The following is a 57,671-nucleotide window of genomic DNA, read 5'->3' as shown; positions in this document are numbered from 1 at the left end:
GCGGAGCGGCGGCTTTCTCGGGCCTGGGGACCGGACTCCGCCCGCCATCGGAGTGCGGCGGTGTAGAGGGCGGGTAGGGTCCCGGCACCGGCGGCGGCCGCCACCAGGACCTTCCTGAGCTGGGCGCCGTGGCCGATCCAGCGGTGGGCGTACTCCTTGGTCCGCTGCGGACGTCCGTGGAGCACGTGCCCCAGACCGTCCCGCACCAGGCCTTCGACCCCAGGCGAAACCGTTCGGGGCCGCGCTCCGCCACCGACCAGGCGTTCGGGTGCGGTGAGGTCCCAGAACAGGTCCCGGTCAACCGAGTGGTCGGGGTCGGGAAGCCGCTCGCAGACCCTGCGCAGGACTTTGCGGTGCAGGGACCTCTCGTGGGCCAGGGTGCCCAGCTCAGCCCGGGCCGCCTCCGACACGGCCACCGCCCGGTTGGCGGCGAGCAGGTGCAAACGGACAATGGCCTGTTCGGGGTGGGTTGCGGCCAGCTCCTGGGCGCAGACGGCGACCAGCACCTGACCGAGTTCCCGGCCGAGCCCCGGGCTCTCCGCCCACTTGTAGATCTGTCGCCGCCCGATCCGCCCGTACCGGTCGTGCCGTAGCACCGTGGTCAGCAGCACCGCGGCCTGCGGGGCGGTTCTTCGCTGCTGGATGACCCACCCTTGGACCCGTTGGAACACCGCCCCCGGTTCGGCGATCCGCAGCGTCTGTTCGGCCCAGCGTTCGGCAACCCGGTCCTGGTCCGCAGGTGAGAGGGCTTGGTTGGTGACCAGGGCATCCACCCACTGGCCGAGTTGGTTGTGCAACCGGGGGTGGGCGTCCCAGAAGGCTGAGCGAAGCGCCCGAGCCCGGCCGACCCGCTTGAAGTACACCCTGCGTTCGGTGCCCACCCCGATCTCGCAGTCACGCAGTTCTTCATGGAAGTCCGGACGGTTGAGCAGGGGTGTCTCGTCCTCGGGGAAGGAGATCTGGGCCAGCAACGACTCCACACCGGAGGCCAGGTGCTCGACGGGCACCCCCTCCAGCAGTGACGCGGCCAGGAGCAGGGCCCTCTTCCTGCCCGTGGTGTCCTTCAAGTCCTCAGGCAGGGCGGCCTCTCCCGCTTCGAAGGCCCTACTCAGCCAGCCCTCTATCCGCCCCTCGTAACCGGCCTCCTGGTAGGCGGTCGCGGTGCGCCAGGCCAACCCCTCGATCCCACCCATGGATGCGGTGCTGACCCAGGTTCGGATCTCCTTCGTGGCGCGGTCGGGGAAGAAGCCCGGCACGCCACGGGAGTCGAGATGCTCGGCGAGGACAGCGAGCGAGTCCGGTCGACGATGGGGCACCACGCGGTCCCGGAGGGACGAGTGCAGCTTCTCCACGTCCTCGTGTTCCACCAGCACCACGAGGGAGGCACCGGCCCGCAGTGCTCGGGCGCGCAACCCCTCCAGCTCATCACGCAGGGGAGCCAAGGCGAACCCGCTCTCCCGGGTGAGGTCGACCAGTAGGCGTTCACCGCCCCTGAGCTCGTCCGCGTCGAGTGTCGGCCGCCCGTCCTGGCCGTTGGTCACCAGGTCGTCCTGAACGTCCTGGTCTGCTTCCTCGCCTGCGGGGGCCAGGATCATCTGGGCCGCGGCCCTGGCCCCATCGCCGGGTCTGGCGCTGAGGACGACCGCCCCGTGACGCGCGATGTCGGCTCGGCGTGCCTTCTCGTCGAAGCCGGGCGGCTCGACGAAGCGTCGGCGCAGGGTGGCCAACCGGTCCCCGGGAACGATCCTGCGTTCCTTGCCGTAGTTCACCTGCCCGTCGTCGTCGAACTTGAGCCGCGCGGAGTAGGCGCTGACATAGAAGTGTTGCTGGTACTGGTCCCCGGACACGTTGGTGACCGTCGAGTCCTGGTTGAGGTCCCCCGAGCCGGTGTTCGTGGTGGCGTTGTCACCACTGACGGTCGGCCCGGAGACCCGGTCGCGGGGTTCGGTCTCCTGCGTGGTCATCGGCGGCCCCTCCGGTGGGCACCGCCGGTGTTCTGGTCTCTGACGGTCTGGTCGCCGGACACGTGGTTGACCGTCGAGTTCTGGTCACCCGCCACGTGATGGGTGGTCGAGCTCTGGTCTCCGGACACGTTGGTGACGGTCGAGTTCTGGTTGAGGTCGCCAGAACCGGTGTTGGTGGTGGCCCCGTTGCCGTTGACCACCACGCCGCTGTTGCTGTAGTCCCTGGCCTGCACGGCGATGCCGTCGACGTCAGCCATGCTGTTGCGCGTGCGCGGCTCCCCGTCCCGCGCGACCGCCGCCTCCTCGTCGGCGCGAGCCTGCAATCTCCGGTCCAGTTCGGTGGCGGCGACCAGGACGGCCTCGGCGATCTCGTCGAGGTCGGAGTCCGAAGTCCGGTGGCGAAACCGCCGGTACTGGCAGCTGGCCAGCGGGGCGAGCTCCTCGGGCAGCTCGTCCTTGCGAAGGCGCGGCGTGGCCTCGATCAGCACGGGGATCACCGTCGCCTCGGCTTCGAAGGCGGCCGCGATCTCCCAGCGCGTCCAGTCCTCGGGGTTGTCGACCGCCCGGCGGCCGTCGCCACCGCGGATCTCCAACCACTTCGGGCCGATGACCGCCACCAGAACCTCACAGCCGCGCACCGCTTTTCTGAGTTCCTGCTCGAAGTCTCTTCCGGCCGGGATCGAGTCACTGGCCCGGAAGACCTCTTCCGCACCGAAACGCTGGGACAGTTCCCGGCCGAGGAGCGTGGCGACGTGTTCACCGTCGCCGGTCCGGTAGTTGACGAAACAGCTGTTCATGACTCCCCATCCGCATCAATGAAAATATGCCGAACGAACACCGCCGACTTTTTGGTGCACTTGACAACAGCGACACACATCGCCATCAGACACCTTTTGCCAACGCTCAGATAATGTGCCCAAAAGCTGGATCTGAAAAGGTCGATCGACTTGTTTCCCGCCGCCCTTTTCCGGGGAAACGGGAAACCCCGGGTCCGGTCGGGGCTCGGAGCGACGCCGAGAACCACCGCCCGGCGTTGGCCCGGCACGCGTCACCGGCCTGGCGGTCAACGGGGGCGGAAGGGGATTTCGTCGGGAGGGCGAAAAGTCGGGAAACACTGTCGAAAGGCCCCCTGGGTCGGTCTTCCCGAAGCGGGCCGAGGGCGCACCATGACTGGATGCGATCACCCGACTTCTCTTCTCCACAGGTCGTCGCCGCCCCGGAGCGGTCCGGGGCCCGTGGGTTCGGAAGCCGCTTCCGCCCCGAGGTGCAGGGGTTGCGCGCCGTCGCCGTGCTGCTCGTGCTCGTCTACCACCTGAACCCCGAGCTGCTGCCGGGCGGGTACGTGGGCGTCGACGTGTTCTTCGTGATCTCCGGGTTCCTCATCACGTCGCTGCTGCTGCGCGAGGTCCGCGAGCACGGCCGGGTGTCCCTGGCCGGGTTCTACGTGCGGCGGGTCCGGCGCCTGCTGCCCGCCGCCACGGTGGTGCTGCTGACGACCGGGGCGGTGGCGCTGGTGGTGCTGCCGGTCACCCGGTTGGGCGAGACCGCCTGGCAGCTGCTGGCCTCCGCCGCGTACGTGGAGAACCTGTACCTGGCCGACCAAGCACTGGACTACCTCGCGGCGGAGACGGCGCCCAGCCCCGTGCAGCACTTCTGGTCGCTGTCGGTGGAGGAGCAGTTCTACGTGCTGTGGCCGCTGCTGTTCCTGCTCTGGGTGTTCTTCCTGCGTTGGCGGCACCGGACCGGAGCCTCAGCCGGTTCGGGCGGCTCCGGGGGCTCCGGCGGTGGGACCAGTAGCGGGACCGGGGTGCTCCTGGCGGTGCTGACCTCGGTGTTCGCCGCCTCCCTGGTCTGCTCGGTGGTGCTGACCGCGAGCGACGCCCCGTCTGCCTACTTCCTGCCCAGCACCCGGGCCTGGGAGCTGGCGGCGGGCGGGCTCCTGGCGGTGTTCCTCGCCGACCGCGGCCTGCCCCGGCCGCTCCGCCTCCCGCTGGGCTGGGCCGGGCTGGTCGCCGTCATGGCCGCCGCGGTCCTGTACGACTCCACCACCCCGTTCCCCGGCTACGCCGCCCTGCTGCCCGTGCTGGGCTGCGCGGCCGTGATCGCCGCCGAGCGCACGCCCGGGCCCTCGGCCGCCGCGGTGCTGAGCACCGGCCCGGCCCGGTTCGTCGGGGACATCTCCTACTCCCTGTATCTGTGGCACTGGCCGCTCATCACCTTCGCCCTGGTATTGCTCGACCGCGACACCCTGGGGCCGCTCGGCGCCGCGGCCGTGGCCCTGCTGTCGTTCCTGCTGGCCTGGGCGACCAAGGTCTGGGTGGAGGATCCGGTGGCCCGGCACGGACTGGTGCGCACCGGGCGCGGCGCGCTGGCCGTGGCCCTGGCCGGGATCCTGAGCGTGGCTGCGGTGACCACCGCCGCGCTGGTTCGGGTGGACGGCTTCCAGGCGAGCGACTTCGGTCCGGCGGTGCACGTGGGGCCGGCGGCGATCGGTCTGCCCTCCCTCGAAGGGGCGTGGATGTACCCCTCACCGGTCGGGGCCGAGGACGACACGCCCCAGGCCGTCGACGACGGCTGCCACGCGGGTTTCGACAAACGGGATCCCTCGAACCCGTGCATGTACGGACCCGAGGAGGCCGACACCACGGTCGCGCTCACCGGGGACTCGCACGGCACCCAGTGGTTCCCCGCGCTGTACGAACTGGCCGAGGAACGGGGGTGGCGGATCGCGGTGTTCAACAAGTCCGCCTGCGCCTTCACCGCGACCGCCGTGGGCCGGGACGGCGCGACCTACCAGGAGTGCTCGGACTGGAACCAGGCGGTGGTCGACGAGCTTCACGCCCTGGACCCGGACCTGTTGGTCACCAGCTCGTCGGCGGCCGGGACCCCGGACGGCCTCGAACCCGGACCGGAGGCTCGCGACACCATGGCGGCGGGGATGGTCGAGCTGTGGGAGAAGGCCGCGGAACCGGACACCCCGGTCCTCGTGATCAGGGACACCCCGCGCACGACCACGGACGTGCTCGACTGCCTGGCTGCCAACACCCACGACCTGGCCGCCTGCGACCAGCCCCTGTCGTCCGCACTGCGGCTCGACGACCCCCAGGAGCTGGCGGTCCGGGAAGTGGCGGAAGCCGAGCTCGTCGACCTCAACGACCTGATCTGCACGGAGGACACCTGCCCAGCGGTGGTCGGCAACGTGGTGGTCTACCGGGACTCGCACCACCTCACCGAGACCTACGCGCGCCTGCTCGCCGACGACCTCGGCGACCGGATGGACGAGGCTCTGGCCCGCACCTGACCCAAGGGGCTCCGGTGCGTGGCGGACCGGACCGGCAGCCCGTAACTGAGCCGGTCCGGTCCCGTTCCGGACGCACATCGGCGCCCGGAACGGGTGGCCTACCGGAACGGACCGACGCCGGGACAGGTCGGCTCAGCCGCCGGTGAGCCGGGCGAGGAGCTGAACCGCCGTGGGCCCCTCGGGTCCGAGGGGAACGGTGAAGGAAGAGATATCCCCGGAGACGAGTGCGGCCGCGTGGATGTCGGCCGGTACTTCTTCGCGTTCTTGGGTGGTGTGCTCACTACCGTCCTCTGTATGAGGTTCGCAGAACCCGCAGACCCCCATCACACCCCTCCTGAAACGCGCCGATCGGGGCAGGCCAGTCCTGGTTGCCGGTGGCCCCCGCCCATGCCCGTGCCTGCGCCTGCGCCTGCGCCTGCGCCTGCGCCTGCGCCGTGCTACCTGGGACCGCGGGGTGGCTCTGCTCGGGATGTCCCGGCTGTCCCGACTGCGGCGGGTACTGCCTTTGCGCCGGGTACTGCCGCTGCGGCCCCGGAGGCGAAGGCGTACACCGACACGCTCGCTGCCAAGACAGCTCCCGGGACAGCACCGGCACCGGTGGAACCGGGCGCTCTGTCCCCGGCGCGGGAAGCCCGATGAGCAACCCCGAACCCCGCTTCCGCACCGCCCGCCGGGCCACCGCGATCCTGCTCCACACGGTGACGGCCGCACTCACGGCCCTGGTCCTGCTCGGCACCGCCTGGGCGGCCCTGCGGTTGGTCGACTCGATCTGGTCCGGCCTCGTCGGGCCGTGAGACGGCCCTTCTCTTACTGTTCCTCCTGCACGGTGAGGAACCGCTGGTACGGAGAGTGCCGTCAGGGGGTGCGGTTCGCGGACACTGTGATCGCCTCGCTGATGACGGAGTCGGGGTTGGTGTGCGCGATCGGCCAACCGGTGTACGCCTCGGCGAGGAACGTGCTCCCGGCGACGGACTCGGTGACCTGGTCGATCTCGCCGAGCTGGCGGCGCCGTCCGAAGGCGTCCGCGTCGGTGTCCGTGTGCAGCATGGACGTCATCCACCAGGAGAAGTGCTGAGCCCGCCAGACTCGGTCCGAGGCGGTGCGGCCGTAGCTTTCGAGCAGGCCGGCCGAGCCCTGGTGGAAGAAGCGTTCGAGCGCCTGGCAGAGCACGGCGATGTCGGTGACGGCCAGGTTGAGGCCCTTTGCCCCGGTCGGGGGGACCGTGTGCGCGGCGTCCCCGGCCAGGAAGAGGCGGCCGTGGCGCATCGGGTCGACCACGTAGCTGCGCATGGGGATGACCCCGCGCTGGATGATCGGCCCCTCCTCAAGCTCGAAACCGTTGCCGTTGACGCGGGCGCGCAGCTCCGCCCAGACGCGTTCGTCGCTCCAGGCCGCGGCGTCCTCGGCGGGGTCGCACTGGAAGTACATCCGCTGCACGGTGGGGGTGCGCGAGCTGATCAGCGCGAAACCGCGATCGGAATGCGCGTAGACGAGCTCCTCCGAGCTGGGCGGGGCCTCGGTGAGGATGCCGAACCAGCCGTGCGGGTAGGCGTGGAAGTAGTCGGTGCGCGCGTGGGCGGGGACCGCGGTGCGGGTGACCCCCTGGGAACCGTCACAGCCGGCGATGACCGCGCAGGAGAGCTCCACCCGGGAGCCGTCGGCCTCGGTGAAGCGGACGACGGGGGTGTCCGTGGTGACGTCGTGGACGCTGACGTCGCTGACCCCGAAGCGCACGTCGCCCCCGGCGGCCAGGCGCGCGGCGATGAGGTCCTTGAGCACTTCGTGCTGCGGGTAGAGGTGGACGGCGCGGCCGGTGAGGGCGGGGAAGTCGATGCGCCGGGACTCGCCGCGGCTGCGGATGGCGATGCCCTCGTGGCGTTGGCCTTCGGCGAGGAGGCGCTCACCCACACCGGTGCCGTTCATGAGGTCGACGGTGCCCTGCTCGAGGATGCCAGCCCGGATGGTCGCCTCGATGTCGGCGCGTTCGCGCAGGTCGATGACGACGGAGTCGATCCCGGAGAGGGAGAGCAGGTGGGAGAGCATCAGGCCGGCGGGCCCGGCGCCGACGACGGCCACCTGGGTGCTGGTCCGGCGGGGGTGGGAGTTCATGCGCTCAGCATGCGATCCGGCAGGATCACGGCACCAGGCCTCTTCCATTCAATGGGAAGGTTTCCGGCGAAACTTCCCCTCGGGCGCGCTCCTCAGCCGTCGCGGCCGGGGGGAGGCTGGGTGCTACTCCAAAGGTGTCCCCGGGTGTGGATCACGCCTTCTCCCGAAACCGGGGCGCCCATGGTCCGGGAGATGCCGCGGGCCGCCGCGAGCAGCACCGGGATGTGCGCGTGCGGACCCGGCTCCGGGTCTGGGGCCGAGCTCGGTTCACCAGGGCCCCGATCACGGCGGAACGGGACGACGACGGACAGGGCGGCCACCACCCGGTTGCCGCGGTCGCGGACCGGCGCGGCCAGCCCGACGGCGGCGGGGTCGATCATCTGGGAAGCGATCACGTACCCGTCCCGGCGCACGGCGGCCAGGGTGCGCCTCAGCCGGGCGGGGTCGGTGATGGTCTGCCGGGTGTGCGCGGGCAATTCTCCGCCCAGCACCCTCTCCTGGAGTTCGGGCGGGCTGTGCGCGAGCAGCACCAGGCCGGTGGAGGTGGCGTGCACGGGCAGCCGTCCGGCGATCTCGGCGACGTTGCGCCCGGCATTGCGGTCGGAGAGGCGTTCGAGGTAGAGGACGTCGGTGCCCTCCAGCACCCCAAGCTGGGTGTGTTCGCGCACGACCGCCTGGAGGTCCTCCATGAAGGGCAGGGCGGCGCGGCTCAGGTCCCGGGCGGGCGAGGACCGCGAGGCCAGCTCCCACAGCTGGTAGCCGATGCGCACCCGTTTACCGGGTTCTCGCTCCAGGGCGCCGAGCTCGACGAGTTCGGTGACCATCCGGTGCGCGGTAGCGACCGGGAGGCCGGCGTGGCGGGCGATCTCGGAGACGGTGAGCGAGGCGGAGGCGGTATCGAAGGCGCGCAGGATCCGCATGGCGCGGGTGAGGACGGACTCCCCCGACGTCGACCTGGCCATCACCGATCCCCTTCCCCGGAACGAAGTCTGCCATCACGGGCGCCCCCTGAGGGGCAACCCGTCCGGCAAAGCTCCCTCGCCCGGCCCCGCGGCGACGCGAGCTGGCATCCTGGCAGCGCAACCGACACCCCCTGCCCCGGGCGACACGACAGAGGAGACCCAGTCATGGCGATCTACGCCGTCACCTACACCTACGCCGAGAACAGCACCGAGGCGCGCGACCGGCACCGGCCCGCGCACCGCGAGTACGTGGGCAAGCTCTCCGAAGAGGGCGTCAACCTGGTCTCGGGCCCCTTCGGCCCCGACGACGCCCCCGGCGCTCTGCTGCTCCTGCGCGCGGACTCCGCCGCGGCGGCCCTGGCCTACACCGAGCCTGACCCGTTCCGCACCGAGGGCCTGGTCAGCGACGTCTCCGTGCGTGAGTGGATCCCCGTCGTGGGCCCGCTCGCTAAGGAGTTCTGACCGACCGAGCATCGGCCGGACAGCGGCCGAGCACCGGACCGCCGAGCCGAGTTGTCCACAACCGATACGAGTTGCGCCCCTCCCCCGCGAGGGGCGCGGCTCGTATCGTGGATTCGTGCCACGCGGGACCGTCACCCGGACCAGGATGGCCGACCACGTACAGCGCCTCAGCCCCGATCATCGTGAACAGCGTCGACTTCACCTTGCGAGCGCCGAAGCCGTAAGGGAACGCTACGGCCACGTCCTGGGGTACCTGCCCCGGATGGAGCTGGAGACGGACGAGGGGGAGACCGCCCAGACCGTCGTCATCCCCGGGCAGCCTGTTCGAAGGCGCTGCGTGCCTCGCCGTGGTGTTTGCCCCACCCTGAGAACGGTGCCGAGACAGTGGCATGCCGAGGCCTCGGGTTCGGTGTTGTCTTTCCGAAGGGTCCGCCTGTGCCCGAGGCGCGCAGGAGGCCTAAGGCGTGCACGGGGCTCTAAGGCGTTCGGGAAGCGGGAGAGCTCCGGTCTAAGGCGCTCGGTCCGACACGGTTCTGGTGTTCTCTCCCGATGTGCGGACCGGGGCCTTAGCGGGAGTCTGTAGTCAGTCGGGGAGAACGAACCCCGGCGGACCAGCCCGGACAGGGCGAACAGACCGACAGGAGCAGAACATGCACGCCTACTTCACCGCCCAGGCCGCCGACCTCCACCGCGCCGAGGCCGAGCGCACCGCCCGCGAGGCCCGCCTCGCCCGTGAGGCCCGGCGGCACAGCCGGAGCCGTAAGGGCGGCCGGGGCCAGCGTTCCGGGAGTGTGCGCCGCGCCCTGCGCACCGCCCTCGGTCTGGCCGCCTGATGTGGGGCCCGCCGGGCGGCGGGCCCCACATCACGGCCGCTCAGTACGGCCCCTCGCCCGGACTCCGGTCAGAGCAGCACCTGCTCCCGGAAACAGCGCTCGGCGCCCGGGTGGGCGTCCTCGGGGCCGACACGGTTCAGCACTTGGTCAACCGATGTGACCCCTTCGTCGGGCACCTGCTCGGGCCCGCGCACGGACCCGACGCGGTTCGGCGTCGCCGCGGCCTCAGCCGCCGCACTGGTCAGCTCTTCTGCTTCTGACCGGACTCCTGCTCCTGGTACTGGTACTGCTGCCCCTGATAGGCCTGGCCCTGGCCCGGCTGGCCCTGGTGACTGTCCGTCCCAGAACCCCGGCCGTGCCCCTGGCCCTGCTGGTTGGCGTGGTCGAAGGCCTCCTGCGCCTGGCGCTCTCGCTCCCAGAGCACGAAGCGCTCGCTCTCGCCCAGCGCCATGGTGGTCAGCCACACGGCCACGGCGACGTCGTCGATCAGACCGAAGACCGAGAAGATCAGCTCCGGGATGAAGTCGATCGGGGAGACGATGTAGCCGACCAGCACGAGCATCATGAAGAGCTTGCCGCCGCCGAGTTCGGGGTAGCGGCCACGCAGCTTCGCCCCGAGCATGCGCGGGATCGAGCGGGCGCGCTCCCACAGGGAGACCTTGCTGTCGGTGTTCTGGATGACCTGCCAAGCGGCCGCACCGGCAGCGGCCCGGTTTGCCTTGCGCATCGTGTTCTTCTCCTCAGGGGGCGTGTGACTTCTCAAGATATGACGCGAAGTCCCCTTGTATCGTTCCCGCTGGCGGGGTCGGCAATCCCGAACGAGACGCACACGACACTTCCGACCCACGGGGCGAGGGTGGCCCCGTTCGCCCCGCGGGAAACATTTTTCCACCGAGTTGTCCACAGTGAGGCCCGGTGACACTGGTAGTGACGGCCCCGGAAAGGCATCCTTGGATAGCCGGGGCCCTTTTTCTTCTTTTGATCCCTCTCCTTTACCGCCTACTCGCTTCGCCCCAGCTGTCCCCCAGCCCCCTCCGAGCCCGCCCTCCGCCCGCCGAACAGCCGAATCACGGTCCGCGCCCTGCCCGATACAGATCCGCAGACCAAAAGGAACAAAGTGACTTCAGGGACAAAAACCCAAGGCCACGTGGCCACATGCGGCCACCACAGCCCCGCACGACCACAAGAGGCGCCAGGTGCACGCAAAGGAAGCCATCCCCCTAGGCCAGCCTCGGATCCCCCACCCCGCCAACCCAGTCACCGTGCGCCCGTTGACAAAAGGACACCGCATCGCACCACCCTGCCCCTGAGGTCGTGAATACCGGGCCTCCCCCTGTGCCGCACCCATTCGTTACGATGCGTCCGAGTGGCACCTACAGACGCGGGGCGCCTCTGCAACTTCCGAAATCGCCCTAGTGCGTAGAACCGATGGAGCTTTCCCAGTGTCCAATGCCCTACCTCGGTCGGCGACGACCGTAGCCCTGTTGGCGGATGTCCCCAGCACGGGCCACGTGGGCGAGGCCGGAGCACAACGGTTCGCCCTTCAAGGCGACAGTGTCGGCGTGCGCAGCGCCGCCTTCGTCGCCTTCGCCAGGAAGGAGGTGGACGCGGGCCGCAAGGTCGTGGCGCTCTACCCGGCCTGGCAGGACTCGGACGCCCAGCGCGCGATCAACTTCGCGCGCGGCGCCCTGCGCACCGACCACATCGCCGGGGTCGGCGTCAACCTGTCCCCCCTGGCCCTGTCCCTGATCGCCGACCAGCTGTCCTACCTCGCCCCCTACCTACCGCCGGGGATGGTGGCCGCTCTCAGCGACGAACTTCCCAAGCACCTCCTGGCCGGAGCCTGGCTGCGCACGGTCTCGAACCTGTCCACCCTGCCGACGAGCCTGAAACAGCACATGGGCTCGTACGCGCCCACCGTGTCCTTCCTCGCCTACTGCGCCCCCAATACCCAGGTGGGCCGGCTGCGCCCGGCCGAGGTCGCCCGCAGACTGCCCTTCCGCCCGGTGCAGCCGGTGCAGCTGTTGTGCTCCACCCCGGACCCGGGCATCACCAAGCTGTTCGACGAGAACCTGCCCCAGGCCATCCAACCGGTGGCCACCAGGACCCTTCCCGCGCAGCCCCTGGGGCCCGCGTACTGGGGCACCGACAAGTACGTGGAGTTCGTGGCGTTGAGCGCCCACCCGCAGGCGCTCGCCTATGCCGCCGGGGCCATCCGGGCGGCAGCGTGTTCCTGGTGCGGTGAACCCGTGTCCGCCCAGCAGTGCCCGTTCTGCCGGGGCAACTCCACCGGAAAGCCCATCCGGGCGCACCAGACCGGTTCCGCTCCGCCGAGGGGCGGACGCCCGCCCGCCCCGAGTCCGCAGAACCCCCCGAGCCCTCAGCGCCCGCAGCGCGCGCAGAACCCTCCAGGCCTCCCGACGGGCCCTCAGATCCAGCCCCACCAGGCTCCGCGCCCCGCTCCCCCCGGCCCCCCTCAGCCGGGCGGCGCCCCCACACCCCCCGGGCCGCCAGCCTCCGGTGCCCCCGCGCACCAAAGCGGCTCGGCACCGAGCGGTACCCCCACCGCACAGGGAACCCCGCCCCGCCGGTCCGGTCACCGGCCTCCCCCCTCACCCGGCCGGACGGAGGGCCCCGAGTTCCAGGACCGCTCCCCACAGCCGGAACCCCCGAGAACCTACTCCCGCTAGGGCCCGCCGGACCGGCCCACGACGACACTGGAAACGGAAACCACCCCCTATGAACCCCCGTCAGCGACGCGGCGTCCTGCTCATGGTCGTGGCCGCTATCGGCGCCGTCGCCGTGTTCGCCTCCGTCTTCACCTACATCAGCAACCAGCAGCAACAACTGGGCCAGTTCTCCACCGTGCTGCGCCTTGCCGAGGACGTCGAGGCCTACCAGCCGATCGGCCGGGACTCGGTGGAGACGTACGAGGTTCCCTCCGCATACTTCGACCCGGAGGTCTTCATCACCGACCTCGAGCAGATCGACACCCCCGAGGGCCAGGAACTGGTGGCCTCCACCCACCTGGAGCAGGGGGCCATCCTCCAGCGCGGCATGATCCAGCCCCAGCCGACCCTGACCGCCGGGGAGCGGGAGATCGCCATCATGGTCAACGCCGAGACCGGGGTGGCGGGCAAGGTCCGGCGCGGTTCCATCGTGGACATCTACGGCACGTTCCAGCCGCGCGACCACGGTGAGGCCTGTGCGACCCGCATCCTCACCGAGGTGGAGGTGCTCGATATCGGGGAACTGCGCAGCCAGGAGTCCGAGGGCGGCGGGGTGGCCGGCGTGGTTCCCGTGACCTTCCGGCTCAGCCCGGATTCCGCGCTCCAGCTGGCCTACGCCGAGGAGTTCTCCACCAAGCTCCGGCTGGCCCTGGTCAGTGCCGCGGGCGGCGGCGACGCCGGTGAACCGCAGGTGTGCAGCGGCGACTTCGCCGAACTCATCGAAGAGCGCGACGAAACCCAGGACACGGACCAACAGACCGACGAGCGGCGTACGCCGCATGGGGGGTAGGCACCGGTGAACTTCCGAGTCCTAGCGGGGATGCCCACATCCGCATCAGAGATGGTGCTCACCGCGCGTTTCGAGGAGCTGGCCGGGGCCGAACTCGTCGCCACCCGGAACACGAGCGCGGAACTGATCAACGGGGCGGGCGAGCACCCCGAGCTCGACGTGGTTCTGGTCCACCAGGACCTGGGCCCGGCCCCGGTCTTCGACACCATCCGCGACCTGTCGCACCGCCACCCGCAGCTGGCGATCCTGCTGGTCTCCTCGTCGATGGACCCCGAGACCTTCACCGGTGCCATGGAGGCGGGCGCCCGGGGGGTGCTCTCCGCCGACTCCGGGGTGAGCGAGCTGGAGACCCGGATCGCCAAGGCCGCGGAATGGTCCCGTACGCTCCGCCGTCACCTGGAGTCGGCCTCCCTGGACCTGCCCGCCTCGGGTGTGCGCGGGCGGATCGTGACGATCAGCGGCGCCAAGGGCGGGGTGGGCACCACCACCTGCGCCGTACACCTGGCGATGGCCGCGGCCCGGCGAGACCGGGTGGTGTGTCTGGTGGACCTGGACCTCCAGGCCGGTGACCTGCCCTCCTTCCTCAACCTCCAGCACCGCAGGTCCATCACGGACCTGGTGGACGCGGCCGACGACATCAGCCCCGGCATGCTCTCCGAAACCCTCTACGTGGACCCGCGCGGCCCGCACGTGCTGCTCGCACCCGAACACGGCGAGCGCGGCGAGGACGTCACCGCCCGGGCCACCCGCAGGATCCTGAGCGCCTTGCGTTCCCGGTACGAGCTGGTGATCGTGGACTGCGGTTCCAACATGAGCGAGGCGACCGCGATGGCCGTGGAGCTGGCCGACAGCGCCGTCGTCACCGTGACCCCGGATGTGCCCGCGCTGCGCGGTGCCCAACGGCTGATGACGATGTGGGAGCGCCTGCAGATCCGCTCGCACGAGGACGTGCACTCCCTGGTCACCCGGCACAGCCGCAAGAACGAGATCCAGCCGGACTTCCTCCAGCAACTACTGGGTACCAAGGTGTTGCGCACCCCCGTACCGGCCGCCTACCGGTCGCTGGAGCCGGGGGAGAACAACGGGGATCCCACGAAGGTGACCGACGAAGGGCTGCGTAAGGCCTTCGCCCGGCTCGCCTCGGAACTGGACCTGCTCTCGGCGCCCACCGCCACCGGCGGTAACAGCGGTAAGGGCGGCAACTCGACTCCCTCGGGCGGGATCCCGTCGAACCTGGCCGCGCTGGTGACTCCCCCGAAGAGCGGACCCGGAAATCACCCGTTCACCCGGGACGTGTCCGGTTTCCTCAACGCCTCGGGCCCCGAGCGGGTCAACGGTCACGGGCCCCCGGTGCGCGCACCCGACCACTGGGGCCGGGGCGCCCCTGGGCCGGGAGGGGGTTTCGGTGGTTGAGCGCCACCGGAGACCCTGGCGTTTACCACCCGACCAGGGATTCCGTGCGCACCGCGGGCTTCGAAGACGCATGAGCGTCCCGAACAACCGGCGGCTTCGGAGCGGCCGGGACGACCGTGGCGGGGTCTTCGTGGAGTTCGCCGCGATGGTCCCGTTCATGATGTTGGCGCTAGCCCTGGTGTGGCAGGTGTTGCTCATCGGCATCACCTCCATGTACGCCTCTCACGGAGCGGCGGAGGCGGCCCGCCAGGCCTCGGTCACCCCGGACGACATGGAGCGCATCGACGAGGAGGCGCGTAAACGGGTCCGGGCGCCCTGGGATGCCGAGGACGTCCTGACCACGGAGATCCTCGAGCGCGACGGTACCCGTTTCGCCCGGGTGAGCCTGGCCATGCCGGTGTTCCTGCCGGGCACGACCGGCCCGTGGCAGATCACCGGTGAGGCGAAGGTCGTCACCGAGGTTCCGCCACGCGGGCTACCCGAACCGGAGAGGGTGGATCCGTGATGACCTCAGGAGCCCGCGGCACACGCGTTCTGGGCCACGGCAGGCTCCGCCGCCTGGTGTTCGGCCCCCGGCCCCGCCGGCACTCCGACCGGGGCGGCCCCATCCTGGAGTTCGCCGCGGTCCTGCCGATCCTGCTGCTCACGGTGGTGGTGTCGATCGAAGCCTTCCTCGCCTTCGTCGCGATCGAACGCATCGAGTCCGCGGCCCGGGCCGGGGCGCGGGTGGCCGGAAGCGAACAGTTGGAAGGCGCCGAGAGGGCGGCCCGCACCGCCCTACCGAGCTGGCTGGAAAACGCCGACGTCACGAGCGGCGCGAACGACAGCGACGGTTACTACGTCGAGGTTTCGCACCCGATGCCGATCGTGTTCTCGTCGGTGGACCTGAACCTGACGCTGACCCGGCGGGTGGACATGCCGAACGTGTGAGACGGGGAGAGCGCACCCGGGCACCATCGCGGCACCGCCGAAGGAGGAATTGAGGAACATGGGTCTCAAGGACCGGCTGGAAGAGGACCGCGCTGTCGAGGACCGCGCGGACCGCAGCAGTGTGACGCACTGGCGCCGACGGCTCCTGGAGGAGATCAACCTGGAGGACCTGACCCAGCTGACGCTGGCCCAGCGCCGGGTTCGTCTGGAGAAGGTCGTCGGGCACATCCTGTCCCGTGAAGGGCCGGTGCTGTCGGACCGCGAACGGTCGGTGATGATCCGCAGGGTCGTGGACGAGGCCCTGGGCCTGGGTGTGCTGGAGCCGCTGCTGGCCGACGAGAGCATCACCGAGATCATGGTCAACGGCCCCGACAACGTGTTCGTGGAGCGCGGTGGCCGGATGGAGCGGATCAATGTCGCTTTCAACGGCGAGGAACAGCTCTACCAGACCATCGACCGCATCGTCGCCCTGGTCAACCGGCGCGTGGACGAGTCCTCTCCGATGGTGGACGCCCGGCTGCCCAGTGGCGAGCGTGTCAACGTGATCATCCCGCCGCTGTCGCTGTCCGGTCCGGTACTGACCATCCGGCGCTTCCCCAAGCCCTACCCCGTCGAGGAACTGGTGCGGATGGGCAGCCTGGACCAGGCGACCGGGGTGCTGCTGTCGGCGATGGTGCGAGCCCGGTTCAACATCGTGGTCTCCGGTGGTACCGGTACTGGTAAGACGACCTTTCTGAACGCGCTGTCGGCCTTCGTGCCCAGCAGCGAGCGGATCGTGACGATCGAGGACTCCGCGGAGCTCCAGTTGATGCAGGAGCACGTGGTGCGGCTGGAATCACGGCCGGCCAACATCGAGGGCCGGGGCGAGATCGCCATCCGCGACCTGGTGCGCAACGCGCTGCGGATGCGCCCGGACCGCATCATCGTCGGTGAGGTCCGCGGCGCCGAGACCATCGACATGCTGCAGGCGATGAACACCGGTCACGACGGGTCGCTGGTGACGGTGCACGCCAACTCCGCGGACGACGCCATCTACCGGTTGCAGACCCTGGCGACCATGGGTGAGGGCAACATCCCCTACGAAGCACTCCGCGACCAGATCAACAACGCGGTGGACGCCATCGTGCACCTGGGCCGGTGGCCGGACGGTTCTCGGCGAATCAACGAGATCGCCGTGGTCTCCTCACGCCGACGCGAGGAGTTCCGCCTCGACCGCCTGATGGAGTTCGCGGCGCTGCCGATGAACCCCGATCGTTCCGTGGGGGGCCAGTTCCGGCACTATCCGCTGCCGCGCCACATCGCCGGTCGTATCTACAACGTCGGGGAGAACATTCCCGCGGTGTTCGGGGTCGTCCCCGGCACCCGAGCCCAGGGCAGCCCGTGAACACACGTCCCGCGTCCGTGCGGACGCCCTCTCGAAGCACGGATCCTCGAAGTGCGGCACCGACCCGAAGGGAGATCGGGTGAACTGGCAAATAGCGGCGATCCTCGGCGGCACCGCCCTGGTTCTGCTGCTGGTGCTGTGGGCCGTCTGGGAGTTCGTGGCCAGCGCGGAGAACCGGCGGTTGATCGCCGCCCGCAGTGCCCTGGCCCAGGCGGAGTACAACGCCTCGACCCCGTTGTCCACGTTGGACGCCAGGTTGCGGCGCACCGAGTGGGGATCCCGGCTGGCGCGCAGACTGGCGCGCTCGGGCACGGACCTGCGCCCGGCCACGTTCGTCGCCGCGCTGGTGTCCGGGTCGCTGCTGGCGATCGTGGTGGTGTGGCAGATTCTCGCCCCGTTCTTCGGCCTGCTGGCCGCTGCGGGGGTGGCGTTCCTGTTCTTCACCTACCTGCGCCGGGCCGAAGCCAAGCGGCGCGAGGAGTTCACCGGTCAGCTGCCCGACCTGGCCCGGGTCCTGGGCAACGCGACCTCGGCCGGGCTGGCGCTGCCGACCGCGGTGGCCATCGCCGCGGACGAACTGGACGGCCCGGCCGGGGAGGAGCTCAGCCGCATGGCAGAGTCCATGAAACTGGGCGCAAGCTTCGAGGAGGCCATCTCCGACCTGCGTGAACGCATGCCCTCCCGTGAGCTGGGGGTGCTGCTCTCCACGCTGGTGGTGGCGTCCAGGTCCGGTGGTTCGCTGGTTACGGCGCTGCGTAACATCTCCACCACCCTGGAGAGCCGCAAGGAGACCAGGCGTGAGGTGAAGACCATTCTCAGTGAGACGACCTCCACCGTGTGGGCTCTCGGGTTCATGTCCGTGGGTGCCCTGTTCATGATCAACGCGATTTCGCCCGGGGTCATGCGCACGATGACCAGTACCGGGGCCGGGATCGCGGTGCTGTTGGTGGTGGCGGCGCTGTTCGCGATCGGTTTCGCGCTGGTCTCCCGCATCACCAGGTTCAAGATGTAGCAGCCGGGTAGACGTCGCAGTCCCGGCCCCGCAGACCCGCCCCCCACCCCTGAAAGACGCCGCGATGAACCTCCTGCCGCTGCTACCCCTGGCCGCCGCGCTCGCTTCGGCCGCGGTCGTGCTGATAGGTGTCTACGGCCTGTACCTGACCCAGTCGCAGACACGGGTGCCGGTGGACGACCCAACCGACGCCCCGGTGGCCACCAAGAGCGACGACACCTTCTTCCTACACAAGATCACCGAACGGATCGGGCGCCGTTTCGCCCCGTCGGTCCTGGCTTCCCTGAGCGACAAGCAGAAGGCGTCCATCGCTTCCCGCATCGAGGCCGCCGGGCGCCCGGACGGACTGACCACGGAACGGTACGTGCAACGCAAGGTCGGCGAGGTCGCCATCTACGGCACGCTCGCGGTGCTGGTCCTGCTGTCGGGCAACGGCCTGGTCCTCACCCTCATGGCGCTGGCGTTCACCGGGCTGACCGACCTGAACCTGTACGTGCAGGCCCAGGAGCGCGCCGACCAGGTACAGACACAGCTCCCGGACTTCCTCGACGTTCTCGCGGTGACGGTGAGCGCTGGTATGTCGTTCCGCGCGGCGATCGGCCGGGTCGCGGCGTCGATGCCGGGGGTGCTGTCGGACGAGTTCACCATCGCGCTGCGCCAGATGGAGCTGGGCACGTCCCGCCGGGAGGCCTTCGAGGCTCTGCGCCGCCGCAACCGCAACGAGTCGTTGAGCAAGTTCGTGACCGCCATCCAGCAGGCCGAGGAGCTGGGAGCTCCGCTGAGCAACACCCTGGTGGACATCAGCAAGGACATGCGCCTGGCCGATGCCCAGTACATGCGGAGGAAGGCCCAGCAGCTCAACCCGAGGGTGACGATGGTGACCGCCGTGACCATGCTCCCGGGACTGCTGATCCTCATCATCGGCTCGATGGTCCTGGGCACCGACATCAACCTCGGCACGCTGTTCGGTGGCTGAGGATCAGGGCCGGGTCGGGACAGGTCGGGACAGGGCAGGCCGGAACGGGACGCGGCAGATCAGCGACGACGCGGGGTCGCGCCGCGGAGGGCGGCTCTGGGAAGAAGCTCCAGGGAGCGGTCCAGGACCCGCGCGGCCACCTCCCGATCGCCATCCACCAACAGTTTCCGGACGGCGTCGACTTCGCCCAGCGGTGGGATCTGCGGTAGCTCCCGACGCTTCTGCCAGGTGTAGAACCCGGCCCAGGCGAAGGCCGTCACGGACAGGAGCACGCTGGCCGGGAGACCATTGACCACCTCGGACAGGGAGATCGCGAACCCCGCGCAGAGCAGCGTGAACAAGAACGCGCCCAGGAAAGCGACCACGCTGGTGAAGGCGGCCTCCTTCACCAGTGCGGCACGGCTCGCCTCCATGCTCCTCAGACCTGCCAGTCTCTTCTGCACGTGATCGGCGCTCTGGGCGACCCCGGTGACCGAGTCGAGGGCGACCGCGGCGGCTCGGCGGTCCTCGAACGGGACGGGGAGCGCGCTCTCGCGCAGAGCCTCCCGCCAGGGGCCCGGAGGCACCCGGGCCGCGGCCCGCTCCAGCGACTCGTCCGCGTCGCGGTCACTGACCAGTTCCGTCGCCAGTCGCGCCGCGAGGGTGAGCGGGCGGACGTCGACGCGCATACGGGGATCGGTGAACCGGCCGTCCAGGCTCGCGGACCAGAGCGCGTAGCCCTCGGCCAGGCGCGCCGCGATGGGCAGGCGGCGGGCGACCTCCTCGTACACGGAGCAGGGGCGGCCCGCCATGCACAGGTGTTCGGGCTCGGCGCAGTGGTGCGGCGCCAGGGCCTGGAGCAGGCCGCCCTGGACCGCCGAGCTCACGACGGGGTCGTGGTGCTCCCAACGGCGCGCGGCCATGCGGGAGATCTCGGTGAGGGTCATCCTGACACCCCGGTAGGAGGGGGCCAGGTCCGGGCGCAGGAGGGCCACCAACCGGGCCGCTTCCAGGTCGTGGTCGGGGTTCCGGTTGTTCTCGATCTCCCGTCGCGCCGGTGAGCCGGGAGGCAGCCAGTTCACGAGGGCTTTGCGGCCGGAGGGCGAGGCGAGCATCGCGACCGCCCCTTCCCAGTGCCGGCTCATGGACGCGGCCAGGTCGCCGGGGTGGTGGAAGACGCTGTCGCCGACCTCGAACCCCTCCCCGGGCTTCGGATACGGGAACCGCCACTCGGTGCGGACGGGGAGCGGCTGTGCCGGAGGCGGAGGGGGTTCGACGGCAGCGGCGGGCTCGACCGGTGCGGGCGCTTCGGCGGGTTCGACCGCCGCTTCCTCGGCGAGTTCTTCCTGAGGCTCGTCAGGCTCCTCCAGCGGGTCCTCGGCCGGTTCCTCTTCCTCTCGCTCTGCTGCTTCCGCGTGCTCCGCTGGCTCTGCTCGTTCCCCTGGTTCCCCGTGCTCCGCTGGATTCTCCTGTACCGGGGCGGGCGTCGGGACCATGGTGGTGTCGATGAGCAGGGTGAGGAGTTCGGTGGCGGTGGGCCGCTGAGCCGGGTCCTTGTCCAGACATCGGGTCACCACTGGCAGGAGGGGTTCGGGAAGCCCGCTGATGTCGGGCTCCTCGGAGACCAGACGGTGCAGGATCGCCGCCGGGTGCGGGCCGTCGAAGGGCGCCCGGCCGGTGGCGGCGAAGGTGATCACCGAACCCCAGGCGAACAGGTCGATCGCGGAGGTCGCGGGCTCTCCGGAGATCTGTTCGGGCGCCATGTACTTGGGCGTCCCGATCAGGGAGCTCGACAGCGTGGCCGACCCCTCCAACGCCCGCGCCACCCCGAAATCGATCACCCGCGGGCCGTCCGGGGCGAGCATGATGTTGGCAGGGGTGAAGTCGCGGTGCACGATCTCCGCGGCGTGGATCGCGGCCAGCGCGGTGGCCGTGGAGACGGCGAGCCGGTCCAGGTCCGCACCGGTGCGCGGGCCGTCCAGCCGCACGGTGTCGTGGAGGGTTCGGCCCTCGACGTACTCCGTGACCACCCAGGGGGCGTCAGTGAACGGGTCGGCGTCGATGACCCGTGCGGTGCAGAAGGACGCCACCTTGCGGGCGAGCTCCACCTCCCGCGCGAACCGGTCCCGGATGCCCTGGTCACCGGCGTGCTGGGGGTGCATGATCTTGACCGCGCCGAGCCCGCCCCATGAATCCTCACCCAGATAGACGGATCCGAACCCGCCGTGGCCGAGCAGGCGTACAAGACGGTGGCCGCCGACCGTGGAGCCAACCTCGACCACAGCATGTCCTCTCCGGTTCCGGGCCGCCATTGTGCGGCACGGAACGTGGGATGCGCGGTAAGGGGAAGGAGTTCTGGTCGGGTGGGATCGGCCCGAAATCCCCGTCACGACGGGCATACGGGGCGCGGGTGGCCCGCTCCGGCCGCCCGCGCCCCTCGGGTCACTGATCAGGCGCCGGTAGGCGGCGGGAAGGGGATCTCGGACAGGGTCGGGATGAGCGACTCCTCCTCGAAGGCCAGGTGGGCTTGCAGCTCCTCGGTCAGACGGTCCAGGTCGGCCAGGAAACGTGCCGGATCCGCTGTCCGGAGGTCGGTGAGCAGGGTCTCCAGTTCTCCCCTCAGGCGGTCGACCACGCGGTGCTCCTCGATCAGGCGGTCGATCGGTTCCCTCAGGTGCGGGAAGCCCTCGGCGAGCCGCGGGAAGACCGTGTCCTCGCTGGTGTGGTGGAAGTGCAGGGACTCGCAGAAGGCCACGCAGTGCTGGCGGATCTGCAGGCTCAGCCCCAGCGGAGGTGCGGTTTCCGCGCCCTGGCGTTCGGCCAGGTAGAGCTCGGCCTCGCGGCGCACGCGGGTCAGCTGGCCACGCAGCCAGGTGTGGATCTGGAAGAGCTTGTCCGCGAGGTTGCGGACCTGTGTGGCGCCGTCGGTCTCGGAGCGCTGTAGCTCCACCACCGGCAGGCGGCGTTCCACCTGGTCCTGGTAGTCGCCGAAGCCGGGTTCGCGGCGGACGATCTCCGCGAAGACCCGGTCCCGCTGTTCCCCTTCCAGGGGGACCGCGATGGCCTCGTGGGTGTCGTCGTCAGGCATCTCCACGGCCACCAGCGGGTGGGCGAGCAGGTTGCGGTACCAGTCGGGGTGCCGGGGCGAGCCACCGGCGGAACCCACCACGTAGACGCGGCCGTCGACCCGTACGAAGCCGAGCGGGTTGGTGGACTCCCGACCGGATCGGGCTCCGGTGGTGGTGAGGAGCAGCAGGTCACCGCCCTCGAACATGCCGCCCACCCTGCCGTGGTTGGCGCGGAACTCCGCCACCACCGGCTCGTTCCACGGGCTGATCTTCGGTGCGGGGCGCTGCCCCTGGTCCTGACCCTGGTCCTGGTCCGGGCCCTGGTTCTGGTTCTGGTTCTTGGTGTTGTTCTCCGTCAAAGGACGGTCCTCTCACTGCATGCTGTGGAGGCGGGCGTCCCCGAGGGCGCGGCTGTGGCAGGCACGGGTCACGTGCGCGGTGGGGCAGGGCGAGGCAGAGCGCTGGGCGGTCTGAGAGCCCGAGAAGGCCGCGAGGAACAGCGAGGCTGACAAAGCCGGGAAGTGTTCGGGGAGTCCGCCGGGATCCTGGTTACTTCCGCCAGGGGCGGGTGAGCGGCTCAGCCGCTCAGATGAGGTACGCGAAGTGTGTGCTCACGATTGGCTCCCCGAACAGGTCTGGCGCCTCCATGCCGTCCGACCGGCCCACTGCTCTTTGGTCGGAAGCACGCGGCGCCCCACCATCATAGGCACGCGTCCGGGTGGGGCAAGCCCCACCCGAAGTCTCCACACCGCCCTATCGGCCCGGGACCCGCGGATCCGTAGCTTCGTTGGCATCCCCCAGAACAGCGCCCCTGCCCTCGGCCCGCCGTGTTCCACCGCTACCGGAGAGCTCCCCATGCGCAAGCAACGCCGTCCGCCCGAAACCGGCCCAGCAGCCGCGCTCCGCCCCTCCCCCGCGCTCCGCCCCGGGCGCTCGCTCGCCCCCGACCTCTCGCGCGGCTTCATGCTGCTGTTCATCGCGCTGGTCAACGCCCAGTTCTTCCTCACCCACTCCGACACCGTCCGCGGCCTCGCCGACCAGGTCCTGCTGCTGGTCCAGGGCACGCTGGTGAACGGGCGCGCGATCCCGCTGTTCTCGCTGCTCTTCGGCTACGGCACGGTCTGGATCATGCGCCGGGTCATCGACTCCGGCGGCGGTTGGGTGCACGCCCGGGTGGTGCTGCGCCGCCGCGGCTTCTGGATGCTGGTGATCGGCCTGCTGCACGGGGTTCTGCTGCTGCCGGTGGACATCATCGGCGCGTACGGGCTCGGGCTGCTGCTGTTCGTGGGTTTCCTGCGCGTCCGGGACTCCGTGATGCTGTGGTCGGCGGCCGCCTTCGCCCTCACCTCGGCGGCACTGACCACCGCGCTCAGCCTGGTCGACGCATCCAGCTCCGCTCCCGGCGCCGAAGAATCCGCCGCTGCCGTGCCCTCGCTGGTGGAGACCGGTTTCCTCGCGGCCAGTTCCGAACGGTTCACCGAGTGGACCCTGTACACCCCGGTGACCCTGCTTTTCGTGGTGATGCCACCGATGCTGCTGGGCATGTGGGCGGGCCGCCGCGGGATCCTGGAGCGCCCCCGCGAGCACCGGACCCTCCTGGTCCGCGTCGCGGTCATCGGCCTGGGCATCGCCGTGCTCGCCGGGCTTCCGGACGCGCTGGTCACCGCGCAGTTCCTGCCGGAGCCCGGGCAGGTCGCCCTGATGTCACTGTGGATCGTGCACGACCTCGCCGGTTGGGCGGGCGGGCCCGGCTGGGCCGCGCTGCTCGCGCTGCTGGCCATGCACCTGACCGAACGCGCTGCCCGGCGCGCCAGCGCCCCCGACACCGGCGGAGTCGGCATCAGTCCCGAGACCGCTCCCCTGGGGCCGGTCACGACCGCGATCGCCGCCGTGGGTGAGCGTTCGATGAGCTGCTACCTGGCGCAGGCGCTGGTGTTCACTCTGGTCTTCGCCCCGTACGGGCTGGGCTTGGGCGCCACCATGAGCGCTTCGGCCGCCGCTCTCGTGGCGGTGCTCACCTGGCTCCTGACGGTGGTCCTGGCCGACGTCTCCCGCCGCTTCGGCCTGCGCGGCCCGGCCGAGGCGGTGCTGCGCAAGCTCACCTACGCCCGTACTCGGCTGCGGTCCTCCCCGGACAGGAAGGGCTGACCGGCGGCTCCGCCCCGAACACACCTGTCGCCCTGAACAAACCTTTTACCCCGAACCCACCTACCGAGCGGCGGGTTGTCCACAGGTGGGAAGAGGCCTTCCGGAGCCCGGGCCCTCCCCACCTGAGGCCCGTTGTATCGGGGGCTCAGCCCTCGTCGGCTTCGGGCTGCCCAGGAACGCCCTCGTTCCCCTGTCCAGCGCCCTCGCCGCCCTGTCCCGCCGTGTCCCCGGCCCCGCCGGTTTCCCCGCCGGTGTCCCCGGCCTCACCGCCAGCCCCGGCATCGACCTCGATCTCGTCCGCCGGGCACTGCGTCATGTCGCTGTCGCCCGGCGCGGACCCCGTCGGCAGGGCGAAGAAGCCCGAGCCCAGCCGGTCTTCGTCCCGCCACTCCAGCGTGCCGTCCACGTCGTAGCAGTGCCCGCTCAGGTCCTCCGCCAGCGCCCCCGCGAGCGCGGAGGGCCGGTAGGCCACCCCCGCCCGTTCCGGGGCTCCGGGGACCAGCACGTTGACCTCGGCGGCCGGGTTCTCCGGGCTCAGCACCACGAGCGTGTTCATCGGCTGCCCCAACTCGCCGCCGCTCCCGCCCCTGATGACCTGCCGATCGAGCCCGCCGTGCTCGTCAGCGTCCAGCGGCACCACGGTCAGGAAGTCCTCCGCGTACACCCGGTGGGAGCCCACGTTCGGGTGGTAGGTCAGTTCCACCGTGAACTCGACCCCCGCGCCGGTGTCCCGCACGCCGGTCATGCACACGCTCATCACGGGGAAGGAGTCCAGGCCCGGGGGGTACAGCCCGTAGTCCGCGGTGTCATGGTCGAGCGGGGAGACGAACGGCCAGGCGTCGGGGTTGGTGTTCGGTTCTCCCTCGGGCCCCGGGGTCAGCAGTGAGGTGTACAGGTCGGGGTCGACCGCCTCGGGGTTGAAGGGCCGCCAGGGCGCGTGTGCCTCCTGCGCACTCGCGCGTTCGGTGTCGTCGCAGGCCATGGCTTCGGGGGCGAGGGGATCCCCGAGGTCGTCCGCCTCGTCCGTCCCGGCCGGTTCCTCGGTGGGTTCGTCCGCGACGACGGTGTCGGCGGGCGACTCGCTCAGGGTGTCGAACAGCAGGTAGCCGCCGCCGAGGGCCGCGGCCATGCCGAGCGCTCCCACGCCCAGCCAGATACCGAGCCTGCTCTTGCGCGCGGTGCCGTCGTCGTCCTCGTCGAGGTCGATTCCCTCGTTCTTCACGGACGACATGTCATGGCCACCGGTCTGCGAGGGACCGAACAGGTAGGTGGCGCCACCGTGCCCCGCCGTCCCAGCACTGCGCATCCCGGGCGCGGCCCCGCCCTGGCCTCCGGCGAAGTTTCTCGGGGTGTGCCCATACGCCTCAGCGGCCGCTTCCGGGCCCCACTCCTCCTCCGGGTCAGACCCCGCGGCGGACTCAGGCCCGCTTCCATGCCCGCCGGCCACGGAAGCGGCCCGGTCCGCATCCGCCGCATACGAGCCACTGCCCCTGGCAACCCCGGCCGCACGGGACTCAGCAGCCGCAGAGGGCCGACCGGATCCCCCAGGCCCAGCAGCGCCTCCGCGCTCACCGGAACCAGGCATCCCAGACGTCCCATGGACCCCGAGCGCACCGGCGGCGGTACCGGCTCCAGCAGTGCCAGTGGCCCCGGACGCGGCGCCGCCGTCGGCGCTGTCTCCCGTGCTGGCCTGCGGCCCTCCCTCGCTCAGCGCGCGTGCGGCGTCGGCCCATCGGATCGGGTCGTGCCAGCTCAGGTCCGGCTTGGGCCAGTGTTCGCCGATGAGGGCGCGGAGCTGGTCCGGCCAGGTTTCGGCGGTCGACTGCTCATCGATACCGAGCAGCAGCAGGCACTCCAGGTAGGCGTCCTCGGCGGAGGGGCGCTGGTCCGGGTCGGGGGAGAAAGCGCGCAGCAGCAGCGGGCGCAGCTCCTCCGGGAGCGCTCTCAGGTCGACGCGGGCCTCACGCGCACGGCGGGCCATCTCCCACAGGATCTGCCCCGGGATGCGTCCCGGCGTGTGTCCCGCCGGGGAGGTTCCGAACGGCGGTTCACCGGTAGCGGCGAACACCACCAGGCACGCCCAGCCGTGCACGTCGGAGGCCTGGGTCGCGGCCGAGCCGTCGTAGCTCTCGGGTGCCAGCCAGCCCAGGCTCTTGGAGCTCTGTACGGGCGCCGCGTCGTCGATCCGCCGGGTGACCCCGAAGTCCAGCACCCTGGGCCCCTCGGCGGAGGCCACCACGTTGCCGGGTCGTACGTCGCCGTGCACGGTGTCCGCCGCGTGCACGGTCGCCAGAGCCTCGGCCATTCCGGCGGCCAGCACCAGCAGCGCGTCCCCGCCGAGGCGACCGTGCGCCCGCACGTGCTGCCCCAGACCGAAGCCGGGGACATACTCGATCGCGGACCACGGTCTGCCCTCGTGGCTGCCGCTGTCCCGCGCACCCACCGCGCACACACCGTCGGCCGGACGCACAGGGGCGGACTCGTCGCTCGCGTCAGATCCGGGAGCCCACTCGGCGGCGGCGATCTTGAGGGCTATCGGCTCGTGGTCAGGGGAGACCGCGGCGAACAGGGTACTCATGCCATCGGCGCCAAGACGCCCGATCAGCCGGTAGCGGCCCACCTGGAGCGGGTCGCCGTCGGTCAGAGGGGTGACGTTCGGCGGCAGAGCAGGGAGGGTGAAGTCCATTGGGGGCAGCTTTCCACACATCAGGGACGGTTGTGGTGGGCTGTGCCGGGATAGCACATTCGATCCCGTGGTTCTGCGAATCTACCTAATTTGTGAGGCACGCGATGCCGTGATCCCCCTTTTCCCTGGGCTGGCGGGACCGATTCACGGAGGCCCCGGAGCGCGCCGCCAGTGGTCCGCGCGCACCTGCGCCGGGAGACGGAATCGCCTGTTCACCAAGGCTCCTCGCTTCCCGAGGCACACTCCCCGAACCCCGCTCGGGAACGATCACGGCGGACCCACACAACGAACACGCTCGGTGAGGACGTTATGGGAAGGAGAGGAAATCGGTGCATACCACTGTCAACCACTCGAACCGAGAGCGCCATGACCGCTCGCGGCGCCCCGAGCCCGCTCGGTGACCACCGTTCCGGCCGGGGAAAGACCAGAAGCCCTCCGGAGCGACCCGCGGGGAGAAGGGGAAGAGCCGAGGGGGCGCGGGGATCCTGGCTCCGACGGTGCCAACAACGGGGCCAGCGGGGCGAAACCGAAACGCATTCGTTCGCACCGCGATCCCAGAACCACAGGGGCATCTCCAGCCACCCTGCTCCCACCGAGCGCTTCAGCACATCTGGCAACTCTGACCGCATCCGGCCATCCGCTGCCCCGGCGGAACCCCCAGCCGCGACCGCTCCCGCTTCCCCACGTCCCGGCGTCGGCCCGTCCGGCCCCGCACCCATCACACGCTTTCGACTCTGACGAGCACGATACGGAACGGTCTTCAAAAAGAAGAGGAAACTTCGATACCACCATAAATCAAACATCAAAGCAAATTACGAAGAAATACTTCACATTCACCCTGATAGCTTTCTCGGCAAGCCCCTGACTTCCACCCACGAGAAGACCATGGCTGACAACAGAACCCCGAACGCAACCGATGCCACCGCCGTTCCCGCAAAGGGTGGCGACACGGCCCCACCGACGGAGCACGCCGGGGAGGACGGCTCCGAACTCCCAGGCGAAGCGGCCCCCGGCCCCGAGCTGTCCGACGACGCGCCTCCCGGCAACTCAGCCGCGCAGGCCTCGGAGCCACCTACCGAGAGCACTTCAAGCGCCTCCGCGAGCACCTCCGCGAGCGCCCCCACAAACACAGCCGCGGCCGCCCCCGCTCCGCCTTCGGACCACCCCGACGAGGAGCCGCGCCCCGCCTTCCCGCGCCTGATGGGAAGCATCGGGGGAAAGGCCTTCCCGCTGTATCTGTCCATGGTCGCCACCGTCTTCGGGACCATGGTCACTGCGGGCGTCCTGGGCCACACCGGCACCGCCGTGCTCGCCGCCTACGCGATGACCATCGCCCTGTACAACCCCGTTTCCATGGTGATCCAGGGGGCACTGCGCGGCTCGATGCCCTTTGTGGCGCAGAACGCCGAGGACCCGGAGGTGCTCGCCCCCACTGTCCGCAACTCCCTCTGGCTGGCTCTGTGCACGGGCCTCCTCGGCGGCGCCCTGGTGGCGGCGGTGCCCCTGGTCGCCCGGCTGATCGGAGCCCCCGCGGAGACCGTGGCGGCCTTCGGTCTCTTCCCCTACCTGATGGCGTTCGCGCTCCTGGCCAACGCCTTCCAGGCCTGCGCGACCACCCTGCTCATCGGCCTGGGTCGCTCCAAGCAGGCGATGACGGTGGGGCTGGTCGGCACCGCGCTGTCGGTGGTGCTGGTCCCCACCCTGGTCGTCGCGCTCGGCCTGGACATCACCGGCGCCGGGCTGGCCATGCTCCTCACCGCCCTCGTGGTCATGACCGTGGCCCACGCGCTCCTGCGCCGCGGCACCGTCTTGAACGGCCAGAACCTCGGCCTGGGCTCCCCGGACTGGCCCGGGGTCTGGCACATCGCCCGGGTCGGCCTGCCCATGGGCTCGACGATGCTCATCAAGTTCGGGGTACTGGGGCTGCTCGCGATGGCGGTGGCTCGGGTCGGCGCCGCCGAGGCCGCCGCCCACCAGGTCATGGTGACCCTGGTGACCTTCGTGTTCCTGCCCGCGACCGCCGTCGGGCAGGCCGCCGTCCCGTTCATGGCCCGCGCCGCCCAGGCGGCCCACACCAGCCAGACCACGCAGGCCGCACGGGACCAGGGGGACGGTTCCTCCGGGAGCGGGTTCGGTGAGGTCCGGCGGGCGATGACCGCCGGACTGGCCGTGGCCCTGCCGGTGATCGCGCTGAGCATGCTGCTGATCTGGGTCGCCGCCGGTCCGATCATCGGGGTGTTCACCCCCGACCCGAACGTGTCCTCGCTGGTCACGGCGCTGATTCCGGTGGTGTTCGTAGTTGTCCTCGCCGACGGCATGCAGGCCATGCCGGGCATGGGCCTGCTCGCCCTCAAGCGCACCACCCCGACCCTGTACACGTTCGCGGTGTGCTTCGGCCTGTTGGCCCTGGCCGCTTTCCCGGTGGCCGCGGCGGGCGGTCTGGCCTGGCTCTGGTGGGCCTACGCCCTGGCCAACCTCGGCCTGGTCGTCGGTCAGGGCAGCGGGTTTCTCCGTCTGACCCGCAGCCGAAGCTGACCCGAAGCCGGAACGGACCCCGGCTGGGGCGGGTGCACCGCCCGCCCCAGCCTCTCCTAGCTCCCCGGATTCCGTTCCTGGCCGAAGGACACACCCCGTTCGAAGGTCCACTCCGCGGTGCTCTCCCCGGCCGTCCCCTCCCTGCTCTCCCCGGTGTTCCTCTCCGTGATCCCACCGGAGCTCTTCGCCGGGCTCTCCTGCGAGGCCCCTCCGGTGCCCTCCTCCAAACCGAGCGGTTCGGCGGCACGCGGTTTCGGCGCACTCCGCGCGGCGAGCCGCTCGTCCGCGGACATCCCCATCCGGTCCCGGACCGTCCCGGCCCGGTCCAACGGCTGAGCCTCCACGCTTTCCCGCAACCGGATCCGGTCCGACGGGCTCAGATCGGGATCGTCCTCACCGAAGTACTCCGGAGCACCTCCCACGCCCGAACGCACCCCCGGCTCGGCGGGGTCAGAGGCCGTGAGGGGAGAAGACGGGAACGGTTCCTGGGACGCGGGCGCGGTGGCCGAAGCCCCCGGATGCTCCTGCCCGGACTCGGATACCGCGTCCACCGCATCGCCGGACCGCGTCGCGGCGCCCCTGCCCTTGTCCCAGCCCGGCCCGGCTGGCGGTCGCCCACCCTTCTCCGTCCGCTCGGGCAGGTCCGCCGACTTCTCCCTCAACCTCCTGAGCGCGCGCTCGTGGTCGTGGGCCATCACCAGACCGATCCCGCCGAACAACAGTCCGACCACACCCGCCACCACGGCCAGGAACGTCAGACTGTTCCACACCGCCCCGACCACCACGGCCAGGGCCACCAGAGTCGTGCCCAGCCCGTAGAAGAAACGCACCAGCAGCTTGGGGTCCCTGCGCTCCAATCGGGCCAGTTCGTCCCGCGGGTCCTGCGGAGCAGGGTCCGGACCCGAAGCGCTCTCCTCCTGTCTGATCCGCTCGGCCAGTTCACGAAAGTCGTCCCGGTGCGCGCGGAAGACGACGGCTTCCGGCCAGGGGTCGTCGGAGTTGCCCACGGCGCGGTACACCTGGTCGCGTTCGGAGCACTGCGCAATCCCCTCGACCGCCCAGGCTGCCAGTTCCCACCGGTCACACTGGCTTCGGGGGTCCGTGGCCAGAACGTGGACCAGGTCGCCCCGCTGGTCCGGTGGGATCGGGGTGGGGGTGAGCCCGAACCCCTTGCCGAGCTGCTCCAGCCACGCCTCGCAGTTGCGCAGCGAGGCGAACATGGCCCTGGTCTGCCGGGCGACCCGGGCATAGGGTTCGCAGCCGCCCGTGGCCGCGCACTCGTGGTCGCTCGCCACACAGTGGTGCCGGCTGAAGGGCTCGAGGAGGTTGCCCTGTTCCACCAGCCGGAGGAGGCGCCGGTACTCCTCGCCCCGGTAGGGCCAGCTCCGCCCGCCCCGAGTGGCGAAGAGCGCGCCCCAGGACATGTCGAGCTTGTCGAAGATCGGCGGGAGGGCGGGGTCGAGGTCAGCGATGAGGTTGGCGGCCTGGATGTCGGCGCCGCCCCAGTCCTCCGGCAGCTGGCCGATGGTCCGACGGGCCTGGTCGTGCGATTCCGGCAGCCAGCGCAGCAGGTCCTGCCGGAGCGGGGCGTTGCGCAGGAGGGCCAGCGCGGTGTTCCAGTCGCGCTGGATGTCCAGCGCGAGCGCGGCGGCGCTGGAGTAGGACTCCCCGCCGATCTCGAAGAGCTCGTCCCGGTCCGGTGGTGCCTGGGTCAGGCGGGGGATCGCGGTGATGTCGATGGTGCCGCTGCCCTGGCCGATCTGGTTTCCCAGGGCCAGGATGTCGAGGTCGGCCCGGCCGGTGTAGCCCGGCAGCCGGTCCTGGGGGTGTCCCCCGCCCGGTTCCGCCACCCCGAGGAGGGTGGCGAGGAGCCGCTGGGAGGTGGGGCGCAGCTGGGGGTCCTTGTACAGGCACCAGCGCACGATCGACGCGAGGCTGTCGGGCAGTCCGGTGAGGTCGGGTTTCTCGAACAGCACCTTGCGCAGGGTCACGGCGAGGTTCTCTCCGGTGAAGATGTCCTTGCCGGTCCCGGCGAAGGCGATCACCGACCCCCAGGCGAACACGTCGATGGCGGGGGTGACCCTGCTGCCGAGGAACTGCTCGGGCGCCATGTAGCGGGGGGTGCCCAGGAGGGCGCTGGCCGAGACGGGGCTGTTCTCCAGGGCTCGGGCGATCCCGAAGTCGATCACCCGGATCCCGTCCGGCGCGACCATGATGTTGGAGGGCGTGAAGTCGCGGTGGACCACGTCCGAGGCGTGGATGGCGGTGAGCGCGGTGGCCGTGGCGACCGCGATCCGGTAGAGGTCGCCCTCGTGCAGGGGGCCGCCGTCCTCCTTGCCCGAGTGCACGAACTGCCGGAGCGTGGGGCCCTCCACGTACTCGCTGGCGACCCAGGGCGGGTCGCCGTCCGGGGCCGCGGCCAGGACCCGCGCGATACAGAAGTCCACGACCCGCATGCTGTGCTCGACCTCGGCTCGGAACCGCGCGCGGAACTGGGGGTTGTCGGCGTAGTGGTGGTGCAGCACCTTGACCGCGGCGAGCTGCCCGTCCTTGCCGCGCCCGAGGTAGACCGTGCCGAACCCGCCTCTGCCGAGGACCTCCAGGAGTTCGTATCCGCCGAGTTCGTCGCCGATGTTCACAGGGGGTCTCTCCTAGCTGGGGTGAGCGCAGAGTTCGGAGTCAGCACTGGGTTTGGAGCGAGCACTGGGTGTTGTCGTGGGCAGGGCGTCTTCTCTGTGATGTGACGCACTCCAGGCGCGTTTGGTGCTGCAGTGTGTGCGGGGCGTTCGGGCATGCGGGGCCACCCCGGCCGCCCGGCCGCGCGACCCGGACCCCACCTGCGCTTCTCGGACAGTGGGACTGCTCCGACGATGCCCCGGAGAGCGGCCCTCATGCGCATGTCGCATAGAACCGCCGCGGCGGACCCGGAGAGCTCGACGCCGACCCCACGGTTGTGCCAACGGTGGTTGTCAGCCGCTTCCGGTGTTCGCGCCGACTGCTATCTCCGGAGACCGTGGCCCCATGAGTGCACCAGCACCCAAAACCGCAGATCTCGCTTTTACCTCCCGCACACCCCGGATAATCCCGAATCAGCTTCTATTGCATTCTTTCGGACGGAAATTGAAAAGGCATTCCTGTTGCTCCAAGATCATCCGGGAGCGGCGATCGGATGCGAGGGCGCGGCTCCGCCGTCGGCCTTCCGGGCGGCACCCACCCGTGCAGCGGGGAACCAGACACCCGTCCCACCCCATGAGACAACCGCCGATGTGTCGCTTCGAGGCGGTGAGATCAACGGAAACAGCCGGGAACGACCCCGCTTCGGAGCCCCAGGAGATCCCGGGCACCCACCGAACCGTCCGGCACCCCAGGGACAGCACAGGCAGGACCGCAACCCTGCCCGGCAACGGCTGTCCGGCCACCACTTCATCCGCTGACCCAGCGCCTGAACAGCCGCACAGACCGACTCCACCACCAAAATCCAGCCCGGGAGGCACCTCACTCCCGTCAGGCGATCCCTTATGGCACCAAACCACCAACAAAAGTCGGATCGGTTCGTACCCATCGACCAATACGGACAGCCCTCTGACTCAGTACGAGCGCGACCACCGACCGTGCCGTCCCATCAAGTTGGGGAATTGCTGCGGAAAGGCTGCGGAGCACCGTCCTCCTCGGGCATACTCAGAGCATCGGCCACCCGGCCAGCGCAGGCTTTGCACCTCGAGCCCGCGCCGACCGCGGTGTCCACATGATGCATTACGTCGTTCCGTACATTCGCCCGTTTTCAGGGACCGTCGGATGGTTCGCGTTCACCGTTCGTCGGGCCTAAGAGACCGGGACAGAATGGTTTGGAGAGGCGATAGAGTGCATCTGCGGGGTCCCGCTTTCCCACGTTCGTCACACGAGGGAGGCGCGGGTTAAACGGGGAGATGCTTTGTGGAAGTTAAAAGTCTAGGGGGACTTCCACGAAGGCGGATCCCACCCACGCGAGTGGCACTGGATTCGGGGGAATTCACGTTCGTCGAGCACGTGGATGTGTCACTCGTCGACAAGGGGTCTCCGGCTCCTCTGCTGCCTTCCTGCCGCAAGGCCCAAGGAAGGGAAAAGGGGAACAGAGGATTCGGAGGCTCCGGTCTCACAGGGGGGTGGACGCCCCTCGCCCCTGACACAAGGGGGAAATTCAGGGCTGAGGGACGTCCTCTGCCGCGGCCCCGGTCCGGGTCGGCTCGTTCGGAGCCGCCCTTGGCCGGGGCCGCGGCCTGTCTTCCGTGATTCGCATAGCCCCGTGGCCGAGTTCGGGGCTCCGCGACCGAGGGCGACGCCCGGGGCGGTGGCCCGGCCCGGGACGAAAACCCTTACCGGGCACGGGAACTCGACAAGGCCGACCTTCGTTGCGCTTGACGTGAGTGAAGATATGACGCGTCTGTGCCCCGGGGGACGCCTAGTGCCCGTCCCGGCAGCTCAGGACCGTCTCCAGCAGCCCGGGGAACCGTCCCTCGAGCTCCTGGTCGCGCAGCGAGACGAAGCAGCGGGTGCCCTCGGTCCGGTTCTGCACCAGACCGGCGTTGCGCAGAATCTTCAGATGATGGCTCAGGGTCGACTGCGCGATCGGCAGTTCGATGTCCTTCCACGCCCGCTCACCCTCGAACTCCGCGAGCATGCACACGATCCGCAGCCGCGTGGGTTCGGCCAGCGCGGACAGGACCGTGACCAGATCCACTTCAGACAGGGCCGGATGCTCGTGCCCCTTCGCCGTCCCCTTGGGAGCCACGACCCCACCTCCATTTCCGCTGCCCCGCAGCCGTTTCGAGCGTCCGGCCGAGGGCCGGAGCGCCCCACCGAGCCCCTTCCGTCGACCAGGCCGACGGGCGCACGGGATTTGGTGTGCGTTCAGCGGCGAGTGTACCGTCAATGTTCGATGTTCGTCGATCATCGAATAAGCCAGGCCAGTGGGGGTAACTGAGATGACGGAAGCAGCTGGAACAGCCGAGACCACGAACCCGAAGCTCGCGCTGTCCGTCCTGGACCACGCCAGCATCGTCGAGGGCTCCACCCCCGGCGAGGCCCTCCGTGACGCCCGCGAACTCGCGCAGAACCTGGAGCGCTGGGGCTACACCCGCTTCTGGTTGTCCGAGCACCACAACATGCGGGCGATCGCCAGCGCCGCCACCTCGGTCTCGCTCGGCTTCATCGCCGAGGGGACGTCCACCATCCGGGTGGGTTCGGGCGGCATCATGCTCCCGAACCACTCCCCCCTGGTGATCGCCGAGCAGTTCGGCACCCTGGAATCCCTCTACCCGGGGCGAATCGACCTCGGTCTGGGCCGCGCGCCCGGCACCGACCCGCGCACGATGCGCGCGATGCGCCGGGACAACTCCGCCTCCTCGACCTTCCCGCAGGACGTCCAGGAGCTCCGGTCCCTCTTCGAGCCCGCCAGCCCCGGCCAGCCGGTCCGCGCCGTACCCGGCGAGGGCCTGCGGGTGCCGCTGTGGATCCTGGGCTCCAGCCTGTTCGGTGCCCAGCTCGCCGCGCACCTGGGCCTGCCGTACGCCTTCGCGTCGCACTTCGCGCCCAGCGCGCTCTACGACGCCCTGGCCGCCTACCGGGAGGACTTCACCCCCTCGGAGCAGGCCCCGAAGCCCTACGCGATGGCCGGGATCAACGTGGTGATGGCGGACACCGACGCCGAGGCGAAGAACCTGTTCACCTCGCAGCAGCAGGCCTTCCTGGGCATCATGCGCAACGCCCGCGGCCTGCTCGCACCGCCGGTGGAGAGCTCGGCGATGGACACCATGTGGCGCCCCGGGGAGAAGCAGCAGACCGAAGCGATGCTGCGCTACTCCTTCGTGGGCTCCCCCGAGACCGTGAAGCCGAAGATCGAGCAGTTCGTCGCCGACACCGGCGCGGACGAGCTGATGATCTCCTCGATGATCTACGACAAGAAGGCCCGCTTCCGCTCCTATGAGCTGCTGGCCGACCTCTTCGACCTGGAGGCGCCCGCCGGGAGCTGACCGTAGGTCGAGACAGAGCCCTGACCGGGGGTATTGGTCAAGGGTGCGGGACCGGGCCAGGCAGGGCCCGGAACCGTTTCCCCCGGTCACCGGGGTGCGGGGCGGGGTCGCCACAGACCCCGCCCCGCACTTGTGCCCGGACTCCGGGTTCGGTCCCTCGCCCCGGCCATGCGGAAGGCGTATGAGGCCTGCCTGACCTGACGGGGCTGCCGTTTCCGCTGTGCCCGCACCTTCGATCGGGTGCACGGCTCGGGTGCACACGGACAGGCACGCGTGGGTCCGCGCTCGGGCCCCAGTCACGTTTGGCGGCCCCGAACCGGCGGGATCTACCGCACCTGGTTCGTTACGCACAGAAACCGTCGGCTAGCCTTGGCGCGACCGTCGGCGCCGCTGCCCCCGCGCTGCCCATGTTCCCGGTCTGGAAGGCAGGCTGTGCCCCTCCCCTCCCCCGACACACCCCCGATGACCCCGCTGGAGTCCTCCGACCCGCGCGCGATCCCCCCGTTCGACATCCGGGGAAGGCTGGGCGCGGGCGGTATGGGCGTCGTCTACGCCGCGCTGTCACCCGAGAAGCAGTGGGTCGCCGTCAAGGTGATCCGTCCCGAGTTCGCCGGTGACGAGGACTTCCGGCAGCGGTTCACCCGCGAGGTCCAGCTGATGAGCCGGATCCGGGCGCGCTGCATCTCGTCGGTGCTCGCCTACGAAACCGCCGCCGAGCAGCCCTGGTTCGCGACGGCGTTCCTGCCCGGCCCCACCCTCGGCCAGCGGGTGCGGCGACAGGGAGTGCTGCCCGAAGCCAAGGCGCGGGTCCTCGCGGTGGGCATGGCGGAGGCGATCGCGGCCATCCACGCGTCCGGGGTCGTGCACCGGGACCTGAAACCGTCGAACGTGATCCTGGCCCCGGACGGGCCGAAGGTGCTCGACTTCGGGATCGCCCGCGCCCTGGACGGCACGCAGCTGACCCGGACCGGCGGGCTGATGGGTTCTCCCGGGTGGATGAGCCCGGAGCGGTTCAGCGGCGGGGCGGGGCCCGAGGCCGACGTGTTCTCGTGGGGCGCGCTCGTGGCCTACGCGGTGACCGGACGTCCGCCGTTCGGCACCGGCTCGGCCGAGGAGCTGATGTTCCGGCTGCTGAGCGGTGAACCGGACCTGAGCGGGGTTCCGGAGAGCCTGCGCGAAGTCGTCACCCGTGCCCTGGCCAAGGATCCGGCGGATCGGCCGACCGCAGCGGAACTGGTCCGGGCTCTGGCGGCTGGGGGCGGTGAGGGCCCCGTTCCGAATTCCCCGGACGAGATGGCCACGATGGTCGGCGCACTCATCGACCAGGACTGGTCCGGGACGTCCCCTTCTGTCACCCAGGGTGCCCCTGTCGCCCAGCCTGCCCCGGCTACCCCCGCTCCGGGCGCTCCAGGCACTCCAGGGACCGGAAGCGTTCCAGGCGCTTCGATGACCGGCCCCGCACCAGGCGCTCCGGCGACCGGATCCTCGCCCGACCGTTCGCACGTCTCCGTCCCGCCTGGCCCCCACACTCCAACAGGCCCCCACCCTCCAACAGGTCCCCGCGCCCCTTCGGGTCCGCGCACGCCCGCGCGCCTGCACACCCCACCGGATGTCCAAGCACCCCCGGCGCCTTCCCCGGGCGCTCCCAGGGCGAAGGGCTCCCGCATGCTGGTGGGGCTTGCGGCCACCGTCTCCGCCCTGCTCATGATCGGCGGGGTGACCGGTTGGCTGCTGCTACGCGAGGGCCCCGACCCCACCGGTGATACGAGCAGCGGCGAGCAGGCCGCCGGGGGCGAGGGCCCGGGACTCCCAGCGGAGGCGGCCGAGGACCAGTCCGACCCGTTCGTCTTCGCGACCGCCGAGCGGATCTCCAGCCCTGACCCGTTCCTGGCCAGCGACGAATCCACCTTCCGCTTCAGTCGGCAGGTGTTCGAGACCCTGCTGCGCCACGATCCCGCCGACGGTCAGATCGTCGGCGGCCTGGCCGAGAGCTGGGAGCACTCCGACGACGGCACCGAGTGGACCTTCCACCTCCGTGAGGGCGTGCGGTTCCACGACGGCGATGAGCTGGACGCCGCGACTGTCTGCGCCAACTTCGACCGCTGGCACAACACCACCGGCGTCTACCAGCAGTCCGAATACACCCGCTACTGGCAGGCGGTGTTCGGCGGTTTCGCCGAGCAGTGGGGGAACTATGGCCAGGAAGAACCCAACTACCGTTCCTGCCGGGTCGTTGACGGCCTGACCGCGACCATCACCGTCAACGAGTACACCCCGGCACTGCCCGGCGGCTTCACCTATGCGTCCTTCGGCATCATGAGCGCCTCCGCCGTGGCGGAGTTCGCGGACGATCCATTCGTGGGTCCCCTCGGCGACTACTCGAACCCGGGGGCCCTGGCCGGGACCGGGCCGTTCCGGATCAGCGAGTGGGACCGCTGGGAGGCAGTGGTCACCCTGGAACGGTTCGACGAGCACAGGGACGGCTCCGCGGGGATCGACACCGTGATCATGAGCGCCGTCACCAACGATGCCGCCCGCCGTCAGGCTCTGGAGTCCGGGGAGATCCACGGCTACGAGCGCGCGCTCCCCGGGGACATCGCCCAGCTCGAACGGGCCGGGTTCCAGATGACTTCCCGTGACCCGCACCTACTCTTCTACCTGGGTTTCCAGCCGGAGGCACACGAGGCCCTGAAGGTTGCGGAGGTCCGCGAGGCCCTGGCTCGTGCCGTCGACCGACAGAGCATCGTCAACACGGTGATGACCGGGGACAGCGAGGTCGCCGCCCAGCTCGTGCCCGAAGCCGTCAACGGATGGTCTCCGGACTCACGGACCATCGAACACTCACCGGAAGCGGCCGAGGAACTACTCGCGGACGCGGGCCACGGGGATCTGACACTCGACCTGTGCTACCCGAACGACATCTCTCAAGTCTTCCTGCCCGACCCCGAGGCGACCCAGAACCTGATCGCCCAGGACCTGGAGGCCGTCGGAGTGACGGTAGAGCCGGTCACCCTGTCGCGGAATGACTTCTCCGACAGCGTCCGGTCCGGAGACTGCGCGCTGTACCTGCACACCGCGTGGGGCAACCAGAACGACACCCTCAACTTCCTGAACTCCTACTACTTCACCCTCAACCAGTTCTCCGAGGCCGGGGCCGACGACCTCGCCGAGGCCTTCGACGAGGCCCGTAGCCTCCCCGACCAGGAGCAGCGCCGCGCCGCCTACGAGGAGCTGAACGAGCAGCTGATGGAGTTCCTACCGGCGCTGCCGATCGCCGCTTTCTCTGAGACCACTGTCTACTCGAAGGAGATCGAACCACCGCAGACGGGCCCGCTGCCCGGGCACGAGAACTTCGCCGAGATCTTCTGGAAGTAACCGGGCGGCAGGTAGCCGGGGTGAAGGGGCGGCCGCTCGAGTCAGGCGCCCTCCCCCGGCGCGACGAGCGTCCCCCGCTGCGGCAGGGTCACCACCCACCCCTCCTCACGGAGCAGGGCGATAGCGCGGGGCGGTGCGGTCAGCCCGCATCAGCCTGCCGCTTCACGTACGAGCCCATGCCTGGGAAGGTCTCGATCAACCCTCGGCTGCGTAGCCCGACCAGGGACTTCTGAGCGGTCGCAGAGGCTACCTGGTACTCCTGCATGATGCTGAGGACGGAGGGAACCCGGTCCCCGGGCGAGTACTCGCCCTTCTGGATGCGTCTTTCCAGGTCATCCGTGATCTGAACCCAGCGCGAGAGTCCCTCTTTCCACTCCATGTCCGGCACGCTAGGGAGCCCATGCATTCTGGGCAATCCAAGAATGTCTAGCATGCTATATCTGAACTGCACTATCATCGATTATTGAACATGCAAGTGGCCCGGCGGTGCTACCAACACCCCGGGCCCGGCCAACCTGGTGAAAGCAGGTAGACATGCTTACCCTAATGGGCTTCTTTGCCGTGCTCGCACGGCTTCTCCGGCCGACACGCGGTGCCCACACCACCCCGTTCGGCTACCTCTGGGAGCTGGGCGCCGAAGCCCGGCGCAACCGGTCCCGGCGGGTGCGACGCTACGTGGAGGAGCTTGTGCCCTCCGAGCACCTCGAAGCCACTCCCCCGGCACCGACACCCTCGACGCCTGAGCCCCGAATCCCCGCGGCTCCCGCCCCCTCGATCCCGGCACCTCGGCCGCCTGCCGAGGACACGCTCAACGACGAGTACCCGCAAGTCGCGATCGTGCGCGGCCCCTACCGGGCCTGGGAAGCCCGGCAGTCCGCTCTGGTGGGGGTGGCCTAGTGAACGAGCACACCGAAGCGCTCGCCGCGCGACTCACCCAACTCCTCAACGACCCCGAAACCTGCGCTGACGCGGTCATCCGGCTGATCTCCGCCAAGGCGGTCTTCGGCTACCTCGACGACGCCCTGCGCTCCGGTGACGACCTGCCCCACCGCTGGAGCGCCCGCAACGGCCACCTCTGCGAGTTCCACGAGATCACCGACCACTACGACGCGCTCTCCGAGGCCCTGCGGGAAACCGGTGAACACTTCACCTGCTGGCGCGCGATCGCCAAGGCCCGGGACCGGTGGGCTCTGCTGAAGGCCGCCATGGTCTCCGGCTCCCCGCTACCCGAACCCTGGAAGCGCTGAACCCCGGCTCAGCATCAACCCCGCGGCCCCGCAGGGAACCGTTCCCGGCGGGGCCGCGGTCAGTGGCCCTCTGTCCGCCCTTCCTGTTCCCGGGTGGCGATGCGGTCCAGCTCTCTACGGGCCGGGCCGCTCAGGGGGATACGGCGCCACCACCAGTTCTTGGTGACCCTGCCCTCCACCTCGGGTTCGGCGAGGGCCAGGCGCTCGGTACCGTCCTCCTCCGTCAGGGAGCGGAACCGCGCGTCGGCGTCGGCCAGGGCCGCGTCCACACCCGCGGTCCGTTCCGTGCCCAGGGTGGTGATCCCCCGGTCGACGAAATCACGCAGCACCAGCGCGGTCACGAGGTCGTGGACCCCGCAGGCCGAGGGGTCGGAATCCGCTAGTTCGAGATCCTCCCGGAGTCGGCGGACGTGCGTGTGCCAGGCGCCGAGCAGGCCCAGCAGGCCGAACTCGTGACCGGTGGGGATCCGGACCGGGAACTGTTCGAGCCGGTCTAGTTCCCCGGGGGCGAAGTAGCGGAGAAACCACTCGCCCGCCTCTGGTTCCGCGGCCATGGGAATCCTCCTCGGTTGGGTCGGGACAGGGGGTCGGTCGGGTCGGCGAGTACCAACCGCGGTCTCGGGTGATCTGAACGCCTTGATCACCAGGGCGCGGCCGGTGATCCGCGCCTGCTCAGCGATGTGCGCGGTGGGGCGCTGGTTTCCGCCTCATCTCCCACCCCCTGTCTCTTACGCAGGTCACCCGCTCCCCCGGTTCACAGTTCGGGTGTACTCCCCTGGAGGAACCGTCCGGATCATCGGGCCTACGGCCCTCCCGTTCGCAGATTATGCGGCCGATGCATCTTTTCCTATGCGTCATCCGCATCCGAGACATCGATGCGAATTTCTGACACCGGTGCCTCTCCAGCCGGAGCTGACCGGAACCGGATCGCGAGCCCGTTTTCATCGACAGAAAGGACTTCGCCGGAGCATTCGGACCCGATCCGGGCAGCGCGGGCGTGTCGAGGTTCCGAATCAACGACCTGATCGCCCGCCAGCCGAGGATGAGACCTTATCTCTTTCCCGAAAACAGCCCCGGCCCAGTAGCTGTGGGTGTACAAATGACTTCGGAGGGGGATGCACGGCCTCGGACGCTTGGGAGGGGGTCCGATGTTCGTGCCTCAAACGCCCTTTTGAAGGAACTCGACTCACCTCGCCGAGGGGCTTAGGGGGAGTTTCCCGGCGCTCCGGTCGAGACGCTTCGAGGGCCTTGTGGTGCGGCCGACCGCAACCTTGACACCAGGTTGGCCGCGCCACCTCCACCACCCCACGGCGACAGGCACTCAGCCGCTCGCACGTCACCCCTCGGGCGTCTTGTCGATCACTGCCCAGGACAGCGAGTCCCCAGAGGTCAGTTCCCACCGAAAACACGGAAACTCCAAAAGCACACCGTTGATCTCACCAACGCGGTTCCGCGTCGGCACGACCGACAGAATCTCACCGGCCCCCTCGCCTACCGGGCCCGGCATCGCGACGAATTCCCAGGACTCCTCCGGCCACGCCCAGGCAGGCAACCCCGGCCAGTCCCCCTGCGTCACCTCCAGGGTCCAGTCTGTCCTGTTCCACAGCAGGAACGACCCGCCTTCCGCTATGACCAACTCGACACCCTCAGCTGACCCGTCCATGGGTGACGGATCTTCGCGAAACACGACCGCGAAGGCGGATTCGACTACCTGACCAGGGGATAGCCCACAATCATCGTTGAACATCGCACTCTGCACGGAGCGAATCCCTTCTGCTGAACCTCCACAACCGCATCGCCGGAGGAGCCCCGATCTCTGCCTTCACCCGCATTGGCCTGGATAGGCCACGGATATAGCCCTGCCCCCGCAGCTCACCCCAGGATGCAGGCTGCGTCTCAGTGTGCCCCCAACTCACTCCTGCCCCAGCCCCGTGCCCCGTGCCCCGTGCCCCGACTCACCCTGCCCCGTTCCTCCAGTGCCCCGGCTCCCCTTGGGGTGCGCAGAATGGACCTACGGCGATTCAATGACCGCTCCGGAGATCAGGGCGCAGGTCTCGTCGAGTACGGGGCTGTGCTCGTTCTGGTGGTGGTGCTGGTAGCCGCCCTTTTGGCCAGCGGAGTCACCAACCGCATAGGCGGGGGGATCGGTGATGCCGTCGCTTCGGTCTTCAACGGGGAGCCCGCGAACCCGGGTGCACCCGCAGAAGGTAGCGGTGGAGACACCGGAGCAGGGGCAGCGGAGAACGACTCAGCCGCGTTCACAGGGCTCATCCGAGCCCTCCAACTGGTCGGCGCGCCGTTCCAGCGCCTCGGCGTGTTCGTCCCAGTCCGGACCGACCAACAACAGCGCCACGGACGCTTCACGCAGCAGCACGGGATCATCGGGGCGCTGTAGACAAGCCAGACGGAAAGCGAGATTCATCGCCCACGCAGGCATTACCAGCCAGTCGTGCCTGAACTCGTAGTCGAGCACCGCCAGAATCTCGTCAGCGGTCGCGTAGGTGATGACCTCGATGAATTCCCTGTCGGCTACCAAACGACTTCGGGAACCCCTGGACCGCTTGAGGTTCTCAGTCGCTTGGAAGAGGTCCGGCATGTGCGCTCCCCCAAGATTTAAGGCAATCTAAGCATCCAGCATGTCATACTCCATCATCGCCAGAAGAAATCCCTGAGCCAGCCTTCTGGCGTGCTCCCTGAAGAACCCCACTCTGTTCCAGAACTCCTCTTCGGAGGTCATCCAGCTGGAGCACGAAAGCAGCGTGGCGTACATAGCATGCATGTCTCTGACGGAAACACGAACATCACCCGCCTTCCCGTATTCAGGCAGATCGGAGCGGATCCTCACCAGCTCAGCCAGTGGAACCCCGGAGAAGACCACACAGACATCGTCGGGGTTTCCTCTCTTGGGATTTTCTGACTTGTAGATGACAAAATCAAGGGAATTTGCCACCAAGTCCGACTGCCGACCACGAGTGCGCCAGATATAGCCGTCGCCCGACTTCGAAATCGCTATACCAGAAAACAAACGCCCTCCTGAACCTTCTTACACCTTCCAGAAGCCACATCCATTCACGCACTCCTCGTCCCTCCACTGGACTCAGGCACCGCCGTCTCCTCCACCTCCTCCATCGCCGCCTGAGCTGCCGCCGGAATCACCGCCGCCCTCGCCGCCGGAGGAACCGCTCCCACCCTGGCCCGAGCCGCCCGAACCTCCGCTGTCCCCACCCACGGCACAGAGATCAGCGATCTGGCACAGGCTGTTCCAGTCGAGCTCGAAGCCCTCCCGCGGTTCCGGGGTCTCCTCCCCTACTCGGTGAGGGCTCTCCTCGACTACCTGAGCTGAACCCGTGTGAGTCACGACCCGCACGGCGGTATCGCTGTCGCCGACGCGCACGCGCTGTCTCGGCTCGGCTTCCTTACCCATCCGACCGAGTCCGATCACGGCCGTGTAGTTCAGGGCCACCTCACGCACCATCGCCCGCCCCTCGGCGCCGCTGATCGCGTAGGTGCTCTCCGCCTCCCGGGCCAGTTCCCGCCCGGCGGTGGTACTGGTGGAGGTTTTCCGACCGCCCCGCACCAGGTACAGCCCCAGAGCGAGACCGCTCAGGGCCGCGAGTACGCCACCGAGCACGGTGAGCGCGATCGTCCACTCGTTCACCTCCTGGGCGGTCATGAGCACCACGCCCGCCGCAGTCAGGCCCCAGCCCGCGTAGGAGAATTTCTGTGCGTACCAGCCGCCGTCGTGGAAGTCGGCCAGCACCTTGATGAGTTCGCCGGAGTGCGCGATCAGTCGGCGTCCCGCGAGCTTCTCCCGAACCCGGTCGATCCCCCTGCTGAACGTGGCGGCCTGGATCATCCCGCGCGCGGTCAGGCCGGTCCGGTCCTTGAACGCCTTGACCAGATCCCGGCGTACCTGGTCCTTCTCTGTGACGTAGGCGTTGGAGGGGCCGACCAGTGTGAAGAACCCGCCGCGCGCCTGGCGTCGGATACGACCCGACAGGAACAGATCCATGAGCGCGACCTCACCGACCCGCGTCGCTCCGCCCACCAGGTAGGCGAGTTCGGGCGGGGTGAGGTCCTCCGGCTCCGGCTGGCGCGCTGGGGAGGGAAGGGCGGAGACCGCGGCGCTGAGCGATCTGCCCGCCTTGACCACCTTGAACAGCGGGAACGCTCCGACAGTCAGACCGAGTAGGGCTCCCAGCAGAGGAATGAGCAATAGGGCGTCCAAGTTCGGACCTTTCTGTCAGACCGCCCGCGGGGGCAGACCAGGAGGAGGAGTGGGTGGGGGAAGGGACTGAGACGGGGGACCGCGGTTAGGGCAAGGGCCCCGCTGCTCCTACAAGCGAGCGACGCGTGTTCGGAAATGGGAAGACAGGACGGGAAGACCGGAGGATGAAGTTGTGCCTATCAGATCACTAAAACCCCTGGTCAGCACGCTCTTTCCGCGCTCGAATCCAAGGCTGTGGCTCGGGAGGTGCGGTAGGTACGGAAGGACTGGGTGTTCGAACTAGCGGACAGGCTCGTACCAGAGCCAAACAATTCAACACCATGAGCACGGCAGCCCCAGTGGCCTGGGTGTTTACACCCACCCATGGCATCCATCGAGGCCACATGCAATCATGGTTACCCGTCGAACATCGATCGCGCCCCCGGACGGCTGAATCGTGTACGTGCACCACTGCGGAAACCAGCTTTCACCTGGGTATTCACTGAAGCAAGGTGAATGCGCTGGCGTTAGTGGACGGGCGATCAGGTCATCTAAGTCTCATGGCCACATCCGGCCAGAAGAAGGACACCCATACCTCACAGTGTCCGCTAGTGGAGTTTCGCGGCCCAAGATCCGCATCGTCCCCAGACCACGGATGTGCCAAGCCCTCAGACTCGCCGTCGTGTGCAAACCACTGAAACGAACAGGCAGAACCCTCCCCAACAAGGAGTTACACCCGCATGAACTTCACACACATGCTCTGGGTGAAGATGAGCACCCTTGCCTTGCCAAAAGAGGCCCACAAGAAGGACAAGGGGGCCGGGTTCGTGGAATACGCGGCGATCCTCGTCTTCGTCGCAGTCGTCGCTGGCCTTATTGTGAGCAGCGGCGTTGCTAACACCATCGTCATGGGCATCAACAACGCTATTAGGGGCGCCCTAAACCCGACAGGCTAGAGCAGCATCAATTAGGGTCACCGCAATCTCTCCAGTGCGACCTGCAGAACCGTCGGGAAAAATACCGGACTCCGAGTAAATCAACGCAAGAGCCAAGGCAGCCAGAGGAATAGGAAGACCTTGACCCCTAACACACGCCCTCCCAGAAGAAGTACATCGTGGGCAGTAACTGCTATTGCCGCGCTTCTTCTCTCCTCTGGCTGCGTAGTCGGATCCGAAGAACCCCCTGAAGACCTAGTCGATGACAACCTTGCCCCCGATCCACCCGAGGGTTCCACACAGAAACCCGAGGGCAACGATGAGGAAATTATCGCCAGTTCGATATCAACTTCTACTGGCATCGGATCGGATCTGCAGATTGACATATACGCCCTTGAGAGGATCGAAGAGGAATTTCTCCGCCTTCGCATGGGGGTCACCAACAAATCGGGGGCGTCATTCGACCTCGGCTACGGCCTCGCGAGACTAAACTCCCCTCTTTCGGCGAGCGAGGTAAGTCTCATCGACGAGGTGGAGCACCAGCGATATCTGAGCTACAGCCTCAACGACGGAAGCTGCTTTTGCAGCGCGCTAGATGGAACCATTGCAAGCGGCGCGAGCAAGGAACTGTGGGTGATCTACCCAGCCCCCCCAGAGGGCCTGGACGCGATGACCGTAATCACTCCATTGACACCGCCCATGATGAACATCCCCATCAGCGACTCATCCGAATCCATCGAAAGCGTCGATCTCGCCGACCGGGAAATTCTTGACCTCATCAGCATTTCCGACGACACCGATACCCAGACAGGCCGCACCGAGGGAGGGGAAGAGGTCAGCATCATCCTCTCCTCGGATGTCCTCTTCGATACTAATAGTTCCGAGCTCAACAGCGAAGCTCGGGAAATTCTGGAGCAGGTAGCCCAGGAAATCGATGACGCCAGCGCTTTGAATATCTCCATTGACGGCCATGCAGATAACACCGGGAACGATTCCATCAACATCCCTCTCTCCCAGGACCGTGCCGAGAGCGTGGAATCCGCGTTGGGCGATCTCATCACACGAGAAGGAATCTCTTTCGATTCTGAGGGCCACGGATCAGCTGACCCCATTGCCAGCAACGACACCGAAGAAGGCCGCGAGCGCAACCGTCGAGTCACCGTGACATTCGAGAAGTAGAGGCCATATATCATGAGTAGATTTCGAGCATTTGCCATCGTCATACTCGCGGCGACCCTGCCCCTTGCCACGACTTCGAGCGCTTCAGCCCTGCCCAGAACAGACAACCTGGACTCCCTCGGAACCGTCGAGTCAAACCAATCCGACGGCGAGAATCTCTCCGCGGAAGCCCATGCAGCCGAGCGAGGCGATTCCTCGTTCGTCTCCGTAACCTGGAGCATAGAAAACAACGGAGCGAGCAGAGTTGCATTTGATTGGCCGATGGGCGCCACCTACATGTACAGCAGAGTGACCTCTCACTCCGGAGTCACCGCTCTCTCTCCAGTTGAGGGAACACGCTTCCATCCGATCATGGATTCCGAGGGAGAATGCCTTTGCTCCGGAAGCGATTCCCCGGATTTTAAAGTGCATATCGAACCAGGCGAGAAAGTCGCCTACTGGTCGATGTTCTCCATCCCAGACACTATCGATACCATCGATCTGGAGATCCCGGGCTTCGACCCGATCGAGGACATCACCATCTCCTGATCTTTGACCACACCCCGCTCCCCCACACTCCTGGCACCTCTGGAGGCGGAGTTGTCCAACCCCTACACTCCCAAGCTCGGAGACGCCCGACGGCCCTCGTCCGGCCGTCCCCCCAACCGCACGGACGAGCGCGACCGCCCGCCGCGGGTCACGACTTGGCGGGACAGCGTGCTGCGCTGGTTCCGTCCCGTGCGTGCCGACGAGCAGGACCGTGGAGCGGCGTTCGTGGAGACCGCCGGGGTGATCATCCTCGCCGGGCTGATCATCACGGCTGTGTACACCTCAGGGGTGAGCTCCACCTTCAACGAGGGCGTCCGGCAGATGGTCTGTCTAGTTAACGGACCCGGCTGTGGTGAGGAAACGTGGGTGGACGAGGAGCGCCCGGACGAGCCTGAGGAGTTCGAGTGGGGTACGGGCAACTCTAACCTCAGCGATAACAAGAACCTCGGGATGCAGGCGGCCGCCGCGGATCCGTACAACTGGACCGACGAGGAATGGACCTGTCTGGACAGTCTGTGGAGTCAAATGTCCTCCTGGGATCCCAATCTGGTGGACCCGACAACGGGCGCACGCGGGATCGTCGGCTTCAACCCTGCTCTGCACGGCTCGATGCCCGACGGCTTCCAGGGCAGCGCCTCAGCACAGATCAGCTGGGGACTGAACCACATTCAGGAGTCCTACGGCACCCCCTGCTCGGCATGGCGCTACTGGCAGAGCACCAAGACCTACTAGCTGGTCATCCGGCCTCGGCTACCTGCCGAGTATCCTCGTCTCACGCTCCGCCAAGCCCTGTCCCGAAGCCGTGTCCCGGCCTGTCAGGGCCGATACGACGGGCAAGATGGAACGACCGGTGGGCGGAATGTTCTTCCTGCACCAGTGACCAGGTCGTGGACGGCCTGTGCACAGGCACGGAAAAGCACCTGCGGGTACCCCAGCTGGCCTGTTTGAATGGCTCCTCATGAAGCCGATGACCGTCCCACCAAGCAGTGAATCCGACCTGTCGCTCGCGATGGAGCAGAATCTCGCCGAGCACGCCTGCCACCTGCACCGAAACCTGCAAGGTGCGTCCGTCACCGAGACCGGCGATCTGCTGATCGCCGACAGCGGTCTCGCTGATGACACCTTCAACATCGTCGCGGCGGCCCGCTTCGCCCCGGGCACCGCCCGGGCCCGCGCAGCAGAGACGGTGCGTTCCCTGGCCGCCACCGGCCGCCCCTTCTCCTGGTGGGTCGGCCCCGCCTCCGCACCGGGAGGTCTCTCCGGGTGCCTCGAGGCCGTCGGCTTGGAGGCTTCGGAGACCGAGGCGGGCATGTGGAGGGATCTGCGCGATCCTCTCCCCGAGGCGCACGCTGACGGTCTGGAGATCCGTCTGGCAACCACCCCGGAGCAGCTCGCCGACTACGCCACGGTCCTCGCGGCAAACTGGGACCCGCCCGCCGCCACGGTGCGCCGATTCTTCGCCGACGCCGCCGATCTGGCACTCGCAGCCGACTCCCCCGCCCGCTACCTGGTCGGCTATCTCGACGGCCGTCCAGTCTGCTCGGCCGAGGCCTTCCTGCACGCGGGCGTCGCCGGGATCTACAACATCGCCACGCTCGCCGCAGACCGCCGCCGCGGCTACGGCGGTGCCCTCAGCCTGGCCACCCTGCACACCGCCCGCGACGCGGGCTACGAGACCGCGGTGCTGCAGGCATCCGCCGACGGGGAACCCGTCTACCGCCGACTCGGGTTCACCGTCTGCGGCCGCTTCACCGAGTACGCCATCACCCCCTGACACGGCGGCAACCGCTTCGCCCTCATTCCCGACCAGCGAAACCCGCACTGTGGATCGGCGAGAACATCCTCTCGGCCCCGGGGTTGGGCATGAGCCCTGGTAGAAACCTCCGTCGTCCGGCCGACCCGCACTACCGAAGGAGGGTGAAGAGCCCGCAGGTGCACGTCGTCTACCGTCCGACTTCTTGTGCCACGGCCCATACCGAAACCCGCTCCCCTTCGGGAAAGCTGAACACCACACTGCGATCGACGTTCTCACCTGGCTTTGCCGACGTGCATCTGCGGGGTTCGACCAGTTCCGCATCCCCAATGAAGTGTCGCTCGTGCTGCTCCTTGGGCAATTCACCCGCGGAGACGGGAAGGTAGTTTCCGATCTTCCCGCTCGCGCAGAAATCCGCGGCGTCCTCTTCGCTGGGCAGGGTGAAGGTAGCGACGTACTTCCGAAGCGAACCGGAGTCACCAACGGAGAACACCTCCACGGACTCGGCGAACTCAGGGATCACAGCGCCGGAGAGCTCCTCGAAAGCACTCGGATTAGCCGCCGCCGTGGGCTCAGGAGGAGGCGCGACCACTTCCCTGACCCCGGAACAGCCCACCAGAAGCACAGCGAAAAGCATGGTCAGGGTGAGTGTGCGGCTTTGCGAAGGAATGGTGCCTCCACGTTCTCTCGCATCCGTCGCTTCTCTCCAGAGCACTGATCGGGCACAGATTACCGACGTGCGCTGTTGCCGGACGGAAAGTGGCCGGGTCCGGCCCCGGACCCGGGAACCCATCGGCCCTCGGGCTCTCGGTTAGCCTGCCCCTCATGGAAAGCCCCTCTCCCCCCGAGGCCGGCGCCAGCGCTGATGCCGATAGCAACGAAGCCGCCTCCAGCGCATCCGCCAGCGACCGCCCGGGCAGGTTCGTGTTCGTGCGTGCCCGGGTATCGAACGCCGTGCGCTGGCTGAAGGTTCAGACCGAACCCCACCTGGCCCGCTTCCGGGCCTGGTTGTCTCCGGCTCGCGCCACTTGGCTAGTGGTCCTGGCGCTGAGCGCGCTGGCCCTGTTGATCGCGGGGGTTCGCCTCCTGCTGCCGGTTTTCGCCTGGGTGGCCGCGCTCCCCCGGTTCGGGCTGGTGGCCTGGTCCGTGTTCGGTCTGGTCGGGACGGCCGTCGCGCTCTTCCAGCTGAGGGCTCTGCGCGCCCCGCGGAACGCCGACCGAGCGGCCCCGAAGAAGCCCCTGCCGCTGCCGGTCCTCATCGCGCTGGTGATCGTGTCGGTGAGCGTTTCGGTCGGGCTGATCATCGCTCTGGCTTGGTGGGCCATGGGCGCCAGGCTCCCGGTCACCCCGGACGAGTTCACTGTCGGGCACCTGAACGCGATCTCCATCCGAGCCTTCGCCATCGTCGCCGGGCTCGGAGCCACCGCGCTGCTGGTCATCAACTACCGCCGCCAGCTCACCACCGAGGCCGAATCCCGGCGCGGAGAGCTCAAACTGTTCGACGAGCGGTTCACCAACGCCTACACCGAGCTCGGCAACGAGAACCAAGCCGTCCGGCTGGGGGCCATCCACGCCTTGGCCAACCTCGCAGACGACGCTCCCAAGGACCGCGAGGACCTGGTGCAGACCGTCATCGACGTGCTGTGCGCCTACATCCGCATGCCCTACGCACCGGCCCCCGAGAAACCAGGAGAGGGCGAGTCACCGGCGTCCTGGACCCGCTACCACGAACTCAAACAGGAGTTCGAGCCCACACGCGAGGTCCGGCACACCATCCTGCGGATCATCGGCAGCCACCTGCGTGAAGAAACCCGCTGGCGGGGCAAGAACTACGACTTCAGTCAGGCGGTCTTCGACGGTGGCAACTTCGCCGGGGCCCGGTTCACCGGCGGGCGAGTGAACTTCAGAGGGGCGACCTTCGCCGGCGGGCACGTCAACTTGATCGAAACCCGGTTCACCGACGCACAGGTGAGCTTTATCGACACGCGCTTCACCGGTGGAGTCGTCTACTTCAGCGAAGCCCGGTTCCACGGTGGGCAGGTGGAGTTCAGAAGAACCGAGTTCGACGGTGCGAAGGTGCACTTCTTCGGGGCGGACTTCGCCAGTGGAGTCGTGAGCTTCCCCGGGACGCGGTTCACCGGTGGACTGGTGGACTTCGGCGACACCACCGATAACCCCGCCAGAGGAGTGGTTCCGGTAGGGCTGACGGAGGCGGTCTCACGCGGCACCCCGGGAGTCGTCCACCTCCCACCGGAGTGGGAAGACGGCCGGGGAGACCCGCTGAGGTTCTGAAGACCCGTCCCTGTGGGCTCTCCGGGGCCTCACACCCCCTCCGGGCACCCGTGGCATCCACCTCTCCAGAGACATGCTCCAGCCGCAAAACCCCCTCACCCTCTGCGACCTGGACTTTCCCCACGGTGGCCAGATTCGGCCACAGGAACTCCGTCCCAACCCACGATTTTTTCCAGAAAGTCCGGCAGAGTGTCCATCACAACCAACGTCGCGTTGCTCTCGGCGAGACGTTTTAAGTAGGACAACCACCGCTAGTTGTTCAACAGAAACAAGATTCCGCTTGTTGAGAGTACAGAACCAGCCAGCGGGCCGAAGTACGAGTCCTCCACCTCGTCAGGAACACGTTTTGGAACCTCTACGCACCAACGCACCGCGGGCGGCCCCCACCGCCGCTCAGGCTCTGACACACGACGAACCGTATGACCACAAGCCGTATGACCACAAGCCAGGAGACGGCACCGAACCGGGGGGCGGGCCCCGTTTCGGTAGGTCGGGTGGGAGGTGCTCGGGCCTGGAGGGTCTCCGAGCACCCGCCTTCCACCTGATTGCGTCGTCTCCCTCCACCGCTCCCCCGTCCTCGCTCCCGGCTCCACTTGCCGAGGGACGGGGGAGCGGGCCCCTCCACCTCGAGGGTTCTCTCCCCGTGGACAGCGAGACCGAACGCCCCGTTTGCGCGGCCGCCGTCGTACGAGTGCGCGGCACGGCACCGGAGGCGGGTGCAGGCACCTGTTCCGAGCTGGTGGCCCGGATGGGGACACACGGGTGGAAGCCATGGGCCGCGAGCAGGTGGGCCCCTCGGCCCGGGAACGGACCGAACCCGTGGTTCGAAAAGCGGTGACCGCACCCACCACGACCTGAGGGCGGCTCCCTGAGCCCGGAACCCTGGGCTCAGGTCCGCACACGCGGTCTGACCGTCCTACCGCGTGTGCCCGGGCCCGCCCTCCTCCCAAGTCCTCCTCCGAACTCTCCCGGTCAGCTCAGGCCGGACTCCCCGAGAGTTCGGGGGAGGACGTTCCCTGTCCGCGGACCGGTTCCGCCCCTCCCCTCCCTCACCGGCCCCAAGTGGCGCCCCGCTGGCCCCGGGTGAGTCGCGCTGGCCGGGTGGTCCACAGACCGGCTGAGCCCGGCTTGTGGCGGGTCGAGGTAAGCAAGCATGCTCATATCGGGGGAAGCTTCGCTTCCGCCCGCCTTCGCATGCCCAGAACCAGCCCCTGAGACCCGGCCCGCCAGCCTCAGGACCCCGGGCCCCACAGCCTCAGAGACCCGGGCCGCCCGCGGGCCGGTTCGACGAACGCGAGGGCTGCGTCAACCACTTCGAGCAGCCCGTTCTTCGAGCAGCCCAACAGCCTGCGCCCCGGGGCACCACTTCCGGGCCTGGTCTTTTCGGTTTTGCGAACGCGCCGCAAAACACCAACAGGGTGCGGCAAACCTTTGGACAGTCCCGGACAGATTCGGATTTTTAGCCCCATATCGCCCGTAGCCTGATCGCTCAATCCCCACACCGCCCCTGCTCGGGGCTCGGCTCGGTGTGGGGCCGCAGGGGTCGGCGCCGCCCCGTGCCCGAGTGCGCGGGGCGGCGCCGAGGACATGGGGGCTCAGTGAAGATCGCCTATCTGATCAACGACATGTACGGCATCGGCGGAACCGTCCGCACCGTCGCCAACCAGGCGGCGGCGCTGTCCGCCCGGCACGAGGTGGAGATCGTCTCGGTGTTCCGGCACCGCGCCGAACCCGTCCTCCCCGTTCCCGCCCAGGTCAGCCTGCGACCGCTGGTCGACATCCGCCAGCAGGGCGAGCAGCCGACGGGGGTCGACGGGCGACCGCTGTACGAGGGGTCGGAGCGGGCCGGGCTTCCGCCGCTGCTCTTCCCGGTCGAGGACGGCCGCAGCAGCACCCACAGCCGCCTCACCGACGACCGCCTGGAGGAGTACCTCGCCACCACCGACGCCGACGTGGTGGTGGGCACCCGTCCGGGGCTCAACGTGGTGATCGCCCGGGCCGCGCCCCGCCGGGTCGTCAAGGTCGGCCAGGAGCACCTCACCTACGAACAGCACTCCAGGGAACTGCGACAGGTCCTGGCCGCCGAGTACCCGAACCTCGACGCCTTCGTCACCGTCACCGAGGCCGACGCGCGCACCTACGCGGAGCGGATGCCGATGCCGGGGGTCCGGTTGCTGTCCATCCCCAACTCGGTACCCGCGCCGCCCTTCACCGTGAACGGCCACAACTCGCGCACGATCGTTTCAGCTGGCCGCCTTGCCCCCAGCAAACGGCACGACCTGCTGGTGCAGGCGTTCTCCATGGTCAGCGACGAATTCCCGGACTGGAAGCTGCGGATCTACGGACGGGGCAGCCGCCGCGGAGCGCTCGGCAGGCTGGTGGGTTCGCTGGGACTCCAGGACCGGGTGTGGCTGATGGGGCCGCACCCGAGGGTGGAGGAGGCGTGGGCGCAGGGGGCGTTCGCGGCGGTGACGTCCAGCGAGGAACCGTTCGGGATGACCATCGTGGAGGCTATGCGGTCCGGGCTACCGGTGGTGAGCACCGACTGCCCGCACGGGCCCGCGTCGATCATCCGGGACCGGGAGGACGGACTGCTGGTCCCGAACAAGTCCGCACCGGGGATCGCCGAGGGGCTGGCCCAGCTGATGGGCGACGACCAGCTGCGGCGCCGGATGTCGTCGGCGGCGCTCACCGACTCCGAACGCTTCGATCCGGCCAACGTGGTGCGCATGCACGAGGAGCTGTTCGCGGAGCTTGCGGGGGCGGGGGTACCGTCACCGCCCGCACTGCACCTTCCCGCTCCGCGCCCCGAACCACCCGCCTCCTGCCGGGTAGAGGCGGGCCCGGACGGGGCGGCGGTGCTGTGGTTCGGCCTGGTGGAAGGGGCCGCCGGGTCGGATGCCGGGCGGATCCCGGAACGGGTGGTGCTGGCCAAGTCGGGGAGAAGGATCGAGCTGGTCCCGCAAGCCGACGGACGTGTGGTGGTGGATGCCTCCCGCAGGGCCACGGAGGTCGGGGGCGGGGTCGGGGTCGGGGCGATCGGGTCGGGCGTGAGCGATCAGGCCGTGAACAGACCTGAAGCGGGTGGATCGGACTCGGGCGGGTCGCAGGAGAGGGCCCGCGGGCGCACCGCGCCGGAGTCCGGTGAGGCCAGCGGGGACCGCAGGTCCGCTTCGGGCGGGTCTGGCGAGTCCAACGGGTCCGGCGGGCCCAACGGGTCAGGCGGGCCTGGCGAGGCCAGCGGGTCCGGCTCGGGTGGTTCCACCACCGTGGCTGCTCCGCTGAAAGGACTGGTCACCGGCGCGTGGCAGGTCTTTCGGGTGGACGGGGGCGTGGAGACCCCGGTCCGGGACGTGGAGATCCACCAGCACGGGTTCCCGATACCGACCGCAGACACCGAAGAGCTCGCCCTGGTGGTGCCCGCGCGTTCCGCGAAGGGCCGTCTGGTGCTGCACGTGCGGCGTTCGGCTCACCACGCGGAGATCGAGCACGTGGAGATCGCGGACGGTCTGATCACCGTGCAGGGCCGGGTGCTCGGGCGGCAGCGCCCCGATGCCCGCGCCCGGCTGGTAGTGCGGTTGCGCGCCTCTGCGCAGACCCGCCGGGAGTTCCCCTCGGCGGTCACGGCCAGCGGTGAGTTCACCGCGGTCATCGACCCCGAAGTGGTGGTGCGCGGGCGGGAGGGCGACTCCGAGAAGTGGCAGATGCGCCTCATCCTCTCCGACGGCACCGAGTGCACGGTGGGCAGGCACCTGTCGGGGGTGGTCGGTTACAAGCAGATCATCGAGTACGCGTCCCAGCAGGTGCAGCCCGCCCGGGGCATCGGCAGCAAGGTGCGCCCGTACTACACGGTCAACGACCGGTTGGGGCTGCTGACCGCGCCGCTGGCCCCGACTCTGCCGGTGGATCGGGTCCGGGTGCGGCCGGTGGGGCGCCACGGTGCCCGGCTGCGTTTCGAGGTGACCCTGGGCAGCCCGGTCCCGGAGGGGACGGCCTTCGCGTTGGAGGTCGTTCGGGGCACCAACGCGGGGCAGCGGTATCCGCTGGAGGCGCTGCCCCAACACTCCGGCCGCCAGGAGGGACGGCTGGTGGGAACACTGCCGCTGCTCCAGCACAACGACTATCGCGGGTTGTCCGTGCTGAGGGCGTCCTGGCAGCTCAGGCTGAAGGCGGGCCCGGCCGGTGCGTTGGCGAAAGTGGGCGCGAAGGCCGTCCCGGACCAGACGGCGCGCCGCTGGAGTCACGGAGCGTACGTACGTTCCGTGACCGTGGCGCCCACGGGTTCGGGCGACATGAAGGTGACCGTGGCCGACGTGCACGTGGCGGAGGCGCTCAACCGCCGCCTACGCTGAAAACCCCGGAGAAGAGTGCCGAGGAGCGAGCGGGGTGGGCCACCCGCCCCGCTTCGTTGTGCCCCTGGACTACGCGCGCCGCCGTGTGCCCCACAGTTCGGGCAGGGGCGGGTCCAGGGCGGTCGCGGCGTTCCCGCGCTACGCCCGCACCCGTGTTCGCGTGGGGCGGGGCGCCCGACTTACCCCGGACCTGAGGGCTGCTCGGGCGGCGCTACAGTTCCCCTGATGGACGGGTACAGCAGCAGACAGCGGTCGGGCACCTTGGTGGTGCCGTTGATCGCTGTTGTCGTGCTGTGTTTCCTCTGCGCCCTGTGTTATCCCGGGGCCGCCTCCGCGGGTGACGGGTTCGGGGGTGCGGGGGTCGTCTCGGAGCAGGCGGTAGCTCCGGACTCCCCGGATGAGCCTGGTTTTGTGCACACCTGTCCCACCCCGGACGAGCAGGGGCTCCTGACCGCGCAGCCGATGCTCGCATTCGGGTCCGCCCTGGTTCTCTGTGTCCCCGTCGTGCCCCGAGCCGGTCCTTCTTCACGGCGATCGCGCCGGGACCCCGCTTCGCCGCACGGGTACCGACTGCTCACCCTTCTCTGCGTCCAGCGGGTCTAGAAGCACCGACGAACCCCACTCCCCCGTGGCCGTGGGGCTCACACGCGTGCCCGTTTCCGAAGAACCTGGACCCCTGGGATTTCCATGAGCAAGAACCTGATCATCACCCTCTGCCTTCTCGTCGTCGCCGCCCTCGGGATCGGCCTGCTCGTCTACCTCGACCGCGACGACGACACCGCGGTCGCGGAAGGCTCCGCCAGACCGACCGCGCCCGGGGCCTCGCCCGAGGACCAGCCCACCGCCCCCGCCGACGTGCTCGTCCGGGAGAACAGCCGCTACCTCGACCAGGTGGAGGACGCCCAGGTCACCGTGGTGGAGTTCCTCGACTTCGAGTGCGAGGCCTGCCGCGCCCAGTACCCCGTGATGGAGCGGATCCGCGAGGACTACGACGGCCGGATCAACATGGTCATCCGCTACTTCCCGCTCCCCGGGCACCACAACTCCGGCCCCTCCGCAGCCGCGGTCGAGGCCGCCGCACAGCAGGACGCCCTGGACGAGATGTACCAGCGGATGTTCGAGACCCAGGCCGCATGGGGCGAGTCCCGGGAGGACCAGAGCGAGGTGTTCGTGGGCTTCGCCGAGGATCTCGGCCTGGACATGGACGAGTTCGTCGAGACCATGGAGGCCGCCGAGACCCAGCAGCGGGTCCAGGCCGACTTCGACGACGGCGTCGCGCTGGGTGTGCAGGGCACCCCGACCATCTACGTCAACGGCCGCCTCGCACCGAGCATGCCGAGCTACGACGTCCTGTCCGCGATGATCGACGCGGAGCTGGAGTGATGAGCGCCCGGTCCGACGAGCGGGAAGTGCCTGCGTCCCCCTACCCCCGCCCTGGCGCTGACGTGCCGATCATCAGCCGGGCCCTGCCGTGGGTGCTGGTGGTGGGCGGGCTGGTCGGCCTGGTCGCGGCCGCCGCGCTGCTGGTGGAGAAGGTCCGGGTCCTGGCCGACCCGGAGCACGTGCCCGCGTGCAGTTTCAACCCGGTGCTGTCCTGCGGAACGGTGATGGTGACCCCGCAGGCCGAGGTGTTCGGGATCCCGAACCCGATCATCGGGGTGGCCTGCTTCGCCGTGGTCACGACCGTGGGAACGGCCCTGCTCGCCCGGACGGGAACGGGCACGGACCTCGGGTTCCGGCGGTGGTTCTGGCTGGGCCTCCAGGCGGGCTGTGTGTTCGGGGTGGTGTTCGTGCACTGGCTGATCTTCCAGAGCCTGTACCGGATCAATGCCCTGTGCCCGTACTGCATGGTGGTGTGGGCGGTGACGATCCCGCTCTTCTGGTACGTCACTCTGCACAACCTCCGAAGCGGGCACCTGCCGGTCCCGGCCGCCGTGCGCCGACCGGCGAGTGTGCTGGCCCGCAACCACACGGTGGTGCTCACCGTGTGGGGTCTGGTCATCGTGGGCGCGGTCGGTCAGGCCTTCTGGAGTTACTGGACGACCCTGGTGTAGCGGTACCGCGGTCCTGGGGTGGGCGGCAAGTGGCCCGGTGGCCCGCCCCTGGACCAGGCCCGCCCCTGGACCAGGCCCGCCCTTGGACCAGGTCCGCCCGGGTTCACTCGTCCCGCTGTTTCTCCGCGGTGTCCTGGGCGCTCTCCGCTTCCCCGGGCTTCTCCTTGCGCCTCATGATCCTCGGATGGTTGGTGACCCACACGAAGAACAGCGAGGCGATGACCGGGAGTAGGAGCAGGCCGGAGTACAGGGGGAACAGCAGCAGCGCCAGCACGGTCATCAGTGCCATGGAGACCAGGGCGGCCAGGTAACGCACGTCCGCGGGCATCATCAGGGGAAAGGCCGCCACGGCCAGCAGCACGAATCCGAGAGGGATGGGCTGAGCGATGCCCACGGGGATCGTGATCGCCCAGAACAGCCCGGTCTCCCACTCGATCACCAGGAGCAGGAGCGGCGCGGC

The 57,671-nt window shown here is 69.0% G+C and carries 45 protein-coding genes (2 of these 45 running past the window's edge); 27 read left to right on the top strand and 18 right to left on the bottom strand.

Annotated features, from left to right (window positions below):
* Both D457_RS0117910 and D457_RS0117905 read right to left on the bottom strand, forming a co-directional pair.
* A protein-coding gene (locus D457_RS0117910) for a hypothetical protein (protein WP_017582048.1) crosses the window boundary here: on the bottom strand, positions 1–1,964 show its 5' portion. Its footprint begins 91 nt before the window's first position; 1,964 of the gene's 2,055 nt are visible here — the first part of the coding sequence; its start codon is at positions 1,962–1,964; its stop codon lies off the left edge, out of view.
* Positions 1,961–2,761 (bottom strand): TIR domain-containing protein, encoded by an 801-nt coding sequence (locus D457_RS0117905; RefSeq protein WP_017582047.1) that lies wholly within the window; start codon positions 2,759–2,761, stop codon positions 1,961–1,963. The genes D457_RS0117910 and D457_RS0117905 overlap by 4 nt, the downstream gene beginning before the upstream one ends.
* A gap of 377 nt (positions 2,762–3,138) precedes the next feature.
* Between D457_RS0117905 and D457_RS0117900 the strand changes: the two genes are divergently transcribed.
* Together D457_RS0117900 and D457_RS36215 are read left to right on the top strand one after the other, a co-directional pair.
* Positions 3,139–5,265: an acyltransferase family protein gene (locus D457_RS0117900; RefSeq protein WP_017582046.1), complete on the top strand. Its 2,127-nt coding sequence runs from the start codon at positions 3,139–3,141 to the stop codon at positions 5,263–5,265.
* A gap of 635 nt (positions 5,266–5,900) precedes the next feature.
* Positions 5,901–6,059 (top strand): hypothetical protein, encoded by a 159-nt coding sequence (locus D457_RS36215; protein ID WP_017582044.1) that lies wholly within the window; start codon positions 5,901–5,903, stop codon positions 6,057–6,059.
* 61 nt (positions 6,060–6,120) lie between these two features.
* Here the strand turns inward: D457_RS36215 and D457_RS0117885 are convergent, their stop codons facing one another.
* Together D457_RS0117885 and D457_RS0117880 are read right to left on the bottom strand one after the other, a co-directional pair.
* Positions 6,121–7,374 carry a 4-hydroxybenzoate 3-monooxygenase gene (locus D457_RS0117885; protein ID WP_017582043.1) on the bottom strand — a complete coding sequence of 418 codons (1,254 nt, stop codon included), beginning with the start codon at positions 7,372–7,374 and terminating at the stop codon, positions 6,121–6,123.
* A gap of 92 nt (positions 7,375–7,466) precedes the next feature.
* The gene (locus D457_RS0117880; RefSeq protein ID WP_017582042.1) at positions 7,467–8,336 is read right to left on the bottom strand and encodes an IclR family transcriptional regulator; all 870 of its coding nucleotides are present in this window, start codon (positions 8,334–8,336) and stop codon (positions 7,467–7,469) included.
* Positions 8,337–8,501: 165 nt separating this feature from the next.
* Here D457_RS0117880 and D457_RS0117875 point away from each other — a divergent pair, with 165 nt between their 5' ends.
* A complete protein-coding gene (locus D457_RS0117875; protein WP_017582041.1) occupies positions 8,502–8,798 on the top strand; it encodes a YciI family protein in 297 nt (98 codons plus the stop codon).
* Positions 8,799–9,448: 650 nt separating this feature from the next.
* On the top strand, positions 9,449–9,631 hold the full coding sequence (locus D457_RS0117870; protein WP_017582040.1) for a hypothetical protein: 183 nt from the start codon (positions 9,449–9,451) through the stop codon (positions 9,629–9,631).
* A gap of 241 nt (positions 9,632–9,872) precedes the next feature.
* Here the strand turns inward: D457_RS0117870 and D457_RS0117860 are convergent, their stop codons facing one another.
* Positions 9,873–10,358: a YkvA family protein gene (locus D457_RS0117860; RefSeq protein WP_017582038.1), complete on the bottom strand. Its 486-nt coding sequence runs from the start codon at positions 10,356–10,358 to the stop codon at positions 9,873–9,875.
* A gap of 757 nt (positions 10,359–11,115) precedes the next feature.
* Between D457_RS0117860 and D457_RS0117855 the strand changes: the two genes are divergently transcribed.
* From D457_RS0117855 to D457_RS0117820, 8 genes are all read left to right on the top strand, one after another.
* Complete coding sequence (locus D457_RS0117855; protein WP_026116764.1) at positions 11,116–12,321, top strand: hypothetical protein; 1,206 nt, start codon at positions 11,116–11,118, stop codon at positions 12,319–12,321.
* Between the two features lie 49 nt (positions 12,322–12,370).
* Positions 12,371–13,150: a Flp pilus assembly protein CpaB gene (gene cpaB / locus D457_RS0117850; protein ID WP_017582036.1), complete on the top strand. Its 780-nt coding sequence runs from the start codon at positions 12,371–12,373 to the stop codon at positions 13,148–13,150.
* A 6-nt stretch (positions 13,151–13,156) separates the two neighbouring features.
* Positions 13,157–14,563: an AAA family ATPase gene (locus tag D457_RS0117845; RefSeq protein ID WP_026116763.1), complete on the top strand. Its 1,407-nt coding sequence runs from the start codon at positions 13,157–13,159 to the stop codon at positions 14,561–14,563.
* Between the two features lie 70 nt (positions 14,564–14,633).
* The gene (locus D457_RS0117840; protein WP_017582034.1) at positions 14,634–15,068 is read left to right on the top strand and encodes a TadE/TadG family type IV pilus assembly protein; all 435 of its coding nucleotides are present in this window, start codon (positions 14,634–14,636) and stop codon (positions 15,066–15,068) included.
* Positions 15,068–15,493 carry a TadE/TadG family type IV pilus assembly protein gene (locus D457_RS0117835; protein ID WP_017582033.1) on the top strand — a complete coding sequence of 142 codons (426 nt, stop codon included), beginning with the start codon at positions 15,068–15,070 and terminating at the stop codon, positions 15,491–15,493. The genes D457_RS0117840 and D457_RS0117835 overlap by 1 nt, the downstream gene beginning before the upstream one ends.
* Positions 15,494–15,551: 58 nt before the next feature.
* Entirely contained in the window at positions 15,552–16,877 is a 1,326-nt protein-coding gene (locus D457_RS0117830) for a CpaF family protein (protein WP_017582032.1), read from the top strand.
* A gap of 79 nt (positions 16,878–16,956) precedes the next feature.
* Positions 16,957–17,889 carry a type II secretion system F family protein gene (locus D457_RS0117825; RefSeq protein WP_017582031.1) on the top strand — a complete coding sequence of 311 codons (933 nt, stop codon included), beginning with the start codon at positions 16,957–16,959 and terminating at the stop codon, positions 17,887–17,889.
* Positions 17,890–17,953: 64 nt separating this feature from the next.
* Positions 17,954–18,865: a type II secretion system F family protein gene (locus tag D457_RS0117820; RefSeq protein ID WP_017582030.1), complete on the top strand. Its 912-nt coding sequence runs from the start codon at positions 17,954–17,956 to the stop codon at positions 18,863–18,865.
* 59 nt (positions 18,866–18,924) lie between these two features.
* On the opposite strand, the gene D457_RS34150 is transcribed toward D457_RS0117820, so the two are convergent.
* Positions 18,925–21,126 carry a serine/threonine-protein kinase gene (locus D457_RS34150; RefSeq protein WP_051072959.1) on the bottom strand — a complete coding sequence of 734 codons (2,202 nt, stop codon included), beginning with the start codon at positions 21,124–21,126 and terminating at the stop codon, positions 18,925–18,927.
* A gap of 167 nt (positions 21,127–21,293) precedes the next feature.
* Positions 21,294–22,271: a nitroreductase/quinone reductase family protein gene (locus D457_RS0117810; protein ID WP_017582029.1), complete on the bottom strand. Its 978-nt coding sequence runs from the start codon at positions 22,269–22,271 to the stop codon at positions 21,294–21,296.
* 496 nt (positions 22,272–22,767) lie between these two features.
* Between D457_RS0117810 and D457_RS32780 the strand changes: the two genes are divergently transcribed.
* Positions 22,768–24,060: a DUF418 domain-containing protein gene (locus D457_RS32780; protein ID WP_017582027.1), complete on the top strand. Its 1,293-nt coding sequence runs from the start codon at positions 22,768–22,770 to the stop codon at positions 24,058–24,060.
* Positions 24,061–24,205: 145 nt separating this feature from the next.
* Here D457_RS32780 and D457_RS37540 read toward each other — a convergent pair whose 3' ends face one another.
* A complete protein-coding gene (locus D457_RS37540; RefSeq protein ID WP_083926791.1) occupies positions 24,206–26,746 on the bottom strand; it encodes a serine/threonine protein kinase in 2,541 nt (846 codons plus the stop codon).
* Between the two features lie 885 nt (positions 26,747–27,631).
* Here D457_RS37540 and D457_RS32770 point away from each other — a divergent pair.
* Entirely contained in the window at positions 27,632–29,281 is a 1,650-nt protein-coding gene (locus D457_RS32770) for an MATE family efflux transporter (RefSeq protein ID WP_017582026.1), read from the top strand.
* 56 nt (positions 29,282–29,337) lie between these two features.
* On the opposite strand, the gene D457_RS34145 is transcribed toward D457_RS32770, so the two are convergent.
* Positions 29,338–31,920, bottom strand: coding sequence for a serine/threonine-protein kinase (locus D457_RS34145; protein ID WP_051072958.1), 2,583 nt, complete (start codon positions 31,918–31,920; stop codon positions 29,338–29,340).
* Positions 31,921–33,719: 1,799 nt separating this feature from the next.
* Positions 33,720–33,998, bottom strand: a complete 279-nt coding sequence (locus D457_RS0117775) for an ArsR/SmtB family transcription factor (protein WP_017582025.1) — start codon at positions 33,996–33,998, stop codon at positions 33,720–33,722.
* 244 nt (positions 33,999–34,242) lie between these two features.
* Between D457_RS0117775 and D457_RS0117770 the strand changes: the two genes are divergently transcribed.
* Together D457_RS0117770 and D457_RS0117765 are read left to right on the top strand one after the other, a co-directional pair.
* Entirely contained in the window at positions 34,243–35,289 is a 1,047-nt protein-coding gene (locus tag D457_RS0117770; RefSeq protein ID WP_017582024.1) for an LLM class flavin-dependent oxidoreductase, read from the top strand.
* Positions 35,290–35,751: 462 nt separating this feature from the next.
* Positions 35,752–38,664, top strand: a complete 2,913-nt coding sequence (locus D457_RS0117765) for an ABC transporter substrate-binding protein (RefSeq protein WP_239646139.1) — start codon at positions 35,752–35,754, stop codon at positions 38,662–38,664.
* 139 nt (positions 38,665–38,803) lie between these two features.
* On the opposite strand, the gene D457_RS32760 is transcribed toward D457_RS0117765, so the two are convergent.
* A complete protein-coding gene (locus D457_RS32760) occupies positions 38,804–39,043 on the bottom strand; it encodes a GntR family transcriptional regulator (protein ID WP_026116759.1) in 240 nt (79 codons plus the stop codon).
* A gap of 155 nt (positions 39,044–39,198) precedes the next feature.
* Between D457_RS32760 and D457_RS0117755 the strand changes: the two genes are divergently transcribed.
* Together D457_RS0117755 and D457_RS0117750 are read left to right on the top strand one after the other, a co-directional pair.
* Positions 39,199–39,561, top strand: a complete 363-nt coding sequence (locus tag D457_RS0117755; protein WP_026116758.1) for a hypothetical protein — start codon at positions 39,199–39,201, stop codon at positions 39,559–39,561.
* Positions 39,561–39,911: a hypothetical protein gene (locus D457_RS0117750; RefSeq protein ID WP_017582020.1), complete on the top strand. Its 351-nt coding sequence runs from the start codon at positions 39,561–39,563 to the stop codon at positions 39,909–39,911. The genes D457_RS0117755 and D457_RS0117750 overlap by 1 nt, the downstream gene beginning before the upstream one ends.
* A 59-nt stretch (positions 39,912–39,970) precedes the next feature.
* Here D457_RS0117750 and D457_RS0117745 read toward each other — a convergent pair whose 3' ends face one another.
* The 5 genes from D457_RS0117745 to D457_RS32750 all read right to left on the bottom strand — a co-directional run bounded on the left by D457_RS0117745 (position 39,971) and on the right by D457_RS32750 (position 44,139).
* Entirely contained in the window at positions 39,971–40,465 is a 495-nt protein-coding gene (locus D457_RS0117745; RefSeq protein ID WP_017582019.1) for a hypothetical protein, read from the bottom strand.
* A gap of 782 nt (positions 40,466–41,247) precedes the next feature.
* Entirely contained in the window at positions 41,248–41,670 is a 423-nt protein-coding gene (locus tag D457_RS32755; protein ID WP_239646138.1) for a hypothetical protein, read from the bottom strand.
* Between the two features lie 489 nt (positions 41,671–42,159).
* On the bottom strand, positions 42,160–42,507 hold the full coding sequence (locus D457_RS0117735) for a hypothetical protein (RefSeq protein ID WP_017582017.1): 348 nt from the start codon (positions 42,505–42,507) through the stop codon (positions 42,160–42,162).
* Between the two features lie 27 nt (positions 42,508–42,534).
* Positions 42,535–42,861 carry a hypothetical protein gene (locus D457_RS0117730; RefSeq protein WP_152514268.1) on the bottom strand — a complete coding sequence of 109 codons (327 nt, stop codon included), beginning with the start codon at positions 42,859–42,861 and terminating at the stop codon, positions 42,535–42,537.
* 147 nt (positions 42,862–43,008) lie between these two features.
* On the bottom strand, positions 43,009–44,139 hold the full coding sequence (locus tag D457_RS32750) for a TIGR04222 domain-containing membrane protein (protein WP_083926790.1): 1,131 nt from the start codon (positions 44,137–44,139) through the stop codon (positions 43,009–43,011).
* A gap of 719 nt (positions 44,140–44,858) precedes the next feature.
* Between D457_RS32750 and D457_RS0117720 the strand changes: the two genes are divergently transcribed.
* The 5 genes from D457_RS0117720 to D457_RS0117700 all read left to right on the top strand — a co-directional run bounded on the left by D457_RS0117720 (position 44,859) and on the right by D457_RS0117700 (position 48,534).
* Complete coding sequence (locus tag D457_RS0117720; RefSeq protein WP_017582014.1) at positions 44,859–45,074, top strand: hypothetical protein; 216 nt, start codon at positions 44,859–44,861, stop codon at positions 45,072–45,074.
* Positions 45,075–45,194: 120 nt separating this feature from the next.
* A complete protein-coding gene (locus tag D457_RS37090; RefSeq protein WP_239646137.1) occupies positions 45,195–46,232 on the top strand; it encodes an OmpA family protein in 1,038 nt (345 codons plus the stop codon).
* 12 nt (positions 46,233–46,244) lie between these two features.
* Positions 46,245–46,760: a hypothetical protein gene (locus D457_RS37085; RefSeq protein ID WP_239646136.1), complete on the top strand. Its 516-nt coding sequence runs from the start codon at positions 46,245–46,247 to the stop codon at positions 46,758–46,760.
* Between the two features lie 3 nt (positions 46,761–46,763).
* The gene (locus tag D457_RS32745) at positions 46,764–47,492 is read left to right on the top strand and encodes an aggregation-promoting factor C-terminal-like domain-containing protein (protein WP_017582012.1); all 729 of its coding nucleotides are present in this window, start codon (positions 46,764–46,766) and stop codon (positions 47,490–47,492) included.
* A gap of 235 nt (positions 47,493–47,727) precedes the next feature.
* Complete coding sequence (locus D457_RS0117700) at positions 47,728–48,534, top strand: GNAT family N-acetyltransferase (RefSeq protein WP_039831395.1); 807 nt, start codon at positions 47,728–47,730, stop codon at positions 48,532–48,534.
* 169 nt (positions 48,535–48,703) lie between these two features.
* On the opposite strand, the gene D457_RS0117695 is transcribed toward D457_RS0117700, so the two are convergent.
* The gene (locus D457_RS0117695) at positions 48,704–49,150 is read right to left on the bottom strand and encodes a hypothetical protein (protein WP_152514267.1); all 447 of its coding nucleotides are present in this window, start codon (positions 49,148–49,150) and stop codon (positions 48,704–48,706) included.
* Between the two features lie 188 nt (positions 49,151–49,338).
* Between D457_RS0117695 and D457_RS32740 the strand changes: the two genes are divergently transcribed.
* The 4 genes from D457_RS32740 (at position 49,339) to D457_RS0117670 (ending at position 57,211) form a co-directional block, all read left to right on the top strand.
* Entirely contained in the window at positions 49,339–50,805 is a 1,467-nt protein-coding gene (locus D457_RS32740; RefSeq protein ID WP_017582009.1) for a pentapeptide repeat-containing protein, read from the top strand.
* A 1,598-nt stretch (positions 50,806–52,403) separates the two neighbouring features.
* A complete protein-coding gene (locus tag D457_RS37080) occupies positions 52,404–55,157 on the top strand; it encodes a glycosyltransferase family 4 protein (protein WP_026116752.1) in 2,754 nt (917 codons plus the stop codon).
* A gap of 687 nt (positions 55,158–55,844) precedes the next feature.
* A complete protein-coding gene (locus D457_RS0117675; RefSeq protein ID WP_017582007.1) occupies positions 55,845–56,540 on the top strand; it encodes a DsbA family protein in 696 nt (231 codons plus the stop codon).
* Complete coding sequence (locus tag D457_RS0117670) at positions 56,540–57,211, top strand: vitamin K epoxide reductase family protein (protein WP_017582006.1); 672 nt, start codon at positions 56,540–56,542, stop codon at positions 57,209–57,211. Before D457_RS0117675 ends, D457_RS0117670 begins: the two co-directional genes overlap by 1 nt.
* Before the next feature lie 103 nt (positions 57,212–57,314).
* On the opposite strand, the gene D457_RS0117665 is transcribed toward D457_RS0117670, so the two are convergent.
* Positions 57,315–57,671, bottom strand: partial view of a hypothetical protein gene (locus D457_RS0117665; RefSeq protein WP_017582005.1) — the 3' portion only. It continues 75 nt past the right edge of the window; only the last 357 of its 432 coding nucleotides appear in the window; the start codon falls outside the window, past its right edge; it ends in the stop codon at positions 57,315–57,317.

The sequence above is a fragment of the Nocardiopsis valliformis DSM 45023 genome, assembly GCF_000340985.1.
Classification (GTDB): domain Bacteria; phylum Actinomycetota; class Actinomycetes; order Streptosporangiales; family Streptosporangiaceae; genus Nocardiopsis; species Nocardiopsis exhalans.
This window is presented reverse-complemented; position numbering and strand designations above follow the sequence as displayed.

Bases quoted from the DNA above. Each gene is read 5' to 3' on its own strand.
- D457_RS0117905 (WP_017582047.1), bottom strand. From the start codon at position 2,761: ATGAACAGCTGTTTCGTCAACTACCGGACCGGCGACGGTGAACACGTC.
- D457_RS0117900 (WP_017582046.1), top strand. From the start codon at position 3,139: ATGCGATCACCCGACTTCTCTTCTCCACAGGTCGTCGCCGCCCCGGAG.
- D457_RS36215 (WP_017582044.1), top strand. From the start codon at position 5,901: ATGAGCAACCCCGAACCCCGCTTCCGCACCGCCCGCCGGGCCACCGCG.
- D457_RS0117885 (WP_017582043.1), bottom strand. From the start codon at position 7,374: ATGAACTCCCACCCCCGCCGGACCAGCACCCAGGTGGCCGTCGTCGGC.
- D457_RS0117880 (WP_017582042.1), bottom strand. From the start codon at position 8,336: ATGGCCAGGTCGACGTCGGGGGAGTCCGTCCTCACCCGCGCCATGCGG.
- D457_RS0117875 (WP_017582041.1), top strand. From the start codon at position 8,502: ATGGCGATCTACGCCGTCACCTACACCTACGCCGAGAACAGCACCGAG.
- D457_RS0117870 (WP_017582040.1), top strand. From the start codon at position 9,449: ATGCACGCCTACTTCACCGCCCAGGCCGCCGACCTCCACCGCGCCGAG.
- D457_RS0117860 (WP_017582038.1), bottom strand. From the start codon at position 10,358: ATGCGCAAGGCAAACCGGGCCGCTGCCGGTGCGGCCGCTTGGCAGGTC.
- cpaB (WP_017582036.1), top strand. From the start codon at position 12,371: ATGAACCCCCGTCAGCGACGCGGCGTCCTGCTCATGGTCGTGGCCGCT.
- D457_RS0117840 (WP_017582034.1), top strand. From the start codon at position 14,634: ATGAGCGTCCCGAACAACCGGCGGCTTCGGAGCGGCCGGGACGACCGT.
- D457_RS0117835 (WP_017582033.1), top strand. From the start codon at position 15,068: ATGACCTCAGGAGCCCGCGGCACACGCGTTCTGGGCCACGGCAGGCTC.
- D457_RS0117830 (WP_017582032.1), top strand. From the start codon at position 15,552: ATGGGTCTCAAGGACCGGCTGGAAGAGGACCGCGCTGTCGAGGACCGC.
- D457_RS0117820 (WP_017582030.1), top strand. From the start codon at position 17,954: ATGAACCTCCTGCCGCTGCTACCCCTGGCCGCCGCGCTCGCTTCGGCC.
- D457_RS32780 (WP_017582027.1), top strand. From the start codon at position 22,768: ATGCGCAAGCAACGCCGTCCGCCCGAAACCGGCCCAGCAGCCGCGCTC.
- D457_RS37540 (WP_083926791.1), bottom strand. From the start codon at position 26,746: ATGGACTTCACCCTCCCTGCTCTGCCGCCGAACGTCACCCCTCTGACC.
- D457_RS32770 (WP_017582026.1), top strand. From the start codon at position 27,632: ATGGCTGACAACAGAACCCCGAACGCAACCGATGCCACCGCCGTTCCC.
- D457_RS0117770 (WP_017582024.1), top strand. From the start codon at position 34,243: ATGACGGAAGCAGCTGGAACAGCCGAGACCACGAACCCGAAGCTCGCG.
- D457_RS0117765 (WP_239646139.1), top strand. From the start codon at position 35,752: ATGACCCCGCTGGAGTCCTCCGACCCGCGCGCGATCCCCCCGTTCGAC.
- D457_RS32760 (WP_026116759.1), bottom strand. From the start codon at position 39,043: ATGGAGTGGAAAGAGGGACTCTCGCGCTGGGTTCAGATCACGGATGAC.
- D457_RS0117755 (WP_026116758.1), top strand. From the start codon at position 39,199: ATGCTTACCCTAATGGGCTTCTTTGCCGTGCTCGCACGGCTTCTCCGG.
- D457_RS0117745 (WP_017582019.1), bottom strand. From the start codon at position 40,465: ATGGCCGCGGAACCAGAGGCGGGCGAGTGGTTTCTCCGCTACTTCGCC.
- D457_RS0117735 (WP_017582017.1), bottom strand. From the start codon at position 42,507: ATGCCGGACCTCTTCCAAGCGACTGAGAACCTCAAGCGGTCCAGGGGT.
- D457_RS0117720 (WP_017582014.1), top strand. From the start codon at position 44,859: ATGAACTTCACACACATGCTCTGGGTGAAGATGAGCACCCTTGCCTTG.
- D457_RS37085 (WP_239646136.1), top strand. From the start codon at position 46,245: ATGAGTAGATTTCGAGCATTTGCCATCGTCATACTCGCGGCGACCCTG.
- D457_RS0117700 (WP_039831395.1), top strand. From the start codon at position 47,728: ATGACCGTCCCACCAAGCAGTGAATCCGACCTGTCGCTCGCGATGGAG.
- D457_RS0117695 (WP_152514267.1), bottom strand. From the start codon at position 49,150: ATGCTTTTCGCTGTGCTTCTGGTGGGCTGTTCCGGGGTCAGGGAAGTG.
- D457_RS32740 (WP_017582009.1), top strand. From the start codon at position 49,339: ATGGAAAGCCCCTCTCCCCCCGAGGCCGGCGCCAGCGCTGATGCCGAT.
- D457_RS0117675 (WP_017582007.1), top strand. From the start codon at position 55,845: ATGAGCAAGAACCTGATCATCACCCTCTGCCTTCTCGTCGTCGCCGCC.
- D457_RS0117670 (WP_017582006.1), top strand. From the start codon at position 56,540: ATGAGCGCCCGGTCCGACGAGCGGGAAGTGCCTGCGTCCCCCTACCCC.